Source organism: Streptomyces sp. NPDC090077 (assembly GCF_044747545.1).
Classification (GTDB): Bacteria; Actinomycetota; Actinomycetes; order Streptomycetales; family Streptomycetaceae; genus Streptomyces.
Genome location: NZ_JBIVEG010000005.1, coordinates 140432 through 192147 on the forward strand (window position 1 = coordinate 140432; position 51716 = coordinate 192147).

Annotated in this window: 78 protein-coding genes and 1 pseudogene (2 of these 79 running past the window's edge); 75 read left to right on the plus strand and 4 right to left on the minus strand. The window is 69.4% G+C overall.

The window, feature by feature from the left end:
* Both ACIPW5_RS11135 and ACIPW5_RS11140 read right to left on the minus strand, forming a co-directional pair.
* A protein-coding gene (locus ACIPW5_RS11135) for a tyrosine-type recombinase/integrase (RefSeq protein ID WP_401243416.1) crosses the window boundary here: on the minus strand, positions 1 to 244 show its 5' portion. The gene continues 1124 nt to the left of window position 1, outside the view; the window shows 244 of its 1368 coding nt (coding positions 1-244); it begins with the start codon at positions 242 to 244; its stop codon lies off the left edge, out of view.
* Positions 245 to 590: 346 nt separating this feature from the next.
* Complete coding sequence (locus tag ACIPW5_RS11140) at positions 591 to 1046, minus strand: hypothetical protein (RefSeq protein WP_401243418.1); 456 nt, start codon at positions 1044 to 1046, stop codon at positions 591 to 593.
* A 500-nt stretch (positions 1047 to 1546) separates the two neighbouring features.
* On the opposite strand from ACIPW5_RS11140, the gene ACIPW5_RS11145 reads away from it, so the two are divergent.
* The 30 genes and pseudogenes from ACIPW5_RS11145 (at position 1547) to ACIPW5_RS11290 (ending at position 16605) form a co-directional block, all read left to right on the plus strand.
* Positions 1547 to 1777 carry a helix-turn-helix transcriptional regulator gene (locus tag ACIPW5_RS11145; protein WP_401243420.1) on the plus strand — a complete coding sequence of 77 codons (231 nt, stop codon included), beginning with the start codon at positions 1547 to 1549 and terminating at the stop codon, positions 1775 to 1777.
* Positions 1778 to 1885: 108 nt separating this feature from the next.
* Positions 1886 to 2095 (plus strand): hypothetical protein, encoded by a 210-nt coding sequence (locus ACIPW5_RS11150; RefSeq protein ID WP_401243422.1) that lies wholly within the window; start codon positions 1886 to 1888, stop codon positions 2093 to 2095.
* Positions 2092 to 2412: a hypothetical protein gene (locus ACIPW5_RS11155; protein ID WP_401243423.1), complete on the plus strand. Its 321-nt coding sequence runs from the start codon at positions 2092 to 2094 to the stop codon at positions 2410 to 2412. Before ACIPW5_RS11150 ends, ACIPW5_RS11155 begins: the two co-directional genes overlap by 4 nt.
* Positions 2405 to 2677 (plus strand): hypothetical protein, encoded by a 273-nt coding sequence (locus tag ACIPW5_RS11160; RefSeq protein WP_401243425.1) that lies wholly within the window; start codon positions 2405 to 2407, stop codon positions 2675 to 2677. Before ACIPW5_RS11155 ends, ACIPW5_RS11160 begins: the two co-directional genes overlap by 8 nt.
* The gene (locus ACIPW5_RS11165) at positions 2674 to 3246 is read left to right on the plus strand and encodes a hypothetical protein (RefSeq protein ID WP_401243426.1); all 573 of its coding nucleotides are present in this window, start codon (positions 2674 to 2676) and stop codon (positions 3244 to 3246) included. Before ACIPW5_RS11160 ends, ACIPW5_RS11165 begins: the two co-directional genes overlap by 4 nt.
* On the plus strand, positions 3243 to 3584 hold the full coding sequence (locus ACIPW5_RS11170) for a hypothetical protein (protein WP_401243428.1): 342 nt from the start codon (positions 3243 to 3245) through the stop codon (positions 3582 to 3584). Before ACIPW5_RS11165 ends, ACIPW5_RS11170 begins: the two co-directional genes overlap by 4 nt.
* 112 nt (positions 3585 to 3696) lie before the next feature.
* Positions 3697 to 3939 (plus strand): hypothetical protein, encoded by a 243-nt coding sequence (locus ACIPW5_RS11175; RefSeq protein ID WP_401243429.1) that lies wholly within the window; start codon positions 3697 to 3699, stop codon positions 3937 to 3939.
* A gap of 100 nt (positions 3940 to 4039) precedes the next feature.
* Entirely contained in the window at positions 4040 to 4858 is an 819-nt protein-coding gene (locus ACIPW5_RS11180) for a PD-(D/E)XK nuclease-like domain-containing protein (RefSeq protein ID WP_401243431.1), read from the plus strand.
* Positions 4859 to 4866: 8 nt separating this feature from the next.
* Positions 4867 to 5631, plus strand: coding sequence for an ATP-binding protein (locus ACIPW5_RS11185; protein WP_401243433.1), 765 nt, complete (start codon positions 4867 to 4869; stop codon positions 5629 to 5631).
* A 76-nt stretch (positions 5632 to 5707) separates the two neighbouring features.
* A complete protein-coding gene (locus ACIPW5_RS11190) occupies positions 5708 to 6076 on the plus strand; it encodes a hypothetical protein (protein ID WP_401243435.1) in 369 nt (122 codons plus the stop codon).
* Positions 6073 to 6333 carry a hypothetical protein gene (locus ACIPW5_RS11195; RefSeq protein ID WP_401243436.1) on the plus strand — a complete coding sequence of 87 codons (261 nt, stop codon included), beginning with the start codon at positions 6073 to 6075 and terminating at the stop codon, positions 6331 to 6333. Before ACIPW5_RS11190 ends, ACIPW5_RS11195 begins: the two co-directional genes overlap by 4 nt.
* Positions 6330 to 7139 carry a hypothetical protein gene (locus tag ACIPW5_RS11200; protein WP_401243438.1) on the plus strand — a complete coding sequence of 270 codons (810 nt, stop codon included), beginning with the start codon at positions 6330 to 6332 and terminating at the stop codon, positions 7137 to 7139. Before ACIPW5_RS11195 ends, ACIPW5_RS11200 begins: the two co-directional genes overlap by 4 nt.
* Positions 7140 to 7184: 45 nt before the next feature.
* Positions 7185 to 7679: a hypothetical protein gene (locus ACIPW5_RS11205; protein ID WP_401243439.1), complete on the plus strand. Its 495-nt coding sequence runs from the start codon at positions 7185 to 7187 to the stop codon at positions 7677 to 7679.
* An 86-nt stretch (positions 7680 to 7765) separates the two neighbouring features.
* A pseudogene (locus ACIPW5_RS11210) lies at positions 7766 to 8131 on the plus strand (DNA cytosine methyltransferase); the annotation flags it as partial.
* Positions 8132 to 8689: 558 nt separating this feature from the next.
* Positions 8690 to 8842: a hypothetical protein gene (locus ACIPW5_RS11215; RefSeq protein WP_401243873.1), complete on the plus strand. Its 153-nt coding sequence runs from the start codon at positions 8690 to 8692 to the stop codon at positions 8840 to 8842.
* A 45-nt stretch (positions 8843 to 8887) separates the two neighbouring features.
* Positions 8888 to 9790: a hypothetical protein gene (locus tag ACIPW5_RS11220; RefSeq protein ID WP_401243441.1), complete on the plus strand. Its 903-nt coding sequence runs from the start codon at positions 8888 to 8890 to the stop codon at positions 9788 to 9790.
* Positions 9787 to 11139, plus strand: coding sequence for a replicative DNA helicase (locus ACIPW5_RS11225; protein ID WP_401243443.1), 1353 nt, complete (start codon positions 9787 to 9789; stop codon positions 11137 to 11139). Before ACIPW5_RS11220 ends, ACIPW5_RS11225 begins: the two co-directional genes overlap by 4 nt.
* 10 nt (positions 11140 to 11149) lie before the next feature.
* Positions 11150 to 11821: a hypothetical protein gene (locus ACIPW5_RS11230; protein WP_401243444.1), complete on the plus strand. Its 672-nt coding sequence runs from the start codon at positions 11150 to 11152 to the stop codon at positions 11819 to 11821.
* Between the two features lie 49 nt (positions 11822 to 11870).
* Positions 11871 to 12095 carry a hypothetical protein gene (locus tag ACIPW5_RS11235; RefSeq protein ID WP_401243446.1) on the plus strand — a complete coding sequence of 75 codons (225 nt, stop codon included), beginning with the start codon at positions 11871 to 11873 and terminating at the stop codon, positions 12093 to 12095.
* Positions 12096 to 12165: 70 nt separating this feature from the next.
* The gene (locus ACIPW5_RS11240; protein WP_401243448.1) at positions 12166 to 12537 is read left to right on the plus strand and encodes a hypothetical protein; all 372 of its coding nucleotides are present in this window, start codon (positions 12166 to 12168) and stop codon (positions 12535 to 12537) included.
* Positions 12534 to 12881, plus strand: a complete 348-nt coding sequence (locus ACIPW5_RS11245; RefSeq protein WP_401243449.1) for a LuxR C-terminal-related transcriptional regulator — start codon at positions 12534 to 12536, stop codon at positions 12879 to 12881. The genes ACIPW5_RS11240 and ACIPW5_RS11245 overlap by 4 nt, the downstream gene beginning before the upstream one ends.
* A 184-nt stretch (positions 12882 to 13065) precedes the next feature.
* The gene (locus ACIPW5_RS11250; RefSeq protein WP_401243450.1) at positions 13066 to 13425 is read left to right on the plus strand and encodes a hypothetical protein; all 360 of its coding nucleotides are present in this window, start codon (positions 13066 to 13068) and stop codon (positions 13423 to 13425) included.
* A gap of 65 nt (positions 13426 to 13490) precedes the next feature.
* Positions 13491 to 13787, plus strand: a complete 297-nt coding sequence (locus ACIPW5_RS11255) for a hypothetical protein (RefSeq protein WP_401243452.1) — start codon at positions 13491 to 13493, stop codon at positions 13785 to 13787.
* Positions 13784 to 13978 carry a hypothetical protein gene (locus ACIPW5_RS11260; protein WP_401243454.1) on the plus strand — a complete coding sequence of 65 codons (195 nt, stop codon included), beginning with the start codon at positions 13784 to 13786 and terminating at the stop codon, positions 13976 to 13978. The genes ACIPW5_RS11255 and ACIPW5_RS11260 overlap by 4 nt, the downstream gene beginning before the upstream one ends.
* Positions 13975 to 14196 (plus strand): hypothetical protein, encoded by a 222-nt coding sequence (locus ACIPW5_RS11265; protein ID WP_401243456.1) that lies wholly within the window; start codon positions 13975 to 13977, stop codon positions 14194 to 14196. The genes ACIPW5_RS11260 and ACIPW5_RS11265 overlap by 4 nt, the downstream gene beginning before the upstream one ends.
* The gene (locus ACIPW5_RS11270; RefSeq protein WP_401243458.1) at positions 14193 to 14624 is read left to right on the plus strand and encodes a hypothetical protein; all 432 of its coding nucleotides are present in this window, start codon (positions 14193 to 14195) and stop codon (positions 14622 to 14624) included. The genes ACIPW5_RS11265 and ACIPW5_RS11270 overlap by 4 nt, the downstream gene beginning before the upstream one ends.
* Positions 14621 to 14890: a hypothetical protein gene (locus tag ACIPW5_RS11275; protein WP_401243460.1), complete on the plus strand. Its 270-nt coding sequence runs from the start codon at positions 14621 to 14623 to the stop codon at positions 14888 to 14890. The genes ACIPW5_RS11270 and ACIPW5_RS11275 overlap by 4 nt, the downstream gene beginning before the upstream one ends.
* Complete coding sequence (locus tag ACIPW5_RS11280) at positions 14887 to 15156, plus strand: hypothetical protein (protein ID WP_401243462.1); 270 nt, start codon at positions 14887 to 14889, stop codon at positions 15154 to 15156. Before ACIPW5_RS11275 ends, ACIPW5_RS11280 begins: the two co-directional genes overlap by 4 nt.
* A 62-nt stretch (positions 15157 to 15218) precedes the next feature.
* The gene (locus ACIPW5_RS11285) at positions 15219 to 15818 is read left to right on the plus strand and encodes a hypothetical protein (protein ID WP_401243464.1); all 600 of its coding nucleotides are present in this window, start codon (positions 15219 to 15221) and stop codon (positions 15816 to 15818) included.
* A 166-nt stretch (positions 15819 to 15984) separates the two neighbouring features.
* Positions 15985 to 16605: an NYN domain-containing protein gene (locus ACIPW5_RS11290; RefSeq protein WP_401243466.1), complete on the plus strand. Its 621-nt coding sequence runs from the start codon at positions 15985 to 15987 to the stop codon at positions 16603 to 16605.
* Positions 16606 to 16671: 66 nt separating this feature from the next.
* Here ACIPW5_RS11290 and ACIPW5_RS11295 read toward each other — a convergent pair whose 3' ends face one another.
* On the minus strand, positions 16672 to 17517 hold the full coding sequence (locus tag ACIPW5_RS11295; RefSeq protein ID WP_401243468.1) for a phage antirepressor N-terminal domain-containing protein: 846 nt from the start codon (positions 17515 to 17517) through the stop codon (positions 16672 to 16674).
* A gap of 178 nt (positions 17518 to 17695) precedes the next feature.
* Here ACIPW5_RS11295 and ACIPW5_RS11300 point away from each other — a divergent pair, with 178 nt between their 5' ends.
* Positions 17696 to 18181, plus strand: coding sequence for a helix-turn-helix domain-containing protein (locus ACIPW5_RS11300; RefSeq protein ID WP_401243470.1), 486 nt, complete (start codon positions 17696 to 17698; stop codon positions 18179 to 18181).
* An 81-nt stretch (positions 18182 to 18262) separates the two neighbouring features.
* Here ACIPW5_RS11300 and ACIPW5_RS11305 read toward each other — a convergent pair whose 3' ends face one another.
* Positions 18263 to 18997: a GntR family transcriptional regulator gene (locus ACIPW5_RS11305; RefSeq protein WP_401243472.1), complete on the minus strand. Its 735-nt coding sequence runs from the start codon at positions 18995 to 18997 to the stop codon at positions 18263 to 18265.
* 199 nt (positions 18998 to 19196) lie between these two features.
* Between ACIPW5_RS11305 and ACIPW5_RS11310 the strand changes: the two genes are divergently transcribed.
* From ACIPW5_RS11310 to ACIPW5_RS11525, 44 genes are all read left to right on the plus strand, one after another.
* A complete protein-coding gene (locus tag ACIPW5_RS11310) occupies positions 19197 to 19439 on the plus strand; it encodes a helix-turn-helix domain-containing protein (RefSeq protein ID WP_401243474.1) in 243 nt (80 codons plus the stop codon).
* On the plus strand, positions 19439 to 19810 hold the full coding sequence (locus ACIPW5_RS11315) for a DUF6907 domain-containing protein (RefSeq protein WP_401243475.1): 372 nt from the start codon (positions 19439 to 19441) through the stop codon (positions 19808 to 19810). The genes ACIPW5_RS11310 and ACIPW5_RS11315 overlap by 1 nt, the downstream gene beginning before the upstream one ends.
* Positions 19807 to 19986 carry a hypothetical protein gene (locus ACIPW5_RS11320; RefSeq protein WP_401243477.1) on the plus strand — a complete coding sequence of 60 codons (180 nt, stop codon included), beginning with the start codon at positions 19807 to 19809 and terminating at the stop codon, positions 19984 to 19986. The genes ACIPW5_RS11315 and ACIPW5_RS11320 overlap by 4 nt, the downstream gene beginning before the upstream one ends.
* Entirely contained in the window at positions 19983 to 20141 is a 159-nt protein-coding gene (locus ACIPW5_RS11325; RefSeq protein WP_401243478.1) for a hypothetical protein, read from the plus strand. The genes ACIPW5_RS11320 and ACIPW5_RS11325 overlap by 4 nt, the downstream gene beginning before the upstream one ends.
* 37 nt (positions 20142 to 20178) lie before the next feature.
* Positions 20179 to 20325 (plus strand): hypothetical protein, encoded by a 147-nt coding sequence (locus tag ACIPW5_RS11330; protein WP_401243480.1) that lies wholly within the window; start codon positions 20179 to 20181, stop codon positions 20323 to 20325.
* Positions 20326 to 20365: 40 nt separating this feature from the next.
* Positions 20366 to 20653 (plus strand): hypothetical protein, encoded by a 288-nt coding sequence (locus ACIPW5_RS11335; RefSeq protein WP_401243482.1) that lies wholly within the window; start codon positions 20366 to 20368, stop codon positions 20651 to 20653.
* A gap of 26 nt (positions 20654 to 20679) precedes the next feature.
* Entirely contained in the window at positions 20680 to 20850 is a 171-nt protein-coding gene (locus ACIPW5_RS11340; RefSeq protein WP_401243484.1) for a hypothetical protein, read from the plus strand.
* On the plus strand, positions 20850 to 21230 hold the full coding sequence (locus tag ACIPW5_RS11345; protein ID WP_401243485.1) for an ATPase: 381 nt from the start codon (positions 20850 to 20852) through the stop codon (positions 21228 to 21230). Before ACIPW5_RS11340 ends, ACIPW5_RS11345 begins: the two co-directional genes overlap by 1 nt.
* 23 nt (positions 21231 to 21253) lie before the next feature.
* Complete coding sequence (locus tag ACIPW5_RS11350) at positions 21254 to 21379, plus strand: hypothetical protein (protein WP_401243487.1); 126 nt, start codon at positions 21254 to 21256, stop codon at positions 21377 to 21379.
* 35 nt (positions 21380 to 21414) lie between these two features.
* Positions 21415 to 21642 (plus strand): hypothetical protein, encoded by a 228-nt coding sequence (locus ACIPW5_RS11355; RefSeq protein ID WP_401243489.1) that lies wholly within the window; start codon positions 21415 to 21417, stop codon positions 21640 to 21642.
* Positions 21643 to 21672: 30 nt separating this feature from the next.
* Positions 21673 to 22767 carry a hypothetical protein gene (locus ACIPW5_RS11360; protein WP_401243491.1) on the plus strand — a complete coding sequence of 365 codons (1095 nt, stop codon included), beginning with the start codon at positions 21673 to 21675 and terminating at the stop codon, positions 22765 to 22767.
* Between the two features lie 180 nt (positions 22768 to 22947).
* Entirely contained in the window at positions 22948 to 23136 is a 189-nt protein-coding gene (locus ACIPW5_RS11365; protein ID WP_401243493.1) for a hypothetical protein, read from the plus strand.
* Positions 23137 to 23251: 115 nt separating this feature from the next.
* Positions 23252 to 24367 carry a hypothetical protein gene (locus ACIPW5_RS11370; RefSeq protein ID WP_401243494.1) on the plus strand — a complete coding sequence of 372 codons (1116 nt, stop codon included), beginning with the start codon at positions 23252 to 23254 and terminating at the stop codon, positions 24365 to 24367.
* 2 nt (positions 24368 to 24369) lie between these two features.
* A complete protein-coding gene (locus ACIPW5_RS11375; protein ID WP_401243496.1) occupies positions 24370 to 24762 on the plus strand; it encodes a hypothetical protein in 393 nt (130 codons plus the stop codon).
* Between the two features lie 66 nt (positions 24763 to 24828).
* Positions 24829 to 27378: a hypothetical protein gene (locus ACIPW5_RS11380; protein ID WP_401243498.1), complete on the plus strand. Its 2550-nt coding sequence runs from the start codon at positions 24829 to 24831 to the stop codon at positions 27376 to 27378.
* Positions 27375 to 27602, plus strand: a complete 228-nt coding sequence (locus ACIPW5_RS11385) for a hypothetical protein (protein ID WP_401243500.1) — start codon at positions 27375 to 27377, stop codon at positions 27600 to 27602. The genes ACIPW5_RS11380 and ACIPW5_RS11385 overlap by 4 nt, the downstream gene beginning before the upstream one ends.
* An 8-nt stretch (positions 27603 to 27610) precedes the next feature.
* Positions 27611 to 28054 (plus strand): hypothetical protein, encoded by a 444-nt coding sequence (locus tag ACIPW5_RS11390; protein ID WP_401243501.1) that lies wholly within the window; start codon positions 27611 to 27613, stop codon positions 28052 to 28054.
* 784 nt (positions 28055 to 28838) lie between these two features.
* Positions 28839 to 30698 carry a hypothetical protein gene (locus tag ACIPW5_RS11395; protein ID WP_401243502.1) on the plus strand — a complete coding sequence of 620 codons (1860 nt, stop codon included), beginning with the start codon at positions 28839 to 28841 and terminating at the stop codon, positions 30696 to 30698.
* Between the two features lie 113 nt (positions 30699 to 30811).
* Positions 30812 to 31399 carry an SGNH/GDSL hydrolase family protein gene (locus tag ACIPW5_RS11400; protein WP_401243504.1) on the plus strand — a complete coding sequence of 196 codons (588 nt, stop codon included), beginning with the start codon at positions 30812 to 30814 and terminating at the stop codon, positions 31397 to 31399.
* A 228-nt stretch (positions 31400 to 31627) separates the two neighbouring features.
* Positions 31628 to 31888 carry an HNH endonuclease gene (locus ACIPW5_RS11405; RefSeq protein WP_401243506.1) on the plus strand — a complete coding sequence of 87 codons (261 nt, stop codon included), beginning with the start codon at positions 31628 to 31630 and terminating at the stop codon, positions 31886 to 31888.
* Positions 31889 to 31980: 92 nt separating this feature from the next.
* Positions 31981 to 32433: a phage terminase small subunit P27 family gene (locus tag ACIPW5_RS11410; RefSeq protein ID WP_401243507.1), complete on the plus strand. Its 453-nt coding sequence runs from the start codon at positions 31981 to 31983 to the stop codon at positions 32431 to 32433.
* Positions 32402 to 34144 (plus strand): terminase large subunit, encoded by a 1743-nt coding sequence (locus tag ACIPW5_RS11415; protein ID WP_401243509.1) that lies wholly within the window; start codon positions 32402 to 32404, stop codon positions 34142 to 34144. Before ACIPW5_RS11410 ends, ACIPW5_RS11415 begins: the two co-directional genes overlap by 32 nt.
* A 10-nt stretch (positions 34145 to 34154) precedes the next feature.
* Positions 34155 to 34379 (plus strand): hypothetical protein, encoded by a 225-nt coding sequence (locus ACIPW5_RS11420; protein WP_401243510.1) that lies wholly within the window; start codon positions 34155 to 34157, stop codon positions 34377 to 34379.
* Positions 34379 to 36340, plus strand: coding sequence for a phage portal protein (locus ACIPW5_RS11425; RefSeq protein ID WP_401243512.1), 1962 nt, complete (start codon positions 34379 to 34381; stop codon positions 36338 to 36340). Before ACIPW5_RS11420 ends, ACIPW5_RS11425 begins: the two co-directional genes overlap by 1 nt.
* A 2-nt stretch (positions 36341 to 36342) precedes the next feature.
* Complete coding sequence (locus ACIPW5_RS11430) at positions 36343 to 37194, plus strand: HK97 family phage prohead protease (RefSeq protein WP_401243514.1); 852 nt, start codon at positions 36343 to 36345, stop codon at positions 37192 to 37194.
* A 7-nt stretch (positions 37195 to 37201) separates the two neighbouring features.
* Entirely contained in the window at positions 37202 to 38521 is a 1320-nt protein-coding gene (locus ACIPW5_RS11435) for a phage major capsid protein (RefSeq protein WP_401243516.1), read from the plus strand.
* Positions 38522 to 38531: 10 nt separating this feature from the next.
* On the plus strand, positions 38532 to 38744 hold the full coding sequence (locus tag ACIPW5_RS11440; RefSeq protein WP_401243517.1) for a hypothetical protein: 213 nt from the start codon (positions 38532 to 38534) through the stop codon (positions 38742 to 38744).
* Positions 38745 to 38857: 113 nt separating this feature from the next.
* Complete coding sequence (locus ACIPW5_RS11445; protein ID WP_401243518.1) at positions 38858 to 39076, plus strand: hypothetical protein; 219 nt, start codon at positions 38858 to 38860, stop codon at positions 39074 to 39076.
* Positions 39066 to 39614, plus strand: a complete 549-nt coding sequence (locus ACIPW5_RS11450) for a mobile element protein (RefSeq protein WP_401243520.1) — start codon at positions 39066 to 39068, stop codon at positions 39612 to 39614. Before ACIPW5_RS11445 ends, ACIPW5_RS11450 begins: the two co-directional genes overlap by 11 nt.
* On the plus strand, positions 39614 to 39958 hold the full coding sequence (locus ACIPW5_RS11455; RefSeq protein ID WP_401243522.1) for a hypothetical protein: 345 nt from the start codon (positions 39614 to 39616) through the stop codon (positions 39956 to 39958). The genes ACIPW5_RS11450 and ACIPW5_RS11455 overlap by 1 nt, the downstream gene beginning before the upstream one ends.
* Before the next feature lie 9 nt (positions 39959 to 39967).
* Positions 39968 to 40249: a hypothetical protein gene (locus ACIPW5_RS11460; RefSeq protein WP_401243524.1), complete on the plus strand. Its 282-nt coding sequence runs from the start codon at positions 39968 to 39970 to the stop codon at positions 40247 to 40249.
* The gene (locus tag ACIPW5_RS11465) at positions 40246 to 40674 is read left to right on the plus strand and encodes a hypothetical protein (protein WP_401243525.1); all 429 of its coding nucleotides are present in this window, start codon (positions 40246 to 40248) and stop codon (positions 40672 to 40674) included. Before ACIPW5_RS11460 ends, ACIPW5_RS11465 begins: the two co-directional genes overlap by 4 nt.
* A gap of 539 nt (positions 40675 to 41213) precedes the next feature.
* On the plus strand, positions 41214 to 41549 hold the full coding sequence (locus tag ACIPW5_RS11470; RefSeq protein ID WP_401243527.1) for an HNH endonuclease: 336 nt from the start codon (positions 41214 to 41216) through the stop codon (positions 41547 to 41549).
* A 69-nt stretch (positions 41550 to 41618) separates the two neighbouring features.
* Positions 41619 to 42383, plus strand: coding sequence for an Ig-like domain-containing protein (locus ACIPW5_RS11475; RefSeq protein WP_401243528.1), 765 nt, complete (start codon positions 41619 to 41621; stop codon positions 42381 to 42383).
* A gap of 82 nt (positions 42384 to 42465) precedes the next feature.
* Positions 42466 to 42813, plus strand: a complete 348-nt coding sequence (locus ACIPW5_RS11480; RefSeq protein ID WP_401243530.1) for a hypothetical protein — start codon at positions 42466 to 42468, stop codon at positions 42811 to 42813.
* A 3-nt stretch (positions 42814 to 42816) separates the two neighbouring features.
* The gene (locus ACIPW5_RS11485; protein ID WP_401243532.1) at positions 42817 to 43155 is read left to right on the plus strand and encodes a hypothetical protein; all 339 of its coding nucleotides are present in this window, start codon (positions 42817 to 42819) and stop codon (positions 43153 to 43155) included.
* Between the two features lie 80 nt (positions 43156 to 43235).
* Positions 43236 to 43568 (plus strand): hypothetical protein, encoded by a 333-nt coding sequence (locus ACIPW5_RS11490; RefSeq protein WP_401243533.1) that lies wholly within the window; start codon positions 43236 to 43238, stop codon positions 43566 to 43568.
* Between the two features lie 17 nt (positions 43569 to 43585).
* The gene (locus ACIPW5_RS11495) at positions 43586 to 46849 is read left to right on the plus strand and encodes a phage tail tape measure protein (RefSeq protein ID WP_401243535.1); all 3264 of its coding nucleotides are present in this window, start codon (positions 43586 to 43588) and stop codon (positions 46847 to 46849) included.
* Between the two features lie 10 nt (positions 46850 to 46859).
* Entirely contained in the window at positions 46860 to 47711 is an 852-nt protein-coding gene (locus tag ACIPW5_RS11500) for a phage distal tail protein (RefSeq protein ID WP_401243537.1), read from the plus strand.
* Positions 47712 to 47724: 13 nt separating this feature from the next.
* The gene (locus tag ACIPW5_RS11505; protein ID WP_401243538.1) at positions 47725 to 48777 is read left to right on the plus strand and encodes a hypothetical protein; all 1053 of its coding nucleotides are present in this window, start codon (positions 47725 to 47727) and stop codon (positions 48775 to 48777) included.
* Positions 48778 to 49860, plus strand: coding sequence for a hypothetical protein (locus ACIPW5_RS11510; protein WP_401243539.1), 1083 nt, complete (start codon positions 48778 to 48780; stop codon positions 49858 to 49860). It abuts the gene before it with no gap.
* The gene (locus ACIPW5_RS11515) at positions 49857 to 50441 is read left to right on the plus strand and encodes a hypothetical protein (RefSeq protein WP_401243541.1); all 585 of its coding nucleotides are present in this window, start codon (positions 49857 to 49859) and stop codon (positions 50439 to 50441) included. The genes ACIPW5_RS11510 and ACIPW5_RS11515 overlap by 4 nt, the downstream gene beginning before the upstream one ends.
* 182 nt (positions 50442 to 50623) lie before the next feature.
* Positions 50624 to 51469 (plus strand): peptidoglycan-binding protein, encoded by an 846-nt coding sequence (locus ACIPW5_RS11520; protein WP_401243543.1) that lies wholly within the window; start codon positions 50624 to 50626, stop codon positions 51467 to 51469.
* A gap of 20 nt (positions 51470 to 51489) precedes the next feature.
* On the plus strand, positions 51490 to 51716 hold the 5' portion of the coding sequence (locus ACIPW5_RS11525) for a hypothetical protein (RefSeq protein WP_401243545.1). The gene runs 25 nt beyond the window's last position; only the first 227 of its 252 coding nucleotides appear in the window; the start codon lies at positions 51490 to 51492; its stop codon lies off the right edge, out of view.

Sequence of the window (51716 nt, forward strand, 5' to 3'; positions counted from 1 at the left end):
TCTCCCCGTCACGCGGGTCGTAGAAGTGGCCGCGTGAGGTGTCCGTTGCGGAGTCCTTCAGCCACTTCTTGGCACCCTGCGGCCCCTCGAGCTTCTCGAATGACCGGTCCCGCGCTCCGGGGATGCCGGCTACCCGCCAACGCTTCCCCTGTCCGTGCCGTGCGGTCTCAACCCGCGTTGGCTTGCCCGTGACCGGGTCGGGCGGGCCCTTCCTGTACCAGCGGTCCTCGATGTAGCCGGGCAACGGTGCCCCTCTCGCCGGGGTCTTCGGGGGAGTCCATTGAGACGATCTCCCCCTTCCAGACCTGGAACCAATGCGCTCCGGCGAAGAACTCGGCGCAGACGACGTTCATCGCAGCGACCACTTCATCAAGGCTGGCCCCGCGGTCGACCAGGACCTTGACGGTCCCCCTGCTTTCCCGGACCTGAACGGTCTGTCCTGGTACGAGGTCTGCCAGTTCGTATTTGACGCGCAGCACGAGCCCTCCCCCGGTTAGACACAACTGATGCGGGAGCGATCGGTTGTGCACGGTGGGTGAAGACTACGACGGTGTGGCTTGCACCACAATCGGTTGAATCGAAAACCGGAGCTAGTCTTCGCGTTTCGCCCGCTCAGCCGCTTCGATCATGGCCCGCCACTGCCGGAGCTCCTGCTTGGTGACTCCTGCGAGATGGCCCACGATGATGCGGACGTCCTCGTCGTAGCCCGCGAGCTCGGTGGCCGTGTAGTCCAGCCACTGCTCGGCCGCGGCCTCCTTCACCCGCCGCTCGGACTTACGCAGGCCGACGGCGAGGGCCCGCAGCTGCGTCGGGTTGGGCGGGTTGGCCGGCGGGGTGTTGACGAGCTTGTTCAGGTACTGCTTGGACAGCCCTTCGCCGCTTTCTGGGTCGCGCGACCGGTCCGCCAGTTGCTGATACGAGAAGCCTTCGTCGAGCGCCTCCTGGATCAGGCGGGACAGGGCCCCTGGGGGCTTAGCGTCGGGCGCGCCCTGGTCGGGGGCGGTGGCCGGCACCGGCATGTCCACTTCCTCTCCATCCGCATTCACGGCGTCTGTCTCCATCGCTGCCCGATTACACCATTAAAGTCGCAGGTCAGGCCGTACAACCATCCCGGACTCCAGACGAATCGTCTACAGATCCAGCGTAGCCACCCGCACCTGTCACGAGAACTCCACATCCGGCCGTCCTGAGTTGTAGACATAACGTCCCCGGGCGTGGTTACCTTGTATCAGCAAAGCCCACCACGTCTCACCGGAGATCCGTTGAGCTACCGCTACTCGATCCGCGACCGCACCGTGCTCAGATGGATCATGGAGCACCCCGGCACCGGGAGGCCCTATTCCGTCCGAACTTTGGCCGAAGCCAGCGGGTGCACCCGGAGCCTGATAGGCGGACTCCTTACCGGCCGCCAGAAGACCGCATCCGCAGGTGACGCCGAGTCCATCTCGGAGGCCATCGGCGTAGCCCTCCTGGTGCTTTTCGCGCCCCCACCGTCCCCAAATCGGGACAGCATGTCCACGGATATCGAGCAGAAAGGACGGACCTGATGTCCACGGTTCGCCGCAAGCGTGTCCTCATTGCACCGCCGAAGGGGAGCCTCTGGCCGCCGGACGCCGCAGATCACCTCGGCATCGCCCTCGCGACGCTCCGCAAGTGGCGCCAGAAGGGCTACGGCCCCCAGGGCTACCTCCTCACCAGGGGCAAGCTCGCCTACACGATCCAGGAGCTCGAGGACTACCTCGACGCCCAGCAGGGCGCCAGCGCCCGCGCCGCCTAGAGCGGCATGCGGCCCCGGCCGCCGGTGACCTGGCAGTAACCGGCAAGCCGAGGCCTACCGCAATCCCACCTCACCCGCACGGACTGGTGCGGAGAGAGCGAGATCCCGATGTCCCACATCATGCCCGATCCGGTCGTGGACCTGATCGAGTCCCACTATCCGGAGCGCATCCGCGAGGCCGCGAAGGCGACGCGGAAGACCCGCTGGCAGCTGCTGCTGCCGGTGTCGATCGAGGCCCGCGAGCGGTCGATCGCGTCCCTGCACGCCGCCGCGAAGGTTCTGGCGACGTACCCGCTGGCCACGGAGGTAGCGCGATGAGCGACACGGCCCACGTCAGCGACGCTGTGACCGACGGCACCGCCCGCGCTATCGCCTGGAACGGCGCCTGCCCGATCGGCACCCCGGTGGTGGCCGACAGCGGCGTCGAGACGACGACCCGCAGCCTGGCCTGGAACCTCGTCGACGGCACCCCGGTCGTCCAGCTCGTCGGGTACGCCGACGCGGTCGCCCTGTCCCGCATGCGTCGGATGGCCGACCCGGACCCGTGGATCCCGAACGGAGGCCACGAGAACTCCTGCGGCTACGTCGGCGGCGTCACTGCGCGCTGCACCTGCGGGGGTGGCTCTCGTGGCTGATCTCCTCCCCGCCGACACGACGTCGCCGCGCCTGGCGGGTCTGCCGCCGGTCACCGCCCTGGACGTACCCGCGGCTGTGGTGGAGGCCGAGGCGCGCCGCCTGCAGGCCGAGCACAACCTGAGGAAGGCCGCCCTGGCGGCCGGGATGACGGCCAACGAGTACCGCAAGGCCGGCCTGCTGGCCGAGCAGCGGCACCAGTACCTCGACCTGGACGTCGACAGCACCTGGCCCTGCCCGTACCTGCCCGCCGGAGGCCAGTCGTGAAGTGCTCCGAGACCAACCCGAACGAGACGTACCAGGAGTGCCAGAAGGAGCTGAAGCACTCGGGTGACCACGAGTACTACAGCCACCGCTGGCCGCGCCCCGAGCCGGCGGGGCTGGACGAGGACGTCGAAGACGCGCTGCTGGCCGCCGAACACCGTGTCCCGCAACACCTCCAGTGGAGCCTCCACAAGCGCGAGTACCTCGTCGCGTTCGAGGTGACGACCACCTACCTGGTGAGGGTCTCGGCCAAGAGCGAGGACGACGCCCTCAACCGGTACGCGGACTACTGCGACTACCCCAACTTCGCCAACGAGGACGCCGTCGACGGTTCTGTGGAAGCCCGCCGACTCACCGAGTGGGAACGCAGCGATCACGAGCACAGCCAGCAGCTGGGCCCCGAGATTGCGTGCCCGAGTTGCGGAAGGCTGTCGATGCATCCGCGCTGGTTCCACGACCCGTACAAGAAGTGCCACGGGCCGATCCAGTGGAAGCAGTACCCCAACGGCCGCCCCTATCGCGACCACGTCCAGACCCCGGCGTTCGCCGGAGTGCAGGCGGTGGCGTCGTGACCGTCCACCAGCACATCGTCCAGCTGGACCAGAAGCCCGCCTTCACCGTGAACGCGATCGAGCCCGTGCCCGGCTTGTACATCTACCGGGGCCTGCCCTACAGCCGCTGCGGCGAAGAGTTCCACTGGCACGTCAGCCACCACTCGGGCCTCATCATCGCGTCCGCTCCGGACGCGGTCGAGGCCCGCCGGGTCGTCGCCGAGATCGCCGACCTCGCCGACTGGTCCCGCTCTGCGGATGACCTGAAGGCCGATCCCAACGTGGACGGCGCCGAGGTTCGCGAACGGATCATCTACCGCACCGACGCGGTGTTCCACCAGAGCCGCCCCGCGGCCTAATACCCGCCGGGCCGGCGCATCCCACGGACCGTCTGCCCGGTGTACCAACCACCACCACAGGGCCCTGCACCGCCAGGGCCCTACCCCGCCACACCCTCCAACAGGAGAACCCATGCCTCTGACCCTCGGCCGCTGGCGGATCGACCGCTACGAGAACGCCATCTGGCTCCAGCGACAGCCCGACCCGAACTGCCTGGACTGCAACGGCGCCGGCCGCACCGACGACGAAGCCCAGGAGATCGAGACGAGCCAGCCCCGAATCGAGATCTGCGACTGCTGGAACCCCTGGGGCGGCATCCGCATCCCGATCCACTTCCGGCTCCGCAGCCCGATCACCGAGAGGTACCCGTTCTGATGCCCCGTACCTGCGCCCAGTGCGGCGACGAGAACGGCCCGTTCGTCCGGGTCGGCAACCAATGGATCTGCGAGGACCACGTCGAGAAGGACGACGAGCAGTGACCGAGGCGGAAATCGAGCCCGGCCTGTACGACATCCCGGCCGAGCTGTACCACTCCGACCCGGTCCCCGGCGGCAGTCTCTCTGCCTCGGGCGCCAAGATCCTCGCCGACTGCCCGGCCCGCTTCAAGTGGCAGCTCGACAACCCGCAGCCCCACAAGCCGGCCTTCGAGTTCGGGACCGCAGCGCACACCGTGGTCCTGGGCGACGGGCCCGAGCTGGTCGTTGTCGACGCCGAACTCTGGAACACCAACGAGATCAAGACCAGGGTCGCTGCAATACGGCAGGCCGGCGGCGTCCCCCTCAAGCACGCCGCCTACCAGCAGATCTGCGACATGGCAGAGGCGCTGGCCGCAGACCCGGAGGCCGCCGAGATCCTCACGCCGGGATCCGGAGCCGCCGAACAGTCGATCTTCTGGACCGACGGACAGATCTGGTGGCGCAGCCGCTTCGACTGGCTCCGCCCCGACCTGATCGCCGACTACAAGACCACCCAGTCCGTGCACCCGGACCGACTCAGCAAGACCGTTCACGAGCTCGGCTACCACATCCAGGAACACGTCTACCGGCGAGGCGCCGCCGAGCTCGGGCTCCTCCCCGAAGGGGCCAGCTTCAAGTTCATTTTCCAGGAGAAGCAGCCGCCGTACCTGGTGCAGGTAGCCGAACTCGACCCGGTCGCCCGGTACGCGGGACTGCGCCACACCCAGGAAGCAGCCGGTCGCTACCTCTACGGCCGCGAGACCGGCCACTGGCCCGCCTACTCCGAGCACTCCACCGTCATCTCGCTGCCGCCGTACATCGAGCGGCAGTACTCCTAGGAGCCACCGTGTCCCAGCTCCCCCCGCCCGTCCGCACCGGGCGACCGTCGGCCACTACGACCGAAGCACCGCCCACCTTCCGCCCCGCCAGCAAGGTCGGCCGTAAGGGCCGTCTGTCCATCCAGGGCATGTCCGGCTCCGGCAAGACCTGGACCGGGCTCAGCATCGCCCACGGCCTCTCCGAGGGCCGCAGGTTCGCCGTCATCGACACCGAGGCAGGCGCCGCCAGTCTCTACGCCGGCATCGGCGGCATCCAGTTCGACACGGTCTCCATGGACCGCTACGACCCCCGCGACCTGATCCGTGTTCTCGACGCCGCCGCCCAGGCCGGCTACCCGACCGTGTTCGTCGACAGCCTCTCCCACTTCTGGAAGGGCACCGACGGAACCCTCGCCCAGGTCGAGAAGGCCAGCAGCCGCTACGGCGGTAACAAGTTCGCCGGCTGGAAGGACGGCACCCCGATGCAGAACGACATGGTCGCCGCGATCCTCAGCTACCCCGGCCACGTCGTCTGCTCGATGCGCTCCTACACGGAGTGGGTGCTCGACAACGGCAAGCCCAAGCAGGTCGGCATGCGACCCGACCAGCGCAAGGGCATCGAGTACGAGTTCGACGTCGCGGTCGCCATGGACATCGACAACCGCCTCGAAGTCCTCAAGTCCCGCTGCCCCGCACTCAACAAGCGGTCATTCGAGCGCCCCAACGGGGCCCGCGACATCGCCAGCCCGCTCCTTGCCTGGCTGAGCGCGCCGTCCGACGGCGGCCAGCAGTAGCAGCACGACTTGGGCCGCCCTCGCCGGAATCGGGGGCGGCCCACCCCAGGACAGCACACGTGAGAGGACCACCGCCATGCCCCGTCGCCTCACCGTCGCCGAACGCCACGCCTCCGCCGCCAAGAACCTCCTCCTCGAGGAGATAGCCGACCAGTCCAGCTGGGACCAGTTCCTCGTCGAGCAGGCCGTCTTCGCCGCGCTCCGCGCCTACGGCACCTGCTCCGCCAACGACGTCCGCGACCTCCTTCCCCAGATGGCCCACGGCTTCCTCGGTGCCGCCATCAACGCGATGCGGGCCGGCGGACTGATCCAGCACACCGGACAGGTCGTCCCCTCGACGCTCGACAGCACGCACGGCCACCGACTGGCGGTCTGGCAGCTCACCGACAAGGGCATCGAGGTCGCCACCCGCAGCGCCGCGGCCCGCATGGGGAGGGCCGCATGAGCCCCGACGTCGTCTGGCTGTGCTGCACCCTCGCCGCCGCCCTCCTCCTCGCCTGGGCATGGAACGGCGCCTGCCGCGAAGACCGGCGCTGGCAGCGCAGCGCCCGCATCGGCCAGGACGTATCCGCCACCCGCATGTGGCGGCTGAGCCCGCCCCTCATCGAGGACGAGCCCGGCGACCCGTACAGCGACGACCGCATCGACGCCGAGCTCGCATTCATCCCCCACCAGACCCGCAGGACGGAGGAAGATCAGTGACCACCAGCGAAGCCCTGCGTGCGGCTCGGAACCGGCGCCAAAATCAGCGGCGCTCCCTGAAGGCCCAGGGTCTGTGGGACCCGTGGACCGACGCCGACATCGTCCGCGCCCACATGTGCGTCCTTCGCGAACAGGGCGTGACGCTCAGGCGGATCTCCGAGCTATCGGCTACCCCGTGGGGTGAGGTCAACAGCATCATCTACGGCACCGGTCGTGCCCAGATTTGCAGGGTGCGAACCGAGATCGCCAATCGCATTCTCGCCGTCCGCCCTACGTGGGACGGGATCCCCGACGAGGCCTTCATGCCGGCCACGGCCCTCACCCGGCGCCTGCAGGCACTCGTCGCCGTCGGTTGGCCGCCGCCGCTCCTGGCCGAACGGCTCAGTCTTCACCTCACCTACGTGAACAAGATCCTCAGGGGGGACCATGCTCGGATCACGGGCCGGTTCAACCGGTCGGTAGAGGCCCTGTACGACGAGCTGTGGAACGTTAATCCGGTCAGTCGCGGCGCGGATCAGCACGCCGTCAAGAGGGCGCGGAGCCGCGCCAAGAGCCACGGCTGGGCGGCTCCTGCCGCGTGGGACGACGACACCATCACCGACCCCGAAGCGACCCCGAACGCTGGCGAGCACACCCCTCGCTACATCGCCCTCGCCGAGGACTGCTTCGAGCTCGAGCGGCAGGAGCTCAGCCGGGCCCAGATCGCCGAACGCCTTGGCGTCACCCGCGACGGCCTCCAGCGGGCTCTCGCCATCTACCGGCAGAAGACCGGCACCCAGCCCGCCGACATGCGAAAGGCCGCCTGATGTCCCTGCGCATCGGCTCCCTGTGCACCGGATACGGCGGATGCCATGCCTAAAGGCATCTACGACCGCGCCCCCTCCGCCTGGAAGCCCAAGCCCAAGAAGGACTACGACCCCGCTCTCGTCGAGAAGGTCCGCGAGCTGTACGCCGCTGGCCACACCATGCGTGAGATAGCGGAGCTCGCCGGAACCACCGTCAAGATCCTCCAGCGCCTCATGCCGCGCCACGGCATCACACGCCGTACCGCCGCCAAGCGGGACCAGGCCGGCGAGCGCAACCACATGTGGCGCGGGGGCGAGGCCAAGTACCAGGCGCTGCACCTCCGCGTGGAGACCGCTCGCGGCAAACCCCAGCGGTGCTCCTGCTGCGACACCGATGACCCGAACGGCAAGTACGAGTGGGCCAACCTCTCCGGCCACTACGCCGACATCCACGACTACGCCCGGCTCTGCATCCCCTGCCATCGACGGCTGGACGCACGGCGCCGAGCGGTAACCGGGCAGCGCACCATGCCGCCCAAAGGAGGTGAGGGAGATGTCTGAGCTGCGCATTGGATCGCTGTGCTCGGGCTACTTACGGCGGTCTTGATATCGCCGTCCAGCGGGTGCTCGGCGGGACCACCGCCTGGGTGTCCGACATCGACCCCGGCGCCAGCAAGATCCTCGCCCACCACTACCCGACCGTGCCCAACCTTGGCGACCTCACTGCCACCGACTGGGGCCAGGTTGAGCCCGTCGACATCGTCCTCGGCGGCTACCCCTGCCAGCCCTTCTCCACCGCCGGCAAGCGGAAAGGAACCGCAGATGAGCGGCACATCTGGCCGTACATCGCAAACGCCCTCGGCGTACTACGACCCCGAATCGCGGTCTTTGAGAACGTCGCAGGGCACCTTCGACTGGGATTCGACACCGTCCTCGCCGACCTTGCCCGCCTCGGGTTCGATGTCGAATGGGCGTGTGTACGCGCGTCGGAGGTCGGCGCTCCCCACCAGCGGAACCGGCTCTTCATCCTCGCCACTGCTCAAGACCCCGACAGCGAACCTCGCGATCAACGGCGGCTCACAGCACCCGGACAAGCGCAAAGCCGGCGGACACGGGCCGACGCTGGCCGACGAGGTGGAGCACCTGCTGCCGACCCCCGCCGCACGGGACTGGAAGTCCGGGGAGTCGAACCTGATCGGCACGAACGCCAGGCCGCTGAACGAGGTGGCCGTCAACCTGCTCCCGACGCCACGAGCCTCGGACGGAGCGAAGGGCGGGCCGAACCAGCGGGGGTCGAAGGGCGACTTGGCGCTGCCAGCGGCAGTGGTGCAGCTTCTGCCCACGCCCACCGTGGCGGACTCGCGGGGAACCCGGAACGCGACGGCAGGCCGGAGGACGGACAACCCGAACGTGAACCTGGGCTGGACGCTGACGGACGTGACGTACTCGGGGCGGCTGACTGGGGCCGATTCGCCCCCGCCATCCACCGCTGGGAAGCCGCGACCGGACGACGTGCCCCCTGGGCAACTGACGATCGAAATCGGCTGAGCCCCACCTTCGTCGAATGGCTCATGGGCCTTCCCGACGGCCACGTCACCGCCGTCCCGGGCCTGACCCGCACCCAGCAGCTCCACGCCCTCGGCAACGGCGTCGTACCCCGCCAGGCCGAAGCAGCGATCCGGCTCCTGGTTGAGCGCTACCAGCCGGCCGCCACCGCCGCCTGACCGCGGCACCACCACCCGCACCAGCCAGCCAGAGAGAAGCCTGCCGTGACCTTGGACGCCATGCACTGGGTGTGGAACCACTCCCAGTCAAAGGGGAACACCCGGATCGCGCTGCTCTACGTCGCAGACCAGGTGCGGGACTCCAAGTGCGAGGTACGGATCGGCCAGCGAGAGCTGATGCGCGCCATGAACACCAGGTCGAAGGACACAGCCGAGAAGGCGATCCGGGCCGCGGTCGAGTCGAAGGAGCTGGAGATTGCGGCTGCTGCAGCTGGCCGTCGGCCGGCCCTGTACCGGCTTCCGAAGGCCTCCGGGTACGTCCGTCCGGCAGCCGCTTGTGCCCCGGATTCCGGGGCACAAGGCGACCCGACCAGCGACCGTTGTGCCCCGGAAAGCGGGGCACAAGCCTCAGCTAGTGCCCCGGAATCCGGGGCACAAAGTCTCGAGCAGGCCGACCGTTGTGCCCCGGTTTTCGGGGCACAAGCAACCCGTTGTGCCCCGAAAACCGGGGCACCTCCCCATAACTACGAAGTAGAAGAAGAGCAGCAGCCACAGCAGGACCCGTTCACGCTGTGCCAGCCGCTGATCAAGGCACTCACAGAGAACGGCATCACCGTCTCCTGGGGCATGCCCGCCGCAGACCTCATCACCGTCGCCAATGCGGTGCAACGAGCAGGCGTTAACGCCATGGTCCAGTTCGCCAAGGACACCCAGGGGCGCCAGCGCGACCGGATCCTCTACGCCCGCTACTTCGTCCGCGGCTGGGCCGGCCTCCCGCCCGCTGCCGCCGTCAGGCCGCCCCGCCAACGAGACGGCAAGCCGCCGTACTGCGGCGACCCCGAATGCGACGAGATCAGCCGCACTCGCGAGATCGAAGACGACCGAGGCATCCGAAGCCTCACGCCGTGCCCCGACTGCCACCCCGCCAGCAAAGGACGCGCAGCATGACCGAAGCCGCCTGGGACGACGTCCTCACGGACGCGCCACCCCACAACCACGAAGCCGAGCAGGCCGTCCTCGGCTCGATGCTCCTGAACCGCAACTGCATCGAGCCGGTTGCCTCCCTGATCGCCAGCCCCGACGACTTCTGGCCCGTCCGTCACCGGATCATCTACCGGACGATCCTCGACCTGTACGCAGCCAGCCGCGACCCCAAGGTTGACCCGATCACCGTCTCGGCAGCACTCCTCGCATCGGGCGAACTCACGAAGGTCGGCGGAGCCGTCTACCTTTCACAGCTCGTCAGCTCTGTACCCGTCCTCGGGAACGCCGACGGCTACGCCGAGATCGTCCGCGAGCACGCCCAACTCCGCGCCGTCCTCACCGCCACCCGCCGAGCCACCCAGCGGGCCATGACCGCAGCAGCCACAGCAACGGAGATCCTCGACCAGGCCATGGCCGAACTCCAGGCCGCCGCCACAGGAGTCGCGCCGGCAGACGTCCGGCTCTCCGTCTCCGAACGCTGGATGGACTTCCTCGACGAACTCGAAGCCGGCGCCGACCCCAACGCCCTCGACACCCCATGGAAGGACCTCAACGACGTCATCGAGCTCAAGCCCGGCCAGCTCGTCACCGTCGGCGCCGCCACCGGCGGAGGCAAGTCCCTGTTCGGCATGAACCTCGCCGCGCACATCGCCCTCACCCGCGGCAAGCCCGCCCTCGTCGCCAGCATGGAGATGGGCGGCTCCGAGCTCATGGCCCGCCTCACCTCCGCCGAGGCCGGCGTCCCCCTCGACCGACTGATCCGACGCAAGCTCGACGACAACGACTGGGCCAAGATCTTCAAAGCGGCCCCCGCCATGCAGAACGCCGCGAACTTCATCCTCGACGACTCCGCGAACCTCACCCTCGGCAAGATCCGAGCCCGCCTCCGCTGGATGGCCTCCAGGAACAGCCCCGCGGCCATGGTCGTTGCCGACTACCTCCAGCTCATGACGCCCGAGAACAGCAAGTCCAACGCCACCCGCGCCAACGAAGTCGCCGAACTCTCCCGCGGGCTGAAGTTGCTGGCGATGGAGTTCGAGATCCCGGTCGTCGCCCTCGCGCAGTTCAACCGCAACGCCGTCGGCCGCCAGCCAGTGGTCACCGACTTCAAGGACAGCTCGGCGATCGAGCAGGACTCCAACGTGATCATCCTCATGCACCGGCCCCTTGCTGAAGACGGCTCCGACACCGGACCGCGAGCTGGCGAGATCGACCTCATCGTCGCCAAGAACCGCAACGGCGCCGCCGGTCGCACCGTCGCCCTCACCTTCCAAGGCCACTACGCCCGCCTCCGCTCCATGGGCCGGATCTGAAGGAGCCGCCGTGCAGTACGGCACCAACGAGCCCCACGACCTGTTCGACGCCCTCCTTGACTCCCTCGCCACTGCCGAAGCCCGCAACAACCACACTGCCGACAGCGGCCTCCGCATCGAAGCCCAGCCGACCGTCTACGCCAGCACGACCTTCCGGTCCGCCCTCGAAGCCTCCTGGGCCGCGACCCTCGACAACCTCGGCATCGACTGGGAGTACGAACCCGAGCTCGTCACCCTCCCTTCCGGCACCCGGTACCTGCCGGACTTCCACCTCCCCGCCATAGGCACCTGGCTTGAGGTCAAGGGCGATGGCGTACCCCGCATCGAGAAGGCCTACGAGTACGCCGCCACCCTCGCCTGCGACTGCCCGCGCTTCAGCTGCACCTGCCGCTGGCCCGGCGGCGAACTCGTCATCATCGGCCGGCCGCCCACAACTCGCCGCGACCACGACGAGCACGGCTACGTCCGGCGCCGCACCCTCTGCACCGAGTGGGCGTCCGCACGCCGGCGCGGAGCCTGGCTCACCCGCTGCAACGACTGCCTGCAGATCACCTGGTTCGACAGCCCCATCTGTCGATCCTGCCGTGGCCCGCTCGCCGGAGCGCACGGCCATCAGTCCGGCGACACGGCCTTCGTGTTCACCCGCATCACCGGTCCGGCAGCACCGAAGGCCGCCGCGTGACCGCCATCGGCGCCCCCTACCGCCACACCCCGACCCGAAAGGCCGCCTGATGAACCAGATGGTCGCTCCCTGGACCAGCCAGCAAGTTCAGGCCCTCAACGACTACCAAGCCACTGGCGACGGCCCCGTGTACACGTGCTTCGCGCTGCACGCCTCCGGACGCAGCCCGGCCCTCGATGCCACCCACTCCGGGTGGGTCTGCCCCGACCCCGACTGCGATTACCCGCAGGAGAACTGGGCGTGGGACCACACCACCACACCTCCGGCCGCCTGAACGCAGGACGGACGCCCTCGAGGTAAGCGAGGGCGTCCGCACCCAGAGCCTCTCACGACAGGAGACCCCGATGGGCATCGACTTCAGCCACGGCGGAGCGCAGTGGCCCTACAGCGGCTTCGCGCAGTTCCGCACAGCCATCGCCACCCGTGAGGGCATCGCTCTCGAGGACATGGCTGGCTTCGGCGGCACCCAACCCTGGGACGCCACCACCACTCCGCTTCGCCCCCTGCTGGACCACTCCGACTGCGACGGCGAGATCAGCGCAACCGACTGCGCGACGATCGCCCCCCACCTCCGGGCCATCGTCGAGGAACTCTGGCCGGCCGCCCTCACCTGGGAGTCCGATCCCCTCGGCGTCTACCACCGTCGCGCCGGCCTGGCCCTGGCGGGCGGCATGGAGCAGGCGGCCGAAGCCGGTGAGCCGCTGGAGTTCATGTGACCGGGCTGTCCCGGGCGGAGCTGACCGAGCACCAGCTCCTCGTCCTCGAGCGGATCGCCGCCGGACGCACCCATGCGGAGATCGCCGCCGAGCTGGTGCTCACGCCCAAGGGCCTGACCGCCGCGGTCAACCGAGCCATGGCCAAGCTCGGCGCCCGGAACGCGCCGCACGCCGTCCTCCTCGCCTGCCGGGCCGGTCTCCTCGACGGCCGCCCGTTCCTCCGCCACGGCGACCACGCCGGCTACGAGACCCACCGCAAGCGCCGGATCCCGATCTGCGACGACTGCCGGGCCGGCGAGAAGGCCTACCGGGACGGGCTCAAGGCGGCCCGAGAAGCAACCTGAGATTCCCTCCCCGACAAACGACCCCCGAGAAGGCCCCTGCACGCCCGCCTGACGGCCTGAAGTCCCGAGTTGGACCCGAGCGGCATCCCGGGGAGCCGAGAGGCCCTCAGGGGGCCGCACAACGATCCGCCTCCACAACCGGCCGACCGCGCCGGTACCCCGACCCGCGCACAAGGAGAAACACATGCCCTGGAAATCCCAACTCGCATGGACCCGCGACTACCGCACCACCCACAACAACCACACCTACGCCCTCGACGCGCACAGCTACCAGCACAGCAACGGCACCTGGTCCGCGACCGACGACTGGCACCTGCACCAGATCCCCGCCGGCGGCGACGGATCACCGGACCCGCGCCCGCTGTGCGGGCCGCTCGGCACCAACTCGCGCCGGGCGCGGCGCCTGGCCGAGCTGATGCTCCTCGGCTGGACGCGAGCCCAGGCCCAGGACCGGGAGCCGGGGACGGGGCGGGACCGGTGGCGTAGCCCCGACGGCGCCCTCGTAGCCCTGGCCGACCTCCTCGACGGCACCGCCCCGCACTGACCCCTCCCTCACCGGCCGCCCTATGCCGGGGCGGCCGGCCCCAGCCCTCACCCCAGGAGACGCACGTGACCGACATCCACATCCCCATCGACCCGATCCACCTCTCCACCGGCACCATCACCGAACTCGTCTTCCTCGACCCGGACCGACCGCACACCGTGCCGGACGAGCGCGGCTGCCCCGACTGCGACGGAGACGTCTACGACTCCGGCTGCCCCGCGGCAGGCTGCACGGGATACGCCTGCCCTGACTGCGGCACCGGCTGTGACCTCGACTTCGTTTCCGCCGACGACGGCGGGCGCTGCGCCCAGGCCGTCGATGAGGGCGACGCCGATGACGTCGCAGAGGAGGCCGGAGCATGACCGCGCCATACCCCGCTGACGACGAGTGGGTCGTCGAACGCCTCGGCGAGCGCGACTGGCTCGTCACCAGCGCCCACTACGAAAGCCACGACCGGGCTGCCGCCTGCCTCGCCGAGCGTGAGCGGGACTTCCCGGGCGCCCGGCTCCGCATCCTCCGCATCACCACGACGTACACGGTCGAGCCGGCGTGACCTCCGAGCAGCTGGCCCTGTGGGTGCCGGAGCCCTGCCACGACGGCGAGGCCCCGGCACCCCAGCCCCGCACCACCGCCGCCCCCCGGCCCCGCACCCTCCGCGACCGCCGTATCCATCCCGACGCCGGACGGGCCGCCGGCGGCTGGCGGCGCTGGACACCAAGCGGCCACGACATCCACATCACCACCGTCCGAGTCCAAGGAGACCTCCTATGACCGACCAGCCCCGCCGCTTCCACCTCCTGCGCCACGCCGACGTGTCCGGGGTATCCGGTACTGGCATCGTCGCCGACGGCATTCTGTGGCCCGACGGCACCGCCTCCATGCGCTGGAGGGGCGACAGGCCGTCCAGCGTCCACTGGGACCGGCTCGACGACGCCATCGCCGTACACGGCCACGGAGGCGCCACCCGGATCGTATGGACGGACATCGACCTGCCGCCCGCCCCCGATTACGCCTCGGCCTGGACCGAGCTGACCGGCTACGTGCAGGAGGCCGTGGACGACGGAGGCACCATCACCCCGGCCGACCTGCTCGCATACATGGCCGAGCTGCGGCGCAACGCGACCGCCCCGGCCCGCGAGTGGGTCCGCCGAGTAACCGGCGGGAGCACCGCCCTCGACCCCCAGGAGCCCCGACCGTGACCACCGCATCCGCCCTCAAGACCGCAGCCCTCAAGGCGGTCGACGCCAGGCTCGCCGCCCGCGGCTACTGGCTGCCCGCCGAATCCCGCAGCATCATCGCCGAGGCCATCGCCGTCGTGTTCGACGCCGAGGTCGACGAAGCCCAGCGGCTCGCCTGCCGGTTCCAGACCCGCCTCGACGCCGCCCGCGTACTGGCCCGCAGCCTCAACCCCGAGCAGCAGCACCAACTCCTCGCCATCCTCGCCGGACGGGAGGACCGGCCGTGACCACCGACCCGCTCCGCGACGCCATCGCCCGCGACTGCCCCCACCGGCTTGCCGACTACGACGGCCACCTCGCCGGCCGCCAACCCACCCCGGCGGTCACCCGGCTGTGGCGCATCGAGCACGCCATCAGCCGAGACCCCGCCCTCGAGACCTGGTTCGACGAGCAGTACCGGGCAGCCCAGGACACCGACGACTACACCGAGGCCAAGGCCCGCCTCGAAGCCACCAGCCAGCGCCGAGCTGAGATCACCGAGGGACTGAAGTGACCGAACGGCGCAACTCCCGCCCCACCGCCTGACCCGCCCGCACCGCCGCACGAGGAGCAACCGTGAACGTCGTCACCGCCTGCGCGATATGCCGGAACCCTTCCACCGTCCGCGTCCACCCCGGCTGCCAGGAACGCCTCACCGACAACCTGGCCGCCCTCCCCGCCCTCTACAGGCAGCTCGCCGAACACCTCGCCCCCAGCCGGCGCGGCGACAGCGGACGCACCGGCAGCCGGACCGCACCCCTCCCCGTCAACGAACGCGTACTCGACCTCCGAGCCCGCGGCGGAATCGAAGGCGTCGTCACCACCTGGGAACGAGCAGCCCGCGAAGACCTCGGCTGGGACGAACCCCCCTTCCGCGGCGACATCCAGCAGACCGTCGACGGCGCCGTCGCCTTCCTCCTCGCCCAGGTCCCCTGGTTCTGCGACAGCCACGACGCCGTCGACGAACTCGCCCACGACGTCCGCCGGCTCCGCGCCGAATGCGGCGCCATCATCGGAGGCGAGAAGCCGCCCCGCCGGATCCCCGTCGCCTGCCCCTGCGGCACCGTCCTCCGCGTCACCCTCGACACCCCCGGCATCCGATGCGGCGGCTGCGAGACGCAGTACGGGCACGCCGAAGTATTCCAGCTGCCCATGGCGGAGAGGTCCGCGGCATGAGGGCATCCGAGCCGGACCCGGGGTCGCCGTAAGTAACCCAAAGTAGTCAATCTTTTGCTTCACGTCAGGTTGGCAGAGCCCGCAGCCCGGTGTTAGCTTGGCACCACTCCTCCCCGCCGTCCGGGCCTAGCCCGCACTGGCGGGGATTATTCGTTCAGGGGGTTCGTTGAGCGACAGAGTCGTCATTTTCTACGACTACCAGAACACCTATATGGGCGCCCGCCGCCTCTACCACGAGGCATGGGACGGCTGGTCAGCAGGCCAATTCGACCCCTTCTCCCTCGCCCAGCACCTCGCGGCCGACAGCCCCTTCCAGCGCCACCTCCACCAGGTACGGATCTACCGCGGTCAACCCGACGCCACGCGGCAACCCGGCTCCTACGGGGCATCCCGCCGCCAGCACGCCGCCTGGGAGAAGAACCCCCTCGTCAAGGTCATCACCAGGCCCCTCCGCTACCCGCAAGGCTGGCCAGCCAACGGCGCCAAAGCCCAGGAAAAAGGCATCGACGTCCAGCTGACCATGGACTTTGCGGTCATGGCCACCCGCGGTGAATACGACATCGGGATCATGGTGTCCACCGACACCGACCTCAAGCCCGCTCTCGAATACGTGACCGAGCTCACCGCCGCCGGCGGCCCCCGCGCCGAAGTCGCAGCATGGTCCACCGCCGGCCAGCACTGCCGTCGCCTCTCCATCAAGGGCCCCCGCCAGCTCTACTGCCACTGGATAGGCGAAGACACCTACAAGCGAGTCCGCGACACCACCGACTACACCGTCGGCGAATAGCAGGCCCAGCAACCACAACGCAGCCCCCGACCTCAGTTGAGGTCGGGGGCTGCGTTGTGTCCGGGGTCAGGCGCTGAGCGCGATCTGGTCCCCGTGCTCGAACGCGGCGATCAGGTCAGCCATCCCCGCGTACACCTCCTCGAGCAGCGGCCGGTCGTCCTCCGTGTACACGGCGACCTTGTCGATCCGGGAGCCGGCCGGACCCGCGATCTTCTCCGGCCGTCGGCCGTGCCGCTTGAAGAACGCGTTCGACACCCGGGCGCCGAACCCCGACTGGAACTTGGCCACGGTCTTCGCCTTGTGGCCCTTCTCCGCCAGGAACGTCGCCGCGTACAGCGGGGTCTCGGACGAGTCCAGCTCCGGCCGCTCACCCATCGCGCGGGCCAGGATCACCTTCGCCGTCGCGGTGGCGTAGGGCTCCGGCAGGGCGGGGCGGAGGATCGCGAGGATCTCCGCCTGGTCGCGGTACGAGACCGGGCCCGCCGCGGCGGTGATCTCGCGAGGAGCGGGGGCGGGGGTGACGCGCTGAACTTCGCCCGTGACGTACCGGTACAGAGCGTCAGCGAGTTCGACCTGGGCGCGTTCGACCTTCTTCCGCTTCACCTCGTCGGCGATTCGGCTGGTGGTGACGTTCGCCAGCCACATCGGAAGGATGCGCTCGTGGACCAGGAACTGAGGGTAGGCGCGACTCTGGCCGGGGAGCATGACGTGCATGACACACGTCTTGCCCTCCGACCAGGCCTTTCGCTCGATCGTCTGACGCTGTCCGTTCGGGTCCAGAGCCAGGTTCTGGCACAGCTGACCGAGGACGGCCCAGCTGCCCTGCTCGTTGGTGACGACCGTGACGGTGTCACCGTGGAATGCGAATGAGCCGATCTCGGGCGATTGCTCCTGGCGTGCGACCATGGTCATGGTCTCTCCGATCTGTTTAGGCACAGCGGAATGATCGACAAGGCCCGTCCCGTGCTTGGCCGTTCGGGGCGGGCCTGCCACCTGAAAGTTAGGCTTTAGTTGGTCATCAACGCAAGCTCTTCTCTACTTTCGGAGGCTTTAACTTGGCTATGTTCATGCTTCCGTGCAGGATGGGGGCATGGAGCAGAACTGGAAAGCCGTCGCTGAGGCGCTGCACGCATCAAGGCTCGCGGCTGGCCTCACCCAGGAAGATCTGGCCGAGCGGGCTGGCACGTCTCGATCCACCATTCAGAACCTTGAAATGGGCGTGACGCGCCGACGGATCAGCCGGAAGACGATCGAGGTCCTCGACATCCTCGACTGGCCGGAGGGGTACGTCGATCAGCTGCTCGCCGGCGAAGCCGTTGGCCCGCCGACGCGGCGGACGCAGGCGGAAGTCTCCGCTCCCGAGCCCCGCAGTGATCTCCCGCTGGCCATTGCGCACGAGTTGGGCCATGGCGATCTGATCGACACGCAGGTCGTTGAGCTGGGCGGGTCGGACGCGCGCATGATCGTCGTTGTGCGCGCCGGGGATGGGGCGAGCCCTGAGCAGGTCAGAGAAGCCCTGGAAGCGTGGCGTCGAGTGCAGCAGAGTCTGCGCAACGCCGACTCCCGCTCGGAATGACAATGCAAGACGGGGGCTCCGCCACGTGATGGCGGAGCCCCCTCGGCATGCAGCGCCGATGATGTCGCTGGCCGAGCAACTTCAGCCGACGGGCCCCTCGGCGACCCAGCTTCGTCCAGGCGCATGCCAGTCGATCGCATATTCGGTCGGCTCGCCTTCCTGATCGACGTACCGGTTCGTCACCTTCAAGACTCGCTCGCCAGGAGTGACCCCGAGGTGACTTGCGACATCCTCTGGAACGGGGGCCACTGAGTACGTGTCCCGCTGTCGCGCGGCTCGACGCTGGGTGCGGTCCTCGATGAGTCCCATGGTCATCTTCGGCAGCTTTTCGGGTTGCGTGAACTCAGGCAGCACCGCACCCAGGGCGGCCGTGATCCAGGTGGACGAGACGACCGACACGCCTGCCGGATCCACGTAGCGACGCCGGCGCATCACAACGTCGCCGCCCGCTTCGATTCCTAGCGCGTCGGCTACCTCCTGGCTGGCCGATTCGGCTCGCGCTTCCACGAACTCGACGGTCTCGCCGTCGAGTAGACCGCTATCGCCGCGGCGGATCATGCCGATCCGATTCGCGCCTTGAGTCATCACCGTCTGGGCGCGCACCACGGTCCGACGCCCGGGTGAAGTGTCGGCCCAGCCTTCGTCTCGCAGCGTCCCCAGCACTCGTGCGGCCGTGGCGCTGCTGATCCCCTTCTCCTCGACGATCTTCCGCGCCGAAGGAATCGGGTCTCCCGGCTGAAGCTCACCGCTCTTGATGCGCTCGATGATCTCGTTCGCGACCTGCCGATACGCCGGCAGTCGCTGAGCAGCACTCACTATCCGATCCTTCCCGTCTTAAGATTCTTAGAGAACCTGCTTGACTCCACCAAGAGTCTTAAGACATCGTAGTGCCATGCCCGCCGGAACGACAGGTTGGGGCAAGTCAGGCACGCAAAAGGCCCCGATGGGGGTGTCTCGGTGCTACCAACACCGAGCCCATCGAGGCCATGCATCCGGCGTCTTAGGAGAGAAACCGATGCAGGAGAACTCTACCCTGAGGGTGGCAGAAGCCGCCCCTTCCACCGGCCCACTGCGGGCCAAAGAAGTCGCTGCGGCCTTGCGCGTAGACGTGTCGACGGTCTACCTCGCCATCCGGCAGGGCGACCTGCAGGCGTACCGCGTGGGCGCCGGCCGCGGGACCCTGCGCATCAGCCGCGCCGCCTTCGACCAGTACGTCGCCGAGCGCGGCATCCCGTCGGACGACTTGGCGGTGGCGTAATGACCACCACCCGCGTCGTCCCGGCCGTGATCAACGGCTGCACCTGCTTCGTCGAGTGCCCGTCGTGGTGCGTGATCGATCACGTGTCCCGCCCGAACCGATTCCTCGAGGACCTGTGGCACTCGGGCACCTTCGCTGGCCTGATGGCCCCGTCGATGGGTCGGGACCCGGAGGTGACACTGCTCGCCCGCCTGGGCATGGACCCGTACTCGCGGAACGCCGACCGGCGGAGCCCGTTCGTGAACGTCGACGACGGCGGCGAGGGGCTCGACATGACCCCGTCGCAGGCCTTCGAGTACGCCGACAACCTGGTCGCCTTCGCGGACCAGATCCGGGCGATGGCGCGGACCGCGGCGGGGGTGGCCCGATGAGCGAGCAGTCGAAGCCCGCCCCGTCCCGCCAGCTGGTTCTCGTCGGCCGCAAGCTGGGCGCCGGCCGGTTCGTGATCGAGCCGTCCCTGCCGCCGGTCGACGTCGCCTCCGACGTCCGCTCCGTCCACGTGCTGCCCGGCGGGACCACCCGCGGCGGCAAGGCGGTGGCCCGATGAGCGAGCAGCAGCACTCCATCGTGGATCAGCCGGCGACCGTCGAGGCCTGCCAGGCCGACCTCCACACCGCCGCGCAGGCCGCTCAGGCCCAGGCCGACGCCCGCAACAACGTGGGCGCCCTCGGCACCGGCCAGCAGCACACCCACCGCAGCTGACCACCCCCTCCCGGTACGACACCTGAGGAGCACCGTCATGCCCGAATCCGCTGACGCCCTGCGCGCTGAGGCCCTGGAGTGGCGTGAGAGCGCCGCTCTCGCCGACAGCGAAGGTAAGCCCGACCTGGCGCGCGTCTGCCGCGCTGAGGCTGTCGCCTGCGAGAAGGCCGCCGAGACCCGCTAGACCCCATCCATCCCGGCACGACCAACTGAGGAGCACCGTCATGTCCTTCTTCAAGCGCCGGCAGCGCCCGGCCCCCGCCCCCCAGCCCTCCGCCGAGCAGGTCGCCGAGGCCATGCACGTCTACATCGCCGACCTCCTGGCGGGTGACGCCGCCGCCGTCGAGATGGCCGGCTCCGCGTCCGACGGGATGCCGGTCACCGGCCGCGACTGGGTCGCCTACCCGACCAGCCCGTACCGCCTGGAGCGCCTCACGTACTTCGGCGGCCCGTCCCCGGACGAGCTGCCCGACGAGGCCGTCGACACCTTCATCCGCCGCCACGCCGCCTGACCACTCCACCCGAAAGGACAACTGCCATGGACTTCTTCAAGGACAAGGCCGCTGAGGCGAAGGCCGCTGTCGAGAGCGGCAACCCGGAGCGTGCGGCTGACATCGTCTACCACGCCTTCCTCGAGGGCGGCGAGCAGAACCTGGTATCGACGATGGACAAGCTGTCCGACGAGCTCCGCCAGCAGAAGCGCAGCTGATGGCCGACATCCGGATCGTGTCCTTCGGCTACGGGCATGCCGCCCCGCCGGAGGCCACGATCACCCTCGACCTGAGGCAGGCCTACCGGGACCCGCACGTGAACCCGGCGCTCCGCGGCAAGACCGCCCGTGACTGGGCCGTCCGCAAGGCCGTACTCCGCACGCCGGGCATCCGCCCGCTGATGAAAGCGACCGTCCAGCAGGTGGCCGCGTTCCGCCAGGGCCCTTCCGAGAGCGAGATCACGATCGCGGTCGGATGCGTCGGAGGTAGGCACAGGAGTGCGACCGTCGCGCACTACCTCGCCCGTCGGCTCCGCCGCCGCGGCCTCCAGGTCCAGCTCCAGCACCGCGACCTGACCAAGCCCGTCATCACCCGCTAGCCCCACCGAAGAGGAGCACTGACATGTCCGAGCAGACCCCCGAGCAGCTCATGGAAGCCCTCCGCAAGGCGGCCGAGGAACTCGAGCGGGCCAGCCAGAGGCAGGCCGAAGCGATCGCCGAGGCCGCCCGCCGCGACGGCGGCTGCTGAATCCCCACCCCATTAAGCCCGAAAGGACCACGATCATGCTCGCCACCGTCACCCCCATCCACCAGCCCGACGAGACCGACGCCGCCTGGGCCGAGCACGCGTACCGCCAGGACGTCGTCCGCCGCTACTACCAGGCCGTCGAGGCGAAGGACCGGATCGAGGCCGCGTTCGTGTGGCTGGAGGCCCACGCCCACGACAAGGCCAACCAGCACAACAGTCCGCTGGTCGACGAGCTCGACGCCGAACTGCCCGCCGCGGCCTGACAGCCGCCGCTCTACCTGAAGGGAGGAGCCATGAAGAGGATCAAGCAGAGGATCCGGGGGCTGAACGCCTTCGCCATCCTCGAGAAGGGTCTCACCGGCGCCGCGCTGGTGCTCATGGCCGCGACCGTCGGCCCGCAGCTCGGGCAGATGCTCGGCCTGCACGGCGACGCCGCGACTGCCGCCGGCTGGACCATCGCCCTGGTCTACGACGCCCTGTGGATCGGCGTTCTGCGGATGTCGGAGGTGGCGATCCGGCAGCGGTCCAAGGTCGGCATGATCGTGATGCTGAGCATCTCGGCCGCCGCGATCGCCGTGTCCGTGACCACACTGCTCAAGCTCGGGCACGCGCAGATCTTCGCCGGGGTTCCTGTCGCCGCCGCCGTGTTCATGGGGCTGCGGCTGTTCACGGACAACATGCTGGCCGACGCGGAGACCTCCGGGCGGATCGCGGAGCAGTCCGCCGCCGCCCGCAACGCCCGGGCCCTCGCCGCGGCGGACGCCCGGCACCTGGCGTCCGAGGCGCAGACCGACGTGCTGCTCGAGACGGCGGATCACCTCGCCGAGATGGAGCGTCAGATCGCCCGGGCCAAGGCGCTGACCAAGGCGCAGGAGAAGATCAGCAGGGCGCGCGCTGAGGCTGAGGAGCTTCTCGAAGCGGCCGACGCGGACTACGGCAAGAAGGCTGCCGCGTTCGCCTCCCGGGAGCTCCTGATGATCGGGCCACGCCCCGTGGCCACGGGCGCTGGCCACACCCCGCCTGAGCAGGGTGGCCACACAGTGGCCACGCAGGTCATCCCGGAAATCGAGGCCGCGGCCACCCCGCCCGTGATCCCGGACGAAACGGACAGTGAACCGAAGGTGGAGCAGGTCCCCGTCGAGGATGCCATGAGCCTCAAGGAGCTGGCCCTGGCCGCAGGCGTTGAGACCCCCGAACCCGACATGACACTCAGCGACGAGCAGCTCGAGATCGTCGTGCGGTGGCTCCGATACGCGATGGAGCCGCCTCGCTCCTACCGGCAGGCGTATGCCGCCTTCCTGGAGGCCGGCTTCAAGGCGCGCGAAGGGCGCATCCGCCGCATCTGGGGCGAGATCGAGACCCTCGAGGCCGAAGCCGTACCCGCCTGACCCCTCCGGCACCACCAGTGAGGCCCAGCGGTCCACCGCTGGACCTTGCTGCGACTGCCGGAGCAGTCGAATCCACAAACCCACAGGCCAGCCGACGAGTGACCCCGGCGAGCGGAACTTTCGCAGACCCGGCAAGCAGACCCGGAAGGCCTCACCACCCAGCCGAAAGCGGAGGACGACATGAGCGGATCCGCCTACTGGGCCAAGGAGATCAAGCGCCGGGACGCCAAGTCCCCGAAGGAAGGGGCGATCCGCCGGTTGGACCGGCTTCGCAGCGAGCTCCGCGATCTCGATCCGGTCGTTGCGAATCGCGCTTGGCGCGAGGTCGCAGATGTCCTCCAGGCCATCACCGACCGCTACGCACGGTAATCATTCACTCGTTCATTCACCCGGGAGGACGTGAACTCGGATCCGTGCTACGCGCGCACGTGCGCGCACGATCCAGACGTTCACCTTCTCCCGTCGCAGAACGTAAGGAGACGCGATGGAAGTCCTGCTCGCCGCCTGCCTTCTGGCGTGGGCCGCAGGGGCGCAGAGCGAACAGGCGAGGCTGGGAATCAGTCCAGCCGAGCGAGACCTGAGGCGGGAGCGGGTCCGCCACGAGAAGGCCGTCCGCAAGATCGCCGACAAGCACGGCACCGACCCGGCGGAAAGCGACGAGGAGCCTCTCACGATTCCCGAGGCCTTCCGCTCCGGGTACCGGCGCCACACCCCGATGGAACGTGTCGCCACCCCGGCCGGCCGCCACCTGGGGAACTGGACGGCCAGGGGCGTCTACTGGGCCCGCGACACCGGCCGTTCGGCTCTGAAGGAGTACCGCCGGCGCCGCAAGGCCGAAGGGGCTCCCGATCCGGCCCCGGTCATCGCTCCGCCGGTGATTCCGCCCACGCCGACGGAACCGCCAACTGCGGGGCTTCCCGGTCAGGTCGTCCTGACCAAGCCCGTGGGCGCGGCCGGGCCGGCTCCCGTGGAACCGGTACCTGCCGCACCCGCTCCGGACCCTGCTCCGGCCCCCGGACCGGCGCCCTCCCAGCCCGAGGCGCAGACCGCACCGGACCCCATCGCGGTACCGGCGCCCCGCGAACCCGAACCGCCTGCCGCACCCCCCGAGGCCGTCGAACCGGCCGCCCCCACGACCCCAGCCCAGCCCAGCGAGAACGGAGTCGGCCGCATGGCATCCGAAGTCACCTACGAGTCCGTCAGGGACGAGAGCGAAGAGCTCTCCCTCATGTGCGAAGACGACCTCACCGTCTACGACCGCCTCCAGCAGCGCTGCGAACGGGAGATCAGCCGCGCCGACGAACTCATCGCGGCCCTGCGCAACGCCGGCGCCGGCGACCGGGTCATCGGCTGGGTCACCCGCTGCATGGAGCAGTACCAGCTCATCAACAGCCAGCTCGGCCACCTCAAGCAGCACACCTACGCCCAGGACGAGGCCGTGATGAAGGCCAAGAAGCTCCTGGAGGCCGGCCAGGGCGTGTACGCCGGGATCGCCGCCGACATGGAGTCCGTCGCCGAACGCCCCTTCTACGTCAGCGACGCCGTCGACGCGGAAGACACCGCCGCCCACTCCGAGGCCTACGAGACGACGGGAGCCTGACCATGGGAATCACGAAGGCCATCGGAGTGACCGTCACCTACGCGGCTGTCATGGCCAGGGCCGCCGCCTACGGCATCCGAGCCGCCCGCACCCGCCAGGCTGTCGAGCGGATGCAGGACCGGTTCGAGGACCGGGCCGCCTCCGCCCGCTACCTGTCCGAGGCCATGACGATCCTCAGCGTCGACGAGCCCACCACCACCGCCTACATGGAGATCTCCACGATCTCTCACGCCATGGCGGGCAGCGTCGCCGCGATCGTGTCCGCCTCGGACGCCCTGGCGACCGCCGCCCAGGGCCTGGCCGGCGAGACGGAGAGCCAGCACGGCCGCATGGCCGACGCCAACCGCACCCACAGCGTGCAGATGGCCGACCGCAGCTTCAACCAGCGCCGCTAGACCACCCCGCAGGGCGGGGCCCCCTCCGGCCCCGCCCCTGCCCACCCTGGAATCGGAGACGAGCGGATGGCGACGACGACCGTACCCACCCCGCGCACCACCACCGAACCGACCACGCAGGAACTGACCGGCATCCGTGCCCGGATCGCCACCCTCAACAACCCCGGCCTCTACCTCGGCACCGGCCTCGGAGCAGCCTCCATGCTCAGCGGCGACCCCCTGCTCCTCACCACCGCAGGCGCCGCCGGTGCGGCTGCAGGCTGGGCCGCCCTCGGGATGCTGCCCGGCCCCTGGCGCTGGCTCCCCGGACACGGAGAGCCGTGGGAGTGGATGTGCCGAGCCAGCCGCCGCCGCTACCGGCGCACCCTGCACCGGATGCGCCGCCGCCTGGCCGCCCAGCACACCCCGAACCCCACCGTGGACAGCGACGGCATGCTCACCCCCGTCCTGCAGGCCGCGAACGGCTGGTACGACCACGAACAGCGGCCTGCCCTGATCCGCGAGACGACCGCGGCGGCCCACCGGGCCCGCTGCCAGATGCTGCGCACCGTCTGGGTACGGGCCCTGCCCGACTGGGACAAGGGCTGGTGGCGCCGCTACAGCGCCACCGAGATGGCCCTGCGCGCCGGGCCGCTCGCGGCCATCCCCGCCACCGGCTACCTGCCGCTGCCCTGGTGGGCTGACCTGGTCGTCGGCTCGATGGCCGCGACCTGGGGCGCCCGGATGTGGACCAAGCCGGCCCCGGCCGTCCCCGCCGCAGTGCAGACGCGGGATGCGGACTGGTACCTGGCCCGCTGGAACGAGTGGATCGCCTGCGAGCGCGGCCCGCTGCCCGACTCCAGGCTCGTCAACGTTCGCCTCGACGACGACAAACTCAGCGCCGTCATCGTCTCCACGACAGCGAAGCCCGCCGTCGGCGTGGGCCAGGATCCTGTGTCGATCGCCTTCGAGGTTCCCCCGCGGGCCGTCAACATCTACCGGCCCGACGACATGCCGGCCAGCAGGGCCAAGCTCACCGTGACCCTCCGCGCCGCCACCGCCGGCCAGCTGGACCTGGACGACCTCCCCGCGGTGTGGAAGGAGTTCGGCCCCTACAACGGCAGCGAACTGTACGACGTCGAGCACACCCAGTTCGGCCGCCGCTTCAAGATCGTCCTCCCGCGCCGCGGTACCTCCGTCGCCGAGGTCCAGGCCCGCGACATCGCCCAGGCCCTCGACATGGAAGGAGAAGGGGCCGTCTCCCGCCTCCAGCTGCGGGTCCTCGACGCCCGCCGCATCGAGGTCAACGACATGGCCACCAACCCCCTCTCCGGCGGGATCCCGCTCGACCTCGACGCCCTCACCATGGACGACCAGGGCTACATCTCCGTCGGACAGGACATCTACGGCCAGCCCGCGAAATGGCGCCTCCTCAAGTTCGACGCCACCCGCCGAGGCCTGTCCGGCCGCCCCTCCGCGTCCGCAGTCCACGCCTTCGGCTCCGGCACCACCGGCGCAGGCAAGACCAGCCTCGAAGAAGACCTCCAGGTCGCCCAGCGGAAGAACGGCTTCATCTCCTGGCTGGCCGACGGCAAGGGCGGCGCCGGATACGCCCCCTGGGCCGGCGACCTGGACTGGCTCGTCAAGTCGGCCTACGGGGCCATGCTGATGGGACAGGCCGCCAACCGTGTCAGCGAGTACCGCTACGCCGAGCAGATGAAGATGCAGTGGCTCGACGCGGAGGGCTTCACCGAGACGGGCCGGTCCTTCTTCGTGCCGGGCGAGCCGTTCGCGCCCATGGTCGTCACCTGGGACGAGTTCAACGAGATGGTCCTCAAGGACCCGATGGCCGATCACGTCAAGCCCCTGCTGCGATCCGTCTCCAGCGTCGGCCGGCTCTCCCGCGCCGCCGGCATCGCGGCACGCATCTGGGTGCAGATCCCCAACCTGGACAGCCTCGGATCGGACAGCAGCGCCAACGCCATCCGCGACATGCTCCAGTCTGGGAACATCGCCCTCTTCCGCACCGCCCGCGCCGACGTCGACATCATGTCGCTCGGTTCCCGCTCACCAGAGTTCCGCCTCACCCCGCTTCCCGAGCGTTTCCCGGACGGCTCCGAGACCGGCGGCCTGTGCTACCTCGCCGACGGCAAGGCCCAGTACACCCAGTCCCGGGCCATGTTCCACACCAACCCGGCCCGGATCGCCCGCCAGTTCCCGCTGGAGACACTCACTGCGCCCGAGGCCGACTGCGCCGGCCCGGCCTACCAGCACCGCGCCGAGTACCGGCACCTGGACGCTGCCGACGAGGAGGCCTTCCTCCGCGACCTCATGGCAGGACGTCAGTCCGGCCGCCAGGCCGCGGTCATCGACCTCGCACCCTCCCAGCCGGCCGTCGAGGACGACGAACTCGACGACCTCGTACCCCTCACGCGGTCACGGCTCGTCTGGGACGCGGTCGACCACGGCGCCCGACGCAACAAGGCCATCAGCGAAGTAACCGGCCTCAAGCCCACCAACGTCGCCAACGCCACCGCCCGCCTCGAACGCCTCGACAAGCTCCGCAAAGTCGAACGCGACTGGCACACCGCTGAACTCCTCGACACCCCCCTCGCAGAAAACCGGAGCGCGTCATGACCCTCACCACCACCGCCCTGTTCCTTCTCGTCGCCGTAGGCCTTGGCATCTGGATGAAGAAGGACGCCAGCTTCAAGCGCCGCGAGTTCCTCGTCGTGAGCCTCTTCTGGGTCCTCCTCGTGGCGACCCCGTGGGGTGCCACAGGTGTCGCCAAGGTGCAGGAGGTCATGGGCACCGGAGTCCGCACGGCCAGCGACGCCGTCAACGACGTTTCCAGCAAGTGAGGCCAGCCATGACGACCGATGCCAACCGCCTCATCGCCGCGGTCAACGAGGCCCTCCGCCCCGCGACCGCCTACCGGGACGACTCCCCGCTCCCCAGGGTCGGTGCCACGCCGCCCGTGGCCCAGCCCGGCCGGCCTCCGATGTCCCAGCGGGCGACGGACATCAGCAGCCTGATGCTCGCCGCCGGACTGGCCACCGTCCCGCCCGGACTCGTCGCGATCGGCGTCCTCGTGGCCTCTGGGTACGCAGACCCCGCCGTCATCGGGATGATCTGCGCCATCCCCGCGGCCCTCGCCATCCCCCTGCTGGCCGTCGCCCGGCTCCTCCGCGGCGCACAGGGGATCGTGCCCGCCGAGCAGCACCACCACTACAACGGGCCTGTCAGCCAGCAGCACCACAACGTCAGCACCCAGACCCGCGGCCTTTTCGCCAAGACCATCAACAAGCGGTAGCAGCCGTCCTACCCGCGGCCCTGGCCCTCACGGGCCGGGGCCGCCGGCGCGACCGCCCGCGCGATCCACCCCGGACCCGACGCCTGCATCGGCGCGGTAGTCGGCTCGGCGCCCAGCAGCAGGCACAACCGGTCCAACTCCCGCTGGCACTCGGCCTCCGTGGACCCGCGAACCATGTACGAAACGGCCATGCCATGCAGTGTTCCATCAGGCCACATCCCTTGACACGAGTAACCCGCCGAAGTCATGATCTGCTGAAGTAGCACTCGTGCGCGCTCAGGCCGTCCTTCAGGGGCGGCCTTCGTCATTCAGGGGGTGCGTATGGACCGCCCCCAGCTCGTCACAGCTGCGGACGCCGCCTACTACACCGGACGCCCCATCGGAACCATCTGGCGCTGGGCATCCGAAGGCCGCATCAGCCGGTACGGCACCGGCAAGGCCGTCCGATATGACCTCCGCGAACTCGACCGGAAGACCGTCGACCCGTGGACAGGCGAGACACACCTCGGTGAACCCCCACCGCTCCCCGCTGGAGCACGAGCCGCCTGACCGACGAGGAGGTCGAACCTTGCCAAGAGCGACGGCACTCGGCATTCCGAGCCCATGGTCAGGCGATGAAGCCGACCCGATTCCGCGCAGCTACGCCACCTGGCACTGGCTCTACCGCACCACCCGATCCCTCCGGCATGCGATCGGCCTTCACGACTACGTGCGATGGGGAACCGACGGCGAGAGCCGCTGCACATGGTGCGGCAAATTCACCTGACCGACGAGGAGGTGTCCAATGCCTCTGCCCGTCGGCCTGCAGACCGTGACGGTCACGGACATTCGCTCTCACCCTGATGGCGCCCCGATGCGCGGCAAGGTCATCTTCCGCCCGCAGGTAGGCGTCATCACGTCCGCGACCTACGGCGCGATCATCATGGGCGACGCGGTCGGCATCTGGGTTGACGGCGTCCTCAAGGCCGAGGACGGCTCCACCGGGGTTGAGCTCCTTGCCTCCGACGCTGCGGACTGTGTGCCGACGGGGTGGACGTACAGGGTTATTGAGCGGCCCTACGCCGCCGCGGGCCGCAGCTACTCCATCCTGCTGGCGAACTCGCTCGGCCCGACGGTGCAGCTGTCCGACCTCGCGCCCACCAACCCGGCCAACGGCGACTACGTGACAGTCCCCGGTCCCCAGGGGCCAGCTGGACCCACGGGTCCGGCAGGACCGACTGGAACAACGGGCGCTACGGGGGCCACCGGAGCAACGGGCGCTACCGGCCCGACGGGGCCAACCGGCCCCCAGGGCCCCGCGGGCGTCGACGGCAACAACGCTGACGCGGAGGCCTACACCGACGCGGCCATCGCCGACGAGGTCGCCCGCGCCAACGTCGCCTACGAGACCCCGGCCAGCGCCCAGACCAAGGCGACGACCGCACAGACCGCGGCGACCACGGCCGCGGCCTCGGCCCTGGCCGCGCACGAGGCGGACACGACTGCCGTCCACGGCATCGCCGACACGGCAGCCCTCGAGACGGCGAGCGGCGCACAGGCCAAGGTCAACACGCACCGGGACGCCACCGACCCGCACGGCGACCGGAGCTACGCCGACAACAAGTTCGCGACCCAGGTGGAACTGTCCGCGCTCGACGGGTTCGTCAACGACGCCCTGAGCCGAGTTGCCGCGATCGAGGGGGGTACCGCCTGGCTGGCAGGCCTTCAGGTCGCCGGCAACGCCACGGTCTCGGGCGGCGACCTGACGATCACGGACTTCACTAAGGGGTACCGGCTGAGGCGCGGCGGTTCAGCGCTCGACTTCGAGGGCACCGGCGCCGATCTGATTCTCTCGGTCTGGAGCGGTACTGGGTTCAACGGTACCCAGCGGGCGTACCTCCGGCTGTCGGCCGACGCTCAGAACGCGCAGGTCGCGGGGAAGGTCGAGTTCGTCGACGCCTTGTATGGGGCAACCAAGCACGCCCTCGACCCGGCAACCGGCATTGCCTCCCTCGGCGCGAAGAACAGCCTCACCAGCATCCGCCTCTGCGGCCGGCGCGCCAGTACCGGAGCACCCACAACGGGAACGTGGACCGCCGGCGACGCGGTGCAGGACTCCGCAGGTGCATGGTGGCTGTGCACCGCGGACGGCACACCCGGCACCTGGACCAGCCCGCCCGCCACGCCGACCGCGCACGCGTCCACGCACGGATCCGGCGGCAGCGATCCCGTCACCGTGGCGCAGTCCCAAGTCACCGGCCTTGCCGCGGCGCTTGCCGGCCTGCTGCCGCTCACGGGCGGCACCATGACCGGCACTGTCACCAACAACGTGGCCTCAGCGGCTACGACCGCGCACGGCGGCGGGGTCAGCGGCGACACGTTCGACCGGTGGCGGGTGCTGGGCAGCGGGACCCTGGAGTGGGGCCCTGGCAACGCAGCCCGAGACACCAACCTGCGGCGCTCCGGGGCGAACGAACTCACCACCGACGACGCGCTCATCGTCAGCCTGATGCTCCGGCACCTCGGGACGACGCTGGGCTTCTACGGCGCAACGGCGGTGACGAAGCCAAGCGTTACCGGCTCCAGGGGCGGGAACGCGGCGCTCGCGTCGCTGCTCAGCGCGCTAGCGTCCCTCGGCCTCATCACTGACAGCACCACCGCCTAGTGGTACGGCGTCAGATGACCGTAGGCCTGCTGCTCGGACTCGTCGCGTGCACGCCTACCCAGGCGGCCCCGTGCCCGACGATGTCCGAGACGGTACGGCCTGCCGTCAGGGTCATGCCGCTCGGCGACTCCATCACCCAAGGCGTCGGCAGCAGCACGGGAGCTGGCTACCGCGGACCGCTGGAGCAGCTACTCGGCCAGGACGTCGACTTCGTCGGATCCCAGCGGGGCGGGCCCATCCCGGATCCGAATCACGAGGGCCACAGCGGCTACATGATCGGCCAGCTAGGTGACGGCATCGACGGATGGCTCGCCTTGGCGCAGCCCGACGTCGTCCTGCTGCACGCCGGCATCAACGACCTCGACCGCGGACAAGGCGACGGTGCGGCCGGCCGACTCCTCGCCCTGATCACCCACATCAAGGCGGACCGGCCAGGGAGCGTGGTCCTCGTCATGGGGCTCATCCCCACGACAGGGGGCGTTGAGCAGCAGGCGGTACGCTTCAACGCCGCACTACGCGCCCACGCAGGTGAGGCCTTCACCTACGTCGAGCCACCCTCCCTCGGGCCGGACGACATGGCGGACCGGCTCCACCCCAACGACGCGGGCTATCAGCGCCTGGCCGAAGCATTCGGTATCCCCCTGGCCCAGGTGACGAGCAAGACACCCCCGGGTGTGCAATGCCCCCCGCCCCCCGAATAGCCCCCCCCATCGTCGTACCCCCCCCCGGTGAACCCCACCCCACCGCAGGGCCTGGGGTGCAGTGAGAGACCAGGTGGACCAGCGAAGGGGGACACTGCCGTGCCCATGGCTCCGCCGTCCAGATGCAGCGCGATGGGCTGCAAGCAACTCGCGCTCAACCGAGGGCGATGCGAGGAGCATCAGCCTCCAGCGTGGGCGAACCGTGCACGCAAGCAAGACCGTTACGGGATGAGCTCGGGCACGATGCGGTCACTGAAGAAGCGCGTCACGGTCCGTGACAACGACACGTGCTACGTCTGTGGCCGCGAACGCGACGAGGGCGAGATCTACGACCTCGAGCACAAGCGGCCGATCAGCCAGGGCGGAGCCTCAAGGGCCCTGGAGAACCTCGGGCTCATCTGCAGCGACTGCCACGCGATCAAGTCCAAGGCGGAAGCCGCCCAAGCCAACAGGATCAAGAATCAGACCAGGCGTCAGGCCAGGGGGTAGGGGAGTCAGAATCCCAAAACCCCAGGTCAGGGGGCCCGCCGCGGTCAGAGAAAAAGACCGCTGCACAGATCTGGGGATAGGGGGTCTGGATCATGGCCACAGCACAGCCTGCCGCTCTGAAGCTGATCAAGGGGCGGGCGCCCGGAAAGGACTCGGCCGGCCGGCCGGTCAACCCGGGCCCGGCGTTCCGGCGGATCGCCCCGGAGCCCCCCGACTGGCTGTCGGCTGAGGCCGCGGCGGAGTGGCGGCGGGTGGTGCCCGGCCTGACCCGGCTCGACATCCTCAAGGAGGAGGACCGGGCCGTCCTGGCCGCCTACTGCGAGACCTGGGCGACGTTCGTGGACGCGATCCGCCAGCAGCACCAGGAGGGCCTGACCATCGAGGCGAGGCAGGGCACCCTCGCCCACCCTGCCGTCGGCATCGCGCGTGCGGCCGGCCGGGAGCTCCGCAGTTTCGCGGCCCACTTCGGCCTGACCCCTTCGTCGGAGCAGGCCCTCGCGAGAGGGGCCGACGATGGCAACGAGGACGACAACCCGTTCGCGTAAGCGCGCGCCCGCGGGCCTCGACCTGGAGCGTCTGCGGCTATCGCCCGAGGTGGCCTGGTACCTCGAGGACCGCGGCTTCCCGGTCCCCGACTGCCCGCCGCTGATCCAGACGCCGTCTCCTGGCGAGGCGCCGGGCGCGGTCTTCGACCCGGACCGCGTAGACAAGGTGATCAAAGCGTTCAGCCTGCTCCGCCACACCCAGGGCCAGTGGGCTGGGCAGCCGCTGAAGCCGGACCCGTGGCAGGTGGCCTACATCCTGGCGCCGGTCTTCGGCTGGGTCCGCTGGGACGAGGACGCCCAGTCCTACGTGCGGATCGTCCGCGAGCTGTACGTCGATGTGCCCCGCAAGAACGGCAAGTCCACCCTGGCCGGCGGCCTCGCGATCTACATGACGTGCGCGGACGGCGAGCAGGGCGCACAGGTCATCACCGCGGCCACCACGAAGGAGCAGGCCGGCTTCGTCTTCGAGCCGGTGAAGAAGCTCGCCGAGGCCGCGCCCGCGCTGAAGAAGCACGTACTGCCGCTGAAGGACAAGATCCTGCACAAGCGGTCCGGCTCCTACTTCAAGCCGATTGCCTCCGTGGCCGGCGCCCAGCACGGCGCGAACATCCACTGCGCGATCGTCGACGAGCTCCACGAACACAAGACCCCGGAGCTGGTGGAAACCATCGAGACGGGCACGGGCTCACGCCGGCAGCCGCTCGTCGTCATCATCACGACGGCCGACTCGGGCAAGCGGGAGTCGGTGTACGACCGCAAGCGCAAGCGGGTCGAGCAGCTGGCCCGCCGGGTGTTCGCGGCCCCTTCGGTATACGGCGTGGTGTGGGCAGCCGAGAGGGACGACGATCCGCACGTCGAGGCGACGTGGCGCAAGGCGAACCCTGGGTACGGCGTCAGCCCTACGCGCTCGTACCTGCAGGCGAAGTCCGACGAGGCGAAGCAAAGCCCGGCGGACCTGGCGAAGTTCCTGCGCCTCCACCTCGGCCGGCGGACGAAGCAGGAGACGAAGTTCCTGACCATCGAGTCCTGGAACGCGAACGCCGGGATGGTCGACGAGGCCCGACTCGCCGGCCGGGAGGCCTATGGCGGGCTTGACCTTGCGGCCACGTCCGACCTGTGCGCCCTGTGCTGGCTGTTCCCGGACGACGAGCGCGGCGGCTTCGATGCCCTGTGGCGGCTGTGGACGCCCGAGGAGAACATCAAGGCCCTGGACCAGCGGACGGCCGGCGGAGCGAGCGTCTGGGTCCGTGACGGGCTGCTGGTGGCGACTCCGGGCAACGTGGCGGACTACGACTACATCCAGCAGCAGATCGAGCGCGACCTCGTCGCCTTCGACGTCCGGAGCATCGGCTTCGACCCGTGGTCGGCGGTTCCGCTGACCAACGAGCTGGCCAAGGTCGACGCGCCGATGGTCAAGGTGCGGCAGGGCTTCGTGACGATGTCCCCGCCGCTGAAGGAATTGCAGCGCCTGCTCCTGAAGGGCACCCCGCAGGCCCCGCAAGTGCGGCACGGCGGGAACCCGGCGGTCGCGTGGATGGTCGACAACCTCGCCGTGGCCATGGATCCGGCCGGCAACGTCAAGCCGGACAAGGCCCGCTCCGCCGAGAAGATCGACGCCGTGTCGGCGCTGGTGACGGCGCTCTCGGAGGCCATGACCCGTGAGGAGCCGACCCAGTCGGCCTATGAGGACGGCGACCTGATGGTCCTGTGAGGAGGTCACCGTGTGGGGCTGGTTCCCGTGGCGTCGTACCGCAGTCCGTAAGCGGGTGGTGGTCAACCTGACCGACAAGGCCTTCGCCGGAGTGCTGTGGGCCAAGCGAGGTCCGCTGCTGATCCTGAAGGACGCCGTTCTGATGCAGCACGGCGCCGCAGACACCCCGATGGACGGCGAAGTCCTCATCGAGCGGGCCAAGGTGGACTTCATCCAGGTGGCGGGAGGCGGCTGATGGCCTTCGTCGTCTCCCAGGGGCAGCTCGCCGGCGTGTCGGTTTCGCCGGCGATCGTGGCGCCCGCCTACGTCCAGCTCGCGGACAACGTCTACAGCGAGTACGGCCACCTCTACCGACGCCAGCCGCAGGTGAGGACCGTGGTGTCCTTCCTCGCCCGGAACATCGCCCAGCTGGGCCTGCACTGCTACCGCCGGGTGTCGGACACGGACCGGGAACGCCTCGCCGACCACCCGCTGGCCCAGATCCTGGCCGCACCGGGCGCGAAGCTGACCCGGTACCGGCTCGTCGAGCGTCTGGTGTCGGACATCGCCATCTACGACGCCGCGTTCTGGGTGAAGGTCCGCATGGACTCCGGTGAGCTCCTCGGCGTGATCCCGGTGCCGGCCCCAAGGATGGAGATCCGGGGAGATTCCTGGCTCCAGCCCGAGCAGTTCGTCGTGCACGGCTCGAAGGGAGAGCTGAAGCTCACCCCGGACGAGGTCGTGCACTTCCACGGCTACGACCCCGACGACCTGCGCTCAGGCTCCTCCCCGATGGACGCCCTGCGAGCCCTTCTCCAGGAGGAGTTCGAGGCGACCCGCTCCCGCGAGCAGATGTGGCGCAACGGAGGCCGGATGTCCGGCGTCCTGAAGCGCCCGGCGGACGCTCCGAAGTGGGAGCCGACCGCCCGAGCCCGCTTCGGTGAGTCCTGGAAGGCGTACACGTCCGGCGGCAGCGCGGCCGGCGGCACCCCGATCCTCGAGGACGGCATGGACTACGTCCAGCTCGCCCTCGACCCGGCCAAGGCCCAGTACATCGAGGGCAGGAAGCTCACCCGGGAAGAGGTTGCCGCGGCCTACCACATCCCGCTGCCCATGGTCGGGATCCTCGATCACGCGACGTTCTCCAACATCAAAGAGCAGCATCAGCAGCTCTACCAAGACACCCTCGGCCCGTGGCTGACGATGATCCAGGAAGAGATCGCACTGCAGCTGATCCCCGACCTGCCGGACTCCGACAACGTCTACGTCGAGTTCAATCTGCAGGAGAAGCTGCGCGGCTCCTTCGAGGAGCAGGCGTCGATGCTGCAGACCGCGGTCGGAGCGCCGTGGCTGCTGCGCAACGAGGCCCGCGCCCGCATGAACCTGCCCGCGATCGACGGCGGCGACGAGCTGGTCACCCCGCTGAACGTCCTCGTTGGCGACATGGCGTCTCCGACGGACACGGCGCCCGAGCCGGCGGAGGCTGGAGCGCTCCCAAAAGCCCGCGGCCGCCTGGTGCTCATGAAGGCGGCCTCCTCACCGGACGGGCTGGGCGACTTCGACGAGGAGCGTGACGCGTTCGCGGCCGCACTGTCCCGCTGGACGGAGCGCCAGTTCGCGCGCCTGGAGTCCCGGGCAGCCGCGAAGGCGGGCGGCATGCCGGACCTGCTCGGCTGGTGGGACGAAGGCGCGGACAGCAGGGTGGCTGAGCTGACAGCCCTGATCGCCGAGCACGGCTACCGGATCGCGCAGCTGGCGGCCTGGGGCGTGCTGGACGAGTTCAACCCGCAGGCGGACGGCTGGGACTCGGAGGTCATGCTGCCGTGGCTACTGGCCGCGGCGGAGACGCACGCCGAACAGCACGAGGCATCCGGCCGCGCGTCTGTGGCTGAGGTGGACGACGACGGCGATGGCTGGCTGGCCAACCTGCAGCACGCCGGCGATGTGTGGGACTCGGCCTCCGACCTGCGTGCGATGACGGCCTCGACGGAGGCGCGCGGGTTCGGCTCGCACGATGCAGCCGGTGCTTCCGGGCTGACGAAGAAGGTGTGGCGGACCGGCGGCCAGAACCCGCGGGCGTCGCATCGCGCGCAGAACGGCGAGGCAGTCAGCCTCGACGACGTGTTCAGCAACGGGCTCCGCTGGCCCGGCGACGGCGCCGGCAGTGCCAAGGAAACAGCGGGCTGCAAGTGCCGTCTCGACTACGCAACGGAGTGACGATGCGAATCAAGAGCTGCCCCGTGCGCATCAAGGCGGCGGGCGAGAACGAAGGCACCGACGACGGCGTGTTCGAGGCGATCGTCGCCGCGTACAACGTCGACAGCGTCGGAGACAAAATCATGCCGGGGGCGTTCGGGGACACCCTGAGCGAGTGGAAGTCCAGCGGGAACCCCATCCCGGTGCTCTGGTCCCACATGTCCCACGACCCGGACTACCACATCGGCGAGGTCCTGGAAGCCGAGGAGCGCCCCGAAGGCCTGTGGGTGAAGGCCCGCATCGACCTCGACTCACCGAAGGCCGCGCAGGTCTACAAGCTCCTCAAGGGGCGGCGGGTCACGCAGTTCTCCTTCGCCTACGACGTCCTGGACGGCGGCCCCGCCAAGGGCAAGGCCGACGACGGAGAAGAGGGCGAGGCCTTCGAGCTGCGCAAGCTGAAGCTGTACGAGGTCGGCCCGACCCTGATCGGCGCGAACCAGGCCACCGAGCTGCTGGACGTGAAGTCCGCCGACGGCGCCACCATGCGCATCGCGGTCGAAGGCGCGTCCGCGGCCCAGGCTGACGAGCTTCGCCAGGCCCTGACAGGGGCCATGGCGGTGAAGGCTGGGCGAACGCTCAGCCAGAAGAACGAGGAGCGCGTGAAGGAGATCGCGCGCCTCGCCAAGGAGCTGCTGGACTCCCTTTCCTCCAGCGCCGACGACGCAGAGAAGGCCACGCCGACCCCGCCCGAGACCGCCTCGCCCCAGGTCAAGCCTGAGGCCAAGGAGGCTCCGGCCGGCCCGAGCCCCGCCTCGCTCCGTCAGCTCGCCGACCTTGCGGCCCTCGAGGCCGAGGTCTCCACGCTCACGGGATGAGGAACCCATGACTGTCAAGGCTGAGGAGCTCACCGACGAGCTCGTCCACCACCTGAAGGAAGCACGCGAGATCGCGGCCAAGGCCGAGGCCGAGGACCGCGACTTCACGGACACCGAGCGGACCCAGCTCAACGAGCACATGGCCAAGGCCAAGGCTGCCAAGGAGGGCCTGGAAAAGGCCAAGGCGACCAGCACCATGCACCAGGCACTGCTGGAGCTCGGCGAGGGCGTCGAGCTCACCGAGAAGAGCGGCGAGCGGCGGACCCCGTCGGGCCTGATCGTCCCGCCGGCGGGAAAGAGCCTGGGCGAGACGTTCACCGAGTCCCCGGAGTTCGCCGGGCTGATGGCCCAGGCCCCGCGGGGCGGGTTCGGTCAGAAGTCCCGTGTGCAGTCCCTCCCGGTCGGCTACAAGTCCCTCGTCACCGGCGCCTCCGACACGTCGGCCGGCGCCTGGGTGACCAACGACTACCTCGGCCAGCGCGTCGGCCTGGATCTGTTCCAGCGCCCGCTGCGCCTGAGGGACGTGGTCACCAACGGCCGGACCTCCTCGGACACGATCGAGTACGTCCGGATCACGTCGACCACCAACAACGCGGCCCCGGTCGCCGAGGCCACGTCCTCGGCCTCCCCGACCGCGCCGGCCTCCGTTCCGGGGGCGCTGGTCCTCAACGCGGGCGGCGGCTACAAGCCTGAGTCGGCGCTGGCCGCGGCCAAGGTCACCACGCCCGTGCGGACGATCGCGCACTGGATCCCGATCACCAAGCGGGCCCTGTCCGACGCGAGCCAGATCCGCACCCTGATCGACTCCTTCCTGCGCTACGGCCTAGAGGAGGAGCTCGAGGACCAGATGATCTCCGGCGACGGGACCGGCGAGAACTTCGACGGTCTCGGCAACGTCTCCGGCGTGCAGGCGCAGGCCTGGGACACCAACGTCCTCACCACCCTGCGGAAGGCGAAGACCAAGGTACGCACGGTCGGCCGCTCCGTGGCCAACGCCTACCTGCTCAACCCGGCCGACCTCGAGACGGTCGACCTGCTCCAGGACAACGAAGGCCGCTTCTACTTCGGCGGGCCGTCCGGCGTCGGCTCGGCGTCCGTCCTGTGGGGCCTGCCCGTCATCGAGACCGAGGCGGTCCCGGCCGGCACCGGCTACGTCGGCGACTTCCGCAAGGCGATCCTCTGGGACCGCGAGCAGGCCTCCATCACGGTCACGGACACGCACGCCGACTTCTTCATCCGCAACCTCGTCGCGATCCTCGCCGAGATGCGCGCGGCCTTCGGCGTCATCCAGCCGTCCGCGTTCGTCGAGGTCGACCTGACCGCCTGAGGAGGCTGACATGGCATACCTGAACCCGGGCGCCGGCGCTGCCCGCGCAGGCATCCAGACTGCCGCCGTCGCCAACGCTGCTGCAGCAACTGCGGCCGCCGCGGCAGGGGCGAACCCGACGAAGGCCGAGTTCGACGCGCTGCTGGCCGACACCAACGCGCTGCGCACGAAGCTGAACGCGCTGCTCGCGGCCATGCGGACGTCGGGCCAGCTCGCGCCGTGATGCTGCAGTCCTCACGACTGGTTCGGGGGCGGTGTCCGTGCGGCGCGCTCCACGCGGCATGCGGTCCGCCCTCGACCAGTACGCCAGTCGACGAGACCCTGGAGGTGGCCGCCATGGGCGGGCCCCTGAAGCTGTACGACGTCGTCATGCACGGCGTGAGCACCCGCATGAAGCTGAATGAGGCGGACGCAAGGCGCTACAACGCCGTCCTCGTCGAACCCGCCCCTGGCTCTGCTTCTGTCGAGGAGGGGAGCGCGCCGCCCGAGAAGGCCCGCGGCGCGCAGAACAAGGCTCGCCAGCCCCGCGGCAAGGCCGCCCCCGGTGACGGCTGACCTTCTCGCCGACCCGCAAGAGCTGGCGGCGTGGCTCCAGGTCGGTGCAGACGACCCGAAGCTGGTGGCGGCCCTGACGGCGGCTTCACGGCGCTTCCAGGGCGCCGTCCGTCACCCGGTGATCCTGGTGGCAGGCGACACGGTCGTCCTGGACGGCAGCGGCGACCTGTCTCTGCTGCTGCCAGCAGCGCCCGTCACGGAGGTGGCGTCCGTCGCGGTCGACGGGCAGGCTCTGACGGCGGGCACCGACTACTCCTGGTCCGCCGACGGATACCTGCACCGCATGGGCTGCGCTTGGCCGTCGACCCTGCGGTCAGTGACCGTCGTCTACAGCCACGGCTACGCCGAGGTCCCTGGCGACATCCAGGAAGTCGTCATCGACCAGGCGCGGGCGCTGTACGCGGTGCTGCCTGGCGTGCAGCAGCAGACCGTCGGCGCGCAGAGCGTGACCTTCGGGGTGCAGGCGGCGACCGGCATCACCGCCCAATGGGCGGCGGCCGTCGAGCGCTATCAGCTCAACCGGGGTGAGCGGCCGTGATGTTCAACCAGAGCGCGGTACGGGTCCGGGCCGGCACCCGTACCGACCGCGGCGGCAACACGGTGCCCGACTGGGCTCCGGGTGCGGTAACCCGCCTGACTGTCTCCGGGCTGAACATCCAGCCGGCCAGCCAGTCGGAGGCAGCCGACGAGCAGCGCACGGCCGTCGTCACCGGCTACAAGGTCCAGTCCGCTCCCGGAACTGACCCCGACGTCAGGGCAGCCGACCGCATCGAGTGGGCTGGCCGGCTCTACGAGGTGCAAGGCGAAGTCGGCCGCTGGCCCCAGCTGTTCAGCGACACCGTGCACCACGTCGAGTTCGTGATGGACCGCGCCACCGGATAGGAGGCGGCGATGCTGATTGAATGGCGCCTGGACGCCGCCGGCGTCCGGGAGATTCTCAAGGGTGACGAGGTCCGCTCTCTGATCGACGGGCTGGCCTCGAACGTCGCGGACAACGTGAAGGCGCTCGTGCCGTCCGGAACCACGATCGAAGTCCGCCCGTACACGACCGACCGCGGGGCGGCGACGGTGGTCGTGGCGAACCCGCAGGCGATGGCCTGGCAGGCACGGGACGGCGTCCTCACCCGCGCGGCAGGATTCGCCGGCCTTGAGGTCAAGGCGACAGAGCGGTGAAGCCGCTCGTCGTCTTCGGTGACGCGCAGGCTGCCGCTGCCGGCGTACTGCGGACCGCGCTTGCCGGGCGACCTGAGGGCTTCGCCGACGGTGCCACGGTCGGCACGCGGGTCCCCGACGCTCGCACCCCGGAGTCGCCGCATCTGCCCTACGTCCTGGTGCGCAAGGACGCCGACCTGCCGCACTCCTCGATGGCGAACGCCCGGTGCACGCTGCGTGTCACCGTCTGGCACGAGGACGCCGACCAGGCCCACGACCTGGCGATGCTCTGCCAAGGCCTGCTACTGGTGCACTCCGGCCCGGTCATCCGGGGCGTGCGCGCCGGCACGGGACCCCTCGCGGCCACCGACCCAGACAGCGGCGTCGACCTGGCCACGCTGACTGTCCTGGCCAACGTCAAGCCAACTGTCCTAGTCGACGCGTAAGTTGGTGAGCAAAGAACCCCGGCGGTGCGCTAACACCCCGGGGCTGTGGCCAACCTGACAAAGGCGGGTTGACGGTGACCGATGCTACATGCTCGATTCCGGGCTGCGCTCTACCCCTCAAGGTCATTTCGCGCAGGCTATGCGCCATGCACTACACCCGCGTTCTCCGTAGTGGGCATCCAGGCGAATCCGACGCACGGCGAAGCCGGAATGTCGGTGCGACCTGCGGCGCAGACGGATGCGAGGCGCCAGCTGCAAGGCGCGGGTGGTGCCGCAAGCACTACCGGGTCGCCCTCCTCGCGGAACGGGCATCATGCGCGGTTGACGGGTGCGTCAAGCCGTGGGAACAGTCCGGACTATGCGGTATGCATCACTGGCGGCAGGCCCAAGGGGACATAGGCGGGCCGACGTACAAGCTGCAGCGATACGGACTGCAGGAGTGCACGGTTAACGGCTGCCCGAACAGGGCGGAGACTCGATGGATGTGCAGATTGCACTATGCGTTTCTGCAGCGCACGGGACGGCAACCTTCAGTGTTCATGGACTGTCTGACTTGCGGTGATCAGATCGATCTCCGCGACTCTGGCACCCCCGGAACCCTGCTTGCGCAGAGGCCTCGCCTCTGTCGTGAGTGCCTTCGGCTGCGTCCGCGCGGTCGCTGGTGCCTTTCCCCGTCCGAACTGGCGGAGAGGGACGGGCCGAACTGCTCGATCTGTTGCGATGTGGTGGATCTGACGGTGGTCTGGCCAGAGCCCTTGTCGCCGAGCGTGGACCATCGGGTGCCTCGCTCCTTGGGGGGCCAGGACGAACCGTCCAACGTGGCCTTGGCGCACCTTCGCTGCAACATCTCGAAAGGCATCCGCGCACCCGCCTGATGCTGACTTCGCTCCCGGAGGCCCCTGTCGATTGGCGGGGGCCTCCGCATTTCCGAAGGAGAATCTGCCATGGGCGGCTCGCCCCTCAACGCCAACCTGTGGACGGACGCGGACGTCTACATCTCCACGAACCTCTCCGCGACCCTGCCCGCCAACGCCTCCACCCCCTTCGGTGTCGACTGGGACCTCGTCGGCCTCCTTGACGGCGACGACGGCATGCCTGAGACCCGCGACGAGGACACGGACGACAAGTACGCCTGGGGCGGCATCCTCGTCCGCACCAGCCGCTCCCACTTCAAGCTGACGAAGTCGTTCACGGCGCTCGAGGACAACGAGACGACGGCCTCGCTGCTGTGGCCGGGCTCGACGTCCACGCAGATCAAGGTGCCCCGGCCGGCCAAGGTCCTGGTCGCGTTCGAGGTCCGTGAGGGCGACAAGGTCCGCCGACTGATCACCGCGAACTACGCCGAGGTCAGCCTCGATGGTGACCACGGCGAGACCGAGACCGACCTGGAGTCGATGACCTTCGCGGCGACGATCTTCCCGACCGGTGCCGGCGTCCTGTTCACCAAGCAGACCACGCCCACGCTGGTCAGCATCTCCATCCCGGCCACCCTCTCCGTTGCCGACGGGGCGATCGGCTCGCTGACCGCAACGGCGACCTACGACGACGCGTCCACCGCGAACGTGACCGCCCTCGCGAGCTGGTCCTCGTCCGCACCCGCCAAGGCCACCGTGCTGGCCGGCTTCGTGACCGGTGTCGACCCCGGGTCGGCGACCATCACGGCCACCTACGAGGGCCAGTCCGACACCTGCGCCGTCACCGTCACCTGACCCCGCTACCGCCGGGGCGCAGCCTTTCGTCGCGGTTCGGCCGCGCCCCGGTGCCAACCAAACCGCGACAAGGAGCCGTGCCATGCCCAGGTTCACCGAGCAGGAGATTCACGACCAGGCAGTGCGCCTGGGCTGCATCTCACCAGGTCAGGAGCTGCCTCGGAACCTCCGCAGCCGGGTCGTGGCCAGCCTCATCACACTCGACGCCCCCCAGCCGGTCATCGAGCCCTCGCCACCCAGCCTGGCCGGCGAGATCGTGATCCAGCCGGGCGGCGCCGTGCTGGTCGACGGCCGACCGTTCCCATGGCTCCTCACCCGGCAGCCCATGGAGATCCACCTCGACCCCGACGGCACGAGCAGTGTCCGCCTGACCCTTATGGCGGCCACCGTGCGCATTCTCCAGCCCGAACCGCGACCCGAAAGCGAGTAGGCCATGGCCAACCGAACCGCGACCAGCCCCGACAACCAGCCCTTCGACTTCAACCTCGACACCGTCGAAGCCGAGGTCGAACTGAGGCCATTCCGTGTGCACTTCGGGGGCCACCGATACACGTTCACGCATCTGCAAGGCCTTGATGTGTGGGGCCTCGTCGAACTCGCCGATAGCGGCGACACCAAGGCGACGCTCGGCATCCTCAAGGCAGGCCTCGGCAGCGAATTCGACGAATTCCGCAAGAACCCCCTCCCGCAGTACAAGCTGAAGCAGCTCTTCAAGGCCTACCAGAAGCACTGCGGGCTGGAGCCGGGGGAATCCGACGCCTCCGAGAGCTGATCCGGAGGCACCCGCGCGCCCTGGAAGCCGACCTGCGCGCCGAGTACGGGATCCGCCTACGGGCGCTGTACGACGGCGGCATGACTTACCGGGAGCTCGCCTCCTACGTACAGGGCCTGTCGCCGCACGCCCGGACTCGGACGGCCTTGCGGGATGGGCGCCAGGAACCCAACGGCCAGGAGATCCTCCTTGCCGACCTCTTCGACATGGTTCAGCGCCTGAACTGGACGCTCATGGCCGTCAACGCCGACAAGTCGAAGACCCCGAAGCCTCCCAAGCCCTATGCACGCTGGTGGCTTGCACCGAAGGGGCAAGGGGCCGAGGACGGCGGGCGCCGCCTGGCCCGGCTGGAAGACGCACGCCGTCGGGCCGCCGAACGTAACCAACAGATCAAACAGGGCGCCATCGCCTGAAGCCGCGAGGGGGTCCTGTGCCGAACGTCGGCTATGCCACGATCCAGATCATCCCGTCCGTGCGCGGGATCTCCGACGAACTGCGCCGACAGCTGGGCGGCCCCGCGTCCGAGGCCGGGGACCAGGCAGGCCGGGAGTCAGGCGGCCGGTTCGCCGAGCGCTTCAAGGCCGCTCTGGCCGTCGGCGGTGCGGCAGCCGGCGCGGTCCTCGCCGCGGCAACCATCTCCGCCATCGAGAAGGAAAAGCTGTCGGATCGCCTGTCCGCACAGCTGGGCCTCTCGGGTAAGGGCGCGGAGAAGGCTGGCAAGCTCGCCGGAACCCTCTATTCGAAGGCGGTCGTCGACTCCTTCGAGGACGGCGCCGCCGCCGTCCGCGCGGTCATGGGCTCCGGGCTGATCCCGGAGAAGGCGACTTCTGCGGCCATCGAGTCGATCACCACGAAGGTGGCTGACCTGGCCACCACATTCGATCAGGATCTCGGCGGTGCGGCCAACGCCGCCGCGCAGATGATCCGCACGGGCCTCGCCAAGGACGCCCCTCAAGCCCTTGACCTGCTCACTAAGGGGCTTCAGTCTGGGGCCGACAAGGCCGGGGACTTCCTCGACACGATCAACGAGTACGGCACCCAGTTCCGCAAGGCGGGCCTGGACGGCGCTTCCGCCATCGGCCTCCTCAATCAGGCTATCGCCGCCGGCGCCCGCGACAGCGATGTTGCCGCTGACGCGATCAAGGAGTTCTCGATCCGGGCGGTCGACGGATCCAAGACCAGCATCGAAGGCTTCCAGCTGCTCGGCCTGTCCGCAGAGGACATGGCAAAGAAGTTCGCAGCGGGCGGCAGTTCCGCCACCGGCGTCCTCGACACCACCCTCGACCGGCTCCGCGGCATCAAGGACCCCGTCATACAGGGCACTGCGGCAGTCTCCCTGTTCGGCACGCAGGCGGAGGACCTTGGGGCCGCCCTGCTCGCCATGGATCCCACGACGGCTGCGGCGGGGCTGGGGAAGGTCGACGGCGCCGCCAAGGCGGTTGGGGACACGATTCGCGACAACACCGCCACGCAGCTCGCCACACTCTCGCGCGAGCTGATGAGCGGCGTAGGGGTGGTCGTCGACACCTTCGTCCTCCCCGCCCTCCTCGGCCTTGTCTCGGGGCTGCGCAACATCGATGCCGTTGTCGGGCCGGTGATCAACTGGTTCCGCGAATGGGGTGCATGGCTGCTGCCCGTGATCGTCCTAGTGGGCGGCCTCACGCTCGCCCTGAATGCCCAGGCCATCGCCACCGGGGCCGTAACCCTAGTCTTCTCCGCCTACCGCGCCGCGATCCTGATCGGCACCGCGGTCACCACCGGCTTCGCTGGCGCGCAGGCGCTGCTGAACGCGGTGATGGCACTCAACCCGATCACACTCATTGTGATCGCGCTCGTCGCCCTGGGCACCGCCCTGGTCGTGGCCTACAAGAAGAGCGAGACCTTCCGCGCTGTCGTCCAGGCAGCATGGGAGGGCATCAAGACGGTGGCCCTGTGGGTCTGGGAGACCGTCCTCAAGCCCGCCTTCGACGGCTTCATGGTGGGGCTCCGCGCCATCGCCGACGCCGCGCTATGGCTGTGGGGCGTGCTCCAGCCGGTCTTCTCCTTCATCGGGGCGGCTGGCCGGATCCTGGCGACGATCATCTTGACCGTCCTCATCACGCCGATCGTCCTGGCCGTCAAGGCCCTTGGAGCGATCTTCGGATGGCTGTGGGACACCGTCCTCAAGCCCATCTGGGACCTGATCGCCGCAGGCGCCAAATGGCTGTGGAACAACGGGATCAAGCCCGCCTTCGACCTCATCATGGCCCAGGTCAAGAACCTCGGAGCCATCTTCGGCTGGCTGTGGAACAACATCGTCAAGCCGGTCTGGAACTACATCGCCGGCCTGATCGCGGAGAAGTGGCAGCAGATCAAGGTCATCTTCGACGTGCTGGTCACCTACGTGAAGCTAGTCCTCATCCCCATGTTCATGAGGTTCTGGAACGAGACGATCAAGCCCGCGTGGGAGGGCATCAAGAGCATCATCTCCAACGCCTGGAACACGGGTATCAAGCCCATCTTCGACCTGCTCAGCAGGGGCGTCGACCGAGTCAAGGACTCCTTCCACAACGGCATCAACGGCATCGGGCTGATCTGGGACAAGCTCAAGGAGATCACCAGGAAGCCCGTGCAGTTCGTCATCGACACCGTCTACAACAACGGCATCCGCAAGGTGTGGAACACCGTCGCCGACTTCACCGGCGCCGGCAAGCTCGGCGTCGTCACCTTCGCGGGCGGCGGCCGCACCTACGGCGGCACTCCCGGCAGGGACTCCATCCCGGCCCTGATGATGGCCGACGAGTACGTCATCCGCCGGGACTCCGCCCGCAAGCTGGGCTTCGGCACCCTCGACTACCTGAACCGGTACGGCAGCCTGCCCGGCTTCGCGGCCGGCGGCCCCGTCCAGCACTTCAAGGACGGCGGGATCGTCGGCTCCATCGGCTCCTTCTTCAGCGATGTCGGCGACCTGATCACCAACCCGAGCAAGGCCTGGCAGGCCGCGACCGGCTTCGTCCGCGACAAGATCGCAGGCATGGCAGGCTCCGGCTACGGCAGGCTCATCGCCAGCATCCCCACCAAGATCCTGTCCACCCTGAAAGAGAAGATCGTCAGCCTCGTCGGCTCCTTCGGTGGTGGGGACATGGGCGGATCCGGCGTGCAGCGCTGGGCCCCCGTCGTTCTGCAGGCTCTGCAGATGGTCGGGCAGCCGGCCGCCTACCTCGCCACCACGCTGCGTCGCATGAACCAGGAGTCCGGCGGCAACCCCACCATCGTCAACACGTGGGACTCCAACTGGCAGGCCGGGTATCCGTCGGTAGGCCTCATGCAGGTCATCGGGCCCACCTTCCAGGCCTACGCCGGAGCCATGCGGGGCGTGGGCCCGTTCCTGTACGGCACCTCGGTCAACCCGCTCGCCAACATCTACGCCTCCATGCGGTACGCGCTGGCGGCCTACGGCAGCCTGCCGCGGGCCTACGACCGGGCAGGCGGCTACGACTCCGGCGGCTGGCTCCAGCCCGGCCTGACCCTCGCCTACAACGGCACCGGCCGGCCCGAGCCCGTCCTGACCAGCGGCCAGTGGGACGCCATCGGACGCGGGGAGGGAGGATCCGCATCCGATCAACGCAGCTACCACATCACCCTCCAAGGCTCCCAGATGACCTCGGCCGAACAGGCTGCGGATCTTCTGCGGCACCTCCAGTTCACTACATGAGGGAGGCCCGATGGCGACTCAGCTCGGCTCCATCCCGATCACCCTCGGGAACCTCCAGCTCGCCGTCGCCGACGACTCCGGGGTCGACTGGGTCGTCACCGACGTCAAAGGGTGGGACTCCCCAGGCCTGCGCGCCGAGTCCGCCACCCGACAGGCTGACCACGGGGCCTGGCCAGCGCCGGTCTACCTCGACGCGAGGCCCATCACAATCACGGGCAGCATCGAGGCCCCAACGCAGGAAGCCCGGGACGCGGCGGTCGACGAGCTGACCGCCGCGGTCGCCCTCACCGACACCCTCTTGGTCGTGGAGGAAACCACGCCCAAGCAAGTGGTGGTCCGCAGGTCAGGCCAACTCCTCATCCAGCTCGAGGGCCTCTACAACGCCACCTACAGCGCCATGGTCACCGCCTACGACCCGCGCCGGTACTCCACCACCCTGCAGACACAATCCACCGGCCTGCCGTCCGTCTCAGGCGGCCTCACCATCCCGGTGTCCCTGCCGATCAGCCTGACGTCATCCATCACTGGCGGCGCCTTCACGTTGATCAACGACGGGTCGATCGACACCCGCCCGGTCTTCACCATCAGCGGTCCCGCGGTCAATCCCATCGTGGTCTGCACCCATCCCGATGGCAGCACCGACCAGCTCACCTACAGCGCAACCCTCGTGCTCGGCGATCAGCTCGTCATCGATACCGACGCACACACGGTCACCCTCAACGGCACCGTCAGCCGGCGCCGCTACCTGTCAGGCACCTGGCCCGAGATCGGCCCGTCGAGCTCCCTCGCCGTCCAGTGGTCAGCCACCGCCTACGATGCCGCCGCCCTGCTGACCGGCACCTGCCGATCCGCCTGGATGTAAGGAGGCCCCCACCATGGTCGCCACCGATCCCCTCTGGCTGGGGCCCCTCACCTACGACCAGGCCGAACTCCGCGCCATGGACTCCATGATGGTCATGGCCAACGGCTCCGCCCTTGGATCCCGTGCGGGCATCCGGGCCGGCGATCCGGGCCTGGCCGTGAGCCTCGCCGGTACTACGGTCAACGTCACCGGCGGCGTCGCGATCCTCCACCGGGCAAGCCAGGGCGTCTACCGCGCCCAGCTCGCCGCCACCAGCCCCGGCACGCTGAGCGCCGCGCACGCCTCCTTCACCAGGATCGACCTCGTGTACCTGCGCGTCTGGGACACCACCGTCGACTCCTCCGGTCTGTCGAAGGCGGACACCGTCTACCTCGCGGGCACCCCGTCCGGGTCTCCGGTGGCTCCGACACCGGGCGGGACGGAGATCTACATCCCGCTCGCCACGATTACGGTCCCCTCCACGGGTGGCGGCGGCACCGGCGCTGCCACGGTCTCCTCGACGGTCCGGCAGGTGACGGTCGCACCGGGCGGCATCCTGCCGGTGACCTCGGCAACGGACATCGCGATCTCCGGCACCTACACAGGCCAGACCCGCTACAACACGGTCCGCGGCACCATCGAGACGTGGAACGGCTCGGCGTGGGTGGCGCCCGGTGACTGGGTCGCCTACACGCCGACATGGACGGCGACCGTCAACCCCAGCCTCGGCAACGGGACGATCGTTGGCCGGTACTCCCTGATCGGGAAGACGTGCCACGTCCGCATCAACATGATCATGGGCTCGACCACCACCTACGGCAGCGGCGAGTACAAGTACCTGCTGCCGTTCACCGCGGCCACGCTCTCCAACGTGGAGATGAGCTGGATGGGCTCCGCCCTCGGGATCCGCCCGTCCACCTCGTACCACCCCTGCGTCGTGCGCATCCAGTCCGCCGGCGCCCACTGCAAAGTCATGGGGCCGACCGCGGCAGACGGCTCATCGGGCGCGACCTGGAACCCGACGGTACCCATCACCTGGGCCAACACCCACCAGAAGAACATCTCCGCGACCTACGAGATCGCGTAGATGGGCGCCCCGTACACCCTCGCCTGGTACGCCTGCGACCTGCGGACCGGGCAGGTCGCGGAGGAACTGCGGGCGCTGCGGCCGACGCAGGCCATCAGCCGACGCCTCGGAGCCATCACCTCCTGCTCCCTCGAGCTGGCCCTCGGCGGCGCCCCTCTCGAGTGGGAGAGCGCCACCGACCCGGCACGGACCCTTTTCGTCGCCGTGGACGAGCTGACCGACACGCCGATCTGGTCGGGGATCCCACTGTCCCGCAAGGGCGGCGCCGGCGAAGCGCTGTCCCTGACCGCAGCCACCGCCGAGGCCTACCTCGACCGCCGCTACACCTCCTACAGCGCGACCGGCACAGACATCTCCACCATCATGGAAGGCGTCGCCGCCCCGCTCCTGGTCAGCGGCCCGCCGTTCACCATCGACACCACCCTGTGCGGCACGACCGCGGACTACACCGTCCTCGACACCGACGACAAGACCGTCCTCAGCTGCCTCCAGGAACTCGACTCCCTCGAGGGGGCCCCGGAGTGGACCGTCGACACCGTGTGGGCGGACGCTGCCCACACTGCCGTCGACCTCGTCCTGCGGATCAGGCCCCAGATCGGCACCACCGAGACCGTCGGCGAAGCGGTCTTCGATCTCCCCGGCTGCATCAGCGACTACGAGTTCGAGGAGTCCTACGAGCGCGGCAAGGGCGCCAACAGCGTCAGCGCCCGCGGCGAGGTCGAAGGCGGGAGCCGCAGCACCTCCTCCACGCTCACCGACGGCGACCTCCTGGCTGACGGCTGGTGCCTGTGGGAGCACCACTACAGCCCGGCCTCCGGCATCGTCTCGGCGACCCAGCTGGACGCCCATGCCGCGGCCTCCCTCGGCCTCATGCGGGGCGGCGCCCAGGCCTGGACCGTTCAGGCCGTCGCCTCCCAGGCGCCGCGGCTCGGCATCACCTGGGGCCTCGGCGACTACCTCACCGTCGCCATCGCCCGCTCCCCGCGGCACCCCTCCGGCCGGACGGTCACCGCCCGCGCCTACGCCTGGGAGCTCGACCCCGCCGCCGACCGCATCAGCCCGATCCTGCTGGAGGACTCGTGACACAGCGCCGAGCACTCCTGCCCGCCGACCCCTCCGACCTCTGGCGGACCCTGAAGCGGCTCGAGCGGACCATCTCCGAGCGCGCCGGCCAACTCCTCACCGCCCTCCGCCGCCCCGACGGCACCCTCGCGTTCAGCGGGACGGCCGGCTGGACGTGGTACGACCAGGGCGGCACAGCGATCCTCGCCGAGGACGCGTTCAGTGGGCAGGGCCTCGCGCTGCCGTACCTCGCGATGGCCGCGGCGCCCGCCCGGTACACGGACTGGCCCGGCAGCACCTCCGGCACGTTCGAGGACATCCACCGGATCAGCGCCTACAAGCAGCAGGCCAGCGCCTTCGTCATCGTCGGGCACACCTCCGACGCCGGCCCCACCACGGGCGAGTTCCAGGTGACGGTCAACGGGAGCACAGTCGCGGCTGCCACCGCTGTCACGTTCTCCCAGGCCGCGACAACCATCGGCCCCTTCGCCCTCCCGGGCGCGATCCGCGACCAGATCGACATCCGCGTCCAGGCCCGACGCACCGCCGGCGCTGGCAGCGTCAAGACGACCGTCCTGGCCGCCTCGCAGATCCAGTCCTAGGAGGACACCGTGGGCCAGCCCATCGAAGTCCCGCCCGGCAGCCTCGACGTCGTCCTGCCGCTGCCCATCTCCGAGCAGCCGCTGGAGCCCGGCGAGGACCCGCCCGAGCCGCCGCCTGTCATCGGATAGCCAACCAGCCCCCGCCGCGACGGGGGCCCTTTCATGTCCAGGAGGTACCGCCCATGGGTGAGATCTGGATCCCCGAGGCCGTCAGGCTCGGCGACGGCACCATCGGCGGTGCGATGGACACCCCGAACGCTCCGCCCCGGGCTGTCGAGCACACCACCGAAGGCAGCTCGGGCACGCCCGCGGCCTTCAGGGGCACCGCCGACTACCTGATCGAGAAGACGTCCGAGCCGCACCTGCTGTACGACCCGATCACCGACATGCTCGGGCAGTTCGGCCCCCTCAACCAGAGCGCACGCGCACTGCGCAACGACGGCACTCTGCGCACGAACCGTACCGGCCTGGTCTGCGTACAGGTCGAGTACCTGGCCAAGGCCGCCAAGCCGTTCACCAGCTACTGGACCCCTGGCCCGAACTACCGCGCCATGATGCGCGCCATCCGCTCCTGGGGCGTCCCGGACGTCTTCCCCGCCGGCCGGCTGTCGCGGGCCGGGACGGATGACGTGTCCCGCTCGCGTACCACCTGGACGACCCAGGGCGGCCACTACGGACACTGCCAGGTCCCGGGCAACGACCACTGGGACCCGGGAGCGATCGACATCGCGGCCCTCTTCTCCGCCGCCGGCAGCACGGCCCCGCCGCCGAAGCCCTCCTACGAGCCCTTCCCCGGCGCCGGCTTCTTCACGTCCGGCCGCCGCAGCCCGATCATCGCTGCGATGCACGCTCGGCTCGAGGCCGTGGGCTGCAACCGATACCAGAGCACCCTCGACAAGGACGTCTGGGGCTCCGGCGACAAGGCCTCCTACGCGGCCTGGCAGCGGAAGCTCGGCTACTCCGGCAGCGACGCCGACGGCATCCCCGGCCCCACCTCCTGGAACAGGCTCCAGGTCCCCAACGTCTAACCCCTCGAGAACGGATCACCATGGAACTCCTTCCCTCAGGCGACACCGTCATCAAGACTGGCGCCACCTACGCCCGCGACCTTGTCGAGCGCGTCATCACCACGTTCCTGCAGGCGTTCATCGCCGCCCTGGTCGTCACGCAGCCGTTCGACCTCAGCATGTGGCGCACCGCAGCCCTCGCCGGCGTCGCTGCCGCGGTCGCGCTCGTCAAGGGGGCTGTCGCGCGCGTCATCAGCGTCACCAACTC

Excerpts from the sequence above, each read along its gene's own strand:
- ACIPW5_RS11145 (WP_401243420.1), top strand. The coding sequence starts at position 1,547 with ATGTCCACGGTTCGCCGCAAGCGTGTCCTCATTGCACCGCCGAAGGGG.
- ACIPW5_RS11150 (WP_401243422.1), top strand. The coding sequence starts at position 1,886 with ATGTCCCACATCATGCCCGATCCGGTCGTGGACCTGATCGAGTCCCAC.
- ACIPW5_RS11155 (WP_401243423.1), top strand. The coding sequence starts at position 2,092 with ATGAGCGACACGGCCCACGTCAGCGACGCTGTGACCGACGGCACCGCC.
- ACIPW5_RS11175 (WP_401243429.1), top strand. The coding sequence starts at position 3,697 with ATGCCTCTGACCCTCGGCCGCTGGCGGATCGACCGCTACGAGAACGCC.
- ACIPW5_RS11190 (WP_401243435.1), top strand. The coding sequence starts at position 5,708 with ATGCCCCGTCGCCTCACCGTCGCCGAACGCCACGCCTCCGCCGCCAAG.
- ACIPW5_RS11195 (WP_401243436.1), top strand. The coding sequence starts at position 6,073 with ATGAGCCCCGACGTCGTCTGGCTGTGCTGCACCCTCGCCGCCGCCCTC.
- ACIPW5_RS11205 (WP_401243439.1), top strand. The coding sequence starts at position 7,185 with ATGCCTAAAGGCATCTACGACCGCGCCCCCTCCGCCTGGAAGCCCAAG.
- ACIPW5_RS11215 (WP_401243873.1), top strand. The coding sequence starts at position 8,690 with ATGGGCCTTCCCGACGGCCACGTCACCGCCGTCCCGGGCCTGACCCGC.
- ACIPW5_RS11225 (WP_401243443.1), top strand. The coding sequence starts at position 9,787 with ATGACCGAAGCCGCCTGGGACGACGTCCTCACGGACGCGCCACCCCAC.
- ACIPW5_RS11235 (WP_401243446.1), top strand. The coding sequence starts at position 11,871 with ATGAACCAGATGGTCGCTCCCTGGACCAGCCAGCAAGTTCAGGCCCTC.
- ACIPW5_RS11240 (WP_401243448.1), top strand. The coding sequence starts at position 12,166 with ATGGGCATCGACTTCAGCCACGGCGGAGCGCAGTGGCCCTACAGCGGC.
- ACIPW5_RS11250 (WP_401243450.1), top strand. The coding sequence starts at position 13,066 with ATGCCCTGGAAATCCCAACTCGCATGGACCCGCGACTACCGCACCACC.
- ACIPW5_RS11260 (WP_401243454.1), top strand. The coding sequence starts at position 13,784 with ATGACCGCGCCATACCCCGCTGACGACGAGTGGGTCGTCGAACGCCTC.
- ACIPW5_RS11270 (WP_401243458.1), top strand. The coding sequence starts at position 14,193 with ATGACCGACCAGCCCCGCCGCTTCCACCTCCTGCGCCACGCCGACGTG.
- ACIPW5_RS11295 (WP_401243468.1), bottom strand. The coding sequence starts at position 17,517 with ATGACCATGGTCGCACGCCAGGAGCAATCGCCCGAGATCGGCTCATTC.
- ACIPW5_RS11300 (WP_401243470.1), top strand. The coding sequence starts at position 17,696 with ATGGAGCAGAACTGGAAAGCCGTCGCTGAGGCGCTGCACGCATCAAGG.
- ACIPW5_RS11310 (WP_401243474.1), top strand. The coding sequence starts at position 19,197 with ATGCAGGAGAACTCTACCCTGAGGGTGGCAGAAGCCGCCCCTTCCACC.
- ACIPW5_RS11315 (WP_401243475.1), top strand. The coding sequence starts at position 19,439 with ATGACCACCACCCGCGTCGTCCCGGCCGTGATCAACGGCTGCACCTGC.
- ACIPW5_RS11320 (WP_401243477.1), top strand. The coding sequence starts at position 19,807 with ATGAGCGAGCAGTCGAAGCCCGCCCCGTCCCGCCAGCTGGTTCTCGTC.
- ACIPW5_RS11325 (WP_401243478.1), top strand. The coding sequence starts at position 19,983 with ATGAGCGAGCAGCAGCACTCCATCGTGGATCAGCCGGCGACCGTCGAG.
- ACIPW5_RS11330 (WP_401243480.1), top strand. The coding sequence starts at position 20,179 with ATGCCCGAATCCGCTGACGCCCTGCGCGCTGAGGCCCTGGAGTGGCGT.
- ACIPW5_RS11335 (WP_401243482.1), top strand. The coding sequence starts at position 20,366 with ATGTCCTTCTTCAAGCGCCGGCAGCGCCCGGCCCCCGCCCCCCAGCCC.
- ACIPW5_RS11340 (WP_401243484.1), top strand. The coding sequence starts at position 20,680 with ATGGACTTCTTCAAGGACAAGGCCGCTGAGGCGAAGGCCGCTGTCGAG.
- ACIPW5_RS11345 (WP_401243485.1), top strand. The coding sequence starts at position 20,850 with ATGGCCGACATCCGGATCGTGTCCTTCGGCTACGGGCATGCCGCCCCG.
- ACIPW5_RS11350 (WP_401243487.1), top strand. The coding sequence starts at position 21,254 with ATGTCCGAGCAGACCCCCGAGCAGCTCATGGAAGCCCTCCGCAAGGCG.
- ACIPW5_RS11355 (WP_401243489.1), top strand. The coding sequence starts at position 21,415 with ATGCTCGCCACCGTCACCCCCATCCACCAGCCCGACGAGACCGACGCC.
- ACIPW5_RS11360 (WP_401243491.1), top strand. The coding sequence starts at position 21,673 with ATGAAGAGGATCAAGCAGAGGATCCGGGGGCTGAACGCCTTCGCCATC.
- ACIPW5_RS11365 (WP_401243493.1), top strand. The coding sequence starts at position 22,948 with ATGAGCGGATCCGCCTACTGGGCCAAGGAGATCAAGCGCCGGGACGCC.
- ACIPW5_RS11370 (WP_401243494.1), top strand. The coding sequence starts at position 23,252 with ATGGAAGTCCTGCTCGCCGCCTGCCTTCTGGCGTGGGCCGCAGGGGCG.
- ACIPW5_RS11375 (WP_401243496.1), top strand. The coding sequence starts at position 24,370 with ATGGGAATCACGAAGGCCATCGGAGTGACCGTCACCTACGCGGCTGTC.
- ACIPW5_RS11380 (WP_401243498.1), top strand. The coding sequence starts at position 24,829 with ATGGCGACGACGACCGTACCCACCCCGCGCACCACCACCGAACCGACC.
- ACIPW5_RS11385 (WP_401243500.1), top strand. The coding sequence starts at position 27,375 with ATGACCCTCACCACCACCGCCCTGTTCCTTCTCGTCGCCGTAGGCCTT.
- ACIPW5_RS11390 (WP_401243501.1), top strand. The coding sequence starts at position 27,611 with ATGACGACCGATGCCAACCGCCTCATCGCCGCGGTCAACGAGGCCCTC.
- ACIPW5_RS11395 (WP_401243502.1), top strand. The coding sequence starts at position 28,839 with ATGCCTCTGCCCGTCGGCCTGCAGACCGTGACGGTCACGGACATTCGC.
- ACIPW5_RS11400 (WP_401243504.1), top strand. The coding sequence starts at position 30,812 with ATGCCGCTCGGCGACTCCATCACCCAAGGCGTCGGCAGCAGCACGGGA.
- ACIPW5_RS11405 (WP_401243506.1), top strand. The coding sequence starts at position 31,628 with ATGAGCTCGGGCACGATGCGGTCACTGAAGAAGCGCGTCACGGTCCGT.
- ACIPW5_RS11410 (WP_401243507.1), top strand. The coding sequence starts at position 31,981 with ATGGCCACAGCACAGCCTGCCGCTCTGAAGCTGATCAAGGGGCGGGCG.
- ACIPW5_RS11415 (WP_401243509.1), top strand. The coding sequence starts at position 32,402 with ATGGCAACGAGGACGACAACCCGTTCGCGTAAGCGCGCGCCCGCGGGC.
- ACIPW5_RS11425 (WP_401243512.1), top strand. The coding sequence starts at position 34,379 with ATGGCCTTCGTCGTCTCCCAGGGGCAGCTCGCCGGCGTGTCGGTTTCG.
- ACIPW5_RS11430 (WP_401243514.1), top strand. The coding sequence starts at position 36,343 with ATGCGAATCAAGAGCTGCCCCGTGCGCATCAAGGCGGCGGGCGAGAAC.
- ACIPW5_RS11435 (WP_401243516.1), top strand. The coding sequence starts at position 37,202 with ATGACTGTCAAGGCTGAGGAGCTCACCGACGAGCTCGTCCACCACCTG.
- ACIPW5_RS11440 (WP_401243517.1), top strand. The coding sequence starts at position 38,532 with ATGGCATACCTGAACCCGGGCGCCGGCGCTGCCCGCGCAGGCATCCAG.
- ACIPW5_RS11445 (WP_401243518.1), top strand. The coding sequence starts at position 38,858 with ATGGGCGGGCCCCTGAAGCTGTACGACGTCGTCATGCACGGCGTGAGC.
- ACIPW5_RS11455 (WP_401243522.1), top strand. The coding sequence starts at position 39,614 with ATGTTCAACCAGAGCGCGGTACGGGTCCGGGCCGGCACCCGTACCGAC.
- ACIPW5_RS11460 (WP_401243524.1), top strand. The coding sequence starts at position 39,968 with ATGCTGATTGAATGGCGCCTGGACGCCGCCGGCGTCCGGGAGATTCTC.
- ACIPW5_RS11470 (WP_401243527.1), top strand. The coding sequence starts at position 41,214 with ATGGACTGTCTGACTTGCGGTGATCAGATCGATCTCCGCGACTCTGGC.
- ACIPW5_RS11475 (WP_401243528.1), top strand. The coding sequence starts at position 41,619 with ATGGGCGGCTCGCCCCTCAACGCCAACCTGTGGACGGACGCGGACGTC.
- ACIPW5_RS11480 (WP_401243530.1), top strand. The coding sequence starts at position 42,466 with ATGCCCAGGTTCACCGAGCAGGAGATTCACGACCAGGCAGTGCGCCTG.
- ACIPW5_RS11485 (WP_401243532.1), top strand. The coding sequence starts at position 42,817 with ATGGCCAACCGAACCGCGACCAGCCCCGACAACCAGCCCTTCGACTTC.
- ACIPW5_RS11490 (WP_401243533.1), top strand. The coding sequence starts at position 43,236 with ATGACTTACCGGGAGCTCGCCTCCTACGTACAGGGCCTGTCGCCGCAC.
- ACIPW5_RS11500 (WP_401243537.1), top strand. The coding sequence starts at position 46,860 with ATGGCGACTCAGCTCGGCTCCATCCCGATCACCCTCGGGAACCTCCAG.
- ACIPW5_RS11505 (WP_401243538.1), top strand. The coding sequence starts at position 47,725 with ATGGTCGCCACCGATCCCCTCTGGCTGGGGCCCCTCACCTACGACCAG.
- ACIPW5_RS11510 (WP_401243539.1), top strand. The coding sequence starts at position 48,778 with ATGGGCGCCCCGTACACCCTCGCCTGGTACGCCTGCGACCTGCGGACC.
- ACIPW5_RS11520 (WP_401243543.1), top strand. The coding sequence starts at position 50,624 with ATGGGTGAGATCTGGATCCCCGAGGCCGTCAGGCTCGGCGACGGCACC.